A 55,137-nucleotide genomic window follows, 5' to 3' on the forward strand; every position below is an offset into this window, starting at 1 on the left:
ACGCGGCCGGCCGCACCCCCAACCCGTGCCTGCGCTGCAACGAGAAGATCAAGTTCGCCGCGGTGCTCGACCGGGCGCTGGCGCTCGGGTTCGACGCGGTCGCGACCGGGCACTACGCCCGGCTCGAGCCGACGCCGGCCGGGGGAGTGGAGCTGCACCGCGCCGTCGACCACGGCAAGGACCAGTCCTACGTCCTCGGCGTGCTCGACGAGCGCCAGCTGCGACACTCCCTCTTCCCGCTGGGCGACACCCCCAAGGACGAGGTGCGCCGCGAGGCGGCCGCGCGCGGGCTGTTGGTCGCCGACAAGCCCGACAGCCACGACATCTGCTTCGTCGCCGACGGTGACAACACCGGCTGGCTGCGGGAGAAGCTGGGGGACCGGATCCCCAACGAGGGCGGGTCGATCGTCGACGAGTCGGGCGAGGTGCTCGGCGAGCACGAGGGCACCTACGGTTTCACGATCGGCCAGCGCAAGGGCCTGCGGATCGGCCGGCCGGCCGCCGACGGACGCCCCCGCTACGTGCTCGACATCGAGCCGGTCTCCGGCACCGTGACCGTCGGGCCGCACGAGCGGCTCGCGGTCGAGCGGATCCGCGCCGACCGGCCGCGCTGGTGCGGAGCCCCGCTCGCTCCCGGGTCGACCGTCGAGGCCACCGTGCAGCTGCGTGCGCACGGCGACGAGCACCGCGCGCTGGTGAGCGTCGACGCGGCCGGCGACCAGGTGGAGATCGAGCTGGTCGACCCGGCCTACGGCATCGCCCCCGGCCAGGCCGCCGTCATCTACCAGGGCAGCCGGGTCGTGGGCTCGGCGACGATCGACGCCACCGAGCGGGTTCCGGCGTGATCACCCCACGACGTTCTTCTCCTCCAGTCGGTCCGCGCCCGTACGTCCTGCTCGGCCTTCTATCCCCCGAACAACGTCGCGGGGACCCCGAAAAATGACCCTCGCGACGGGTGTCGGCTCCTTCCCGGGGACCGACCAGCGCGACTTCGACGAGGCACTGCGGGTGGTGCTGGGGGAGCTCGGGCTCCCGTTCCTGCCGGAGGTGCCCGGCCGGGGTGCGGGTGCCGCGATGATCGGCCGCACGATCGGGCTGGTGACCGAGCTCGACGCGGACCTGCAGCCCGCGGGCTGGCGGCTCACCGGCACGTCCGGGGCCCCTGCCCTCGACCAGCGCCGGGCCAGCAGCCTGCTCGGCCAGGACCTCGACACCCTCGAGGAGCACGCCGCCGACCACCCCGGTCCGTTCAAGGTGCAGGTCGCCGGACCGTGGACGTTGGCGGCGACGGTCGAGCGGCCGCGGGGCGACAGGGTGCTGGCCGACCACGGCGCCCGGCGCGAGCTGGCGCAGGCGCTGGCGATGGGCGTCGCCGACCACGTCGCCGACGTACGCCGCCGGCTGTCGCGCACCACCCGGATCGTGGTCCAGGTCGACGAACCTGCGTTGCCCGCCGTGCTCGCCGGCGCGGTGCCGACCGCCTCCGGTTTCGGGCGGCACCGCACCGTCCACCCGCCCGAGGCGAGCGAGACGCTCGGCTGGGTGCTGGGTGCCGTCCGCGGCGCCGGCGCCGAGCCCTGGGTCCACTGCTGTGCGCCGGACGCTCCGCTCGCGCTGGTCCGCGATGCCGGGGCCGCGGGCCTGGCGGTGGACCTGTCTCTTGTCGGCGCCGACGGGCAGGACGCGCTCGCCGCCGCCCTCGAGGCAGGAGACGCCGTCGCCCTCGGGGTCGTGCCGAGCACCGACCCGGCTGTGCCGCCGACCGAGAAGGAGGTCGTCGCCGCGGTCCACCGCTGGCTCGACCTCCTCGGTCTCGACCCTGCTCAGGTCACGGAGGGGCTGGTGCTGTCGCCCACGTGCGGGCAAGCGGGAGCGTCGTCCGCCTGGGTGAAGCGGTCGCTCGCGATCCTCAGCTCCGCAGCTGCGTCGCTGTCCTGACTCCCGTCCGGTCAGCGATAGGCGGTCCGGTCCACGCGGTCGTGGTAGTGGTGACCGATCTTGCCGCCGGTCATCGCGGCGAGCAGCGTGCCGACGAGCAGGGCGAGCCCGGTGATGATGCCGCCCCAGGTCGCCGTCTCGGTCGGGATGGGGATCCGCGGCAGGTCGACCCGGTCCAGCACGTTGTACTGGTCTCCGAAGACGACCCCGAGGATGACCGCCACGATGGTGACGAGCAGGCCGATGAGCCACACGGCCACTCCCTGCCGGGCTCCGTCGAAGCGAGACATCCGGCCGGCGACGTACCCGCCGAAGTAGTAGGCGATCATCATGACGACGACCACCGCGATCGCGGCAGCGAGTCCGATCGCCCCTGCCTCGCGCTGTGCCTGGTCCTGGGTCACCTCGGTCGCGGTACCGACAGCGGACGCGATCGCGCCGAGGATGCTGCTCAGCAGCACGGTGAGTGCGATGGCGACGAGCCAGCCTGCGATGGCCGCGCCGAGGTTGACGCCCCCGAACTTCTCGTGGGCGCGGTCGTGACCGGTGACCGCGGCGCGCTCGTCGACGTGCGCACCGGCGTTCGTGCGGTCGTGGTGGGCGTGCTCGGCTGAGTGGTCGTCGGCGTGGTCGTCGGCGTGGTCGCCGGCGTGGTCGTCGGCGTGGTCGCCGGAGTGGGTGTCACGGTGTCGGCTGAGGTGAACCACGGTCGTTGCCTCCTTCGGCAGTCCTCGATGGACCGGGGAGCGGTACCCCGGGAGCCGGGTAGCAACCCACCGGAAGACGTATGACGGCCCGCACCCCTGGTCTGGGGTGCGGGCCGCCGGAGCGTGGTCGCGGGGGGTCAGCCCACGTGCACGCCTTCGGGACCGTCCGTCGCCAGCTCGGTGTGCTTGACGTCGAGGAAGATCCAGATGATGGCCGAAGCGGCCAGCATCATGGCCGAGCCCACCAGGAACGCATGGGTTGCGCCCGAAGGGAAGGTGGCCGCGAAGATCGCCGGCTCGATCAGCTTGGGATCGTTCGCTGCCGCGGAGATCGGCCCCGCGACCTCGTCGTACCGGCTGTTGACGTAGTGCAGGGCGACCGTGCTGAGGGTGGCGAGCCCGAGGGCACCGCCGACCTGCTGCATCGTGTTGAGGACGCCCGAGCCGATCCCCGAGTCCTCCGTCTTCACGTGGTGCACCGCGGTGAGGGTCAGCGGCACGAACACCAGGCCCATGCCGACGGCCATCAGCGAGACGTACGGGAAGATGTCCGCCCAGTAGCTGACGTCGGCGCCGCCGTTGGCGAGCGCGTCGAACACGCCTGCCGGGGAGTCGTCGATGGAGATCCTGGAGAACATGAACAGCGCGATGGCGGCGAGGAGCGTGCCGGTGCCCGCGAGGTAACGCGGGTCGACCCGGCCTGCGAGGTTCGACGCCAGGGCCGCGCCGATCACGATGCCGAACGAGAACGGCAGGAACGCGAAGCCGGCCTCGAGCGGGCTGAAGCCCATGATCTGCTGGATGAACAGGCTCAGGTAGAAGAACATCGCGAACATCGCGGCGGGGGCGATCATCATCGCCACGAAGCTGGTGGCGCGGGTGCGGTTGGCGAAGATCCGCATCGGCAGCAGCGGGTGGTCGACCCGCGACTCGATGACGACGAACGCGATCAGCAGCACGGCGCCGGCGACCAGTGACCCGATCGTCTGCGTGTGGTCCCAGCCGTAGGCCGCCTCACCCGCCCGGGACAGACCGAACACGATGCCGAGCAGGCCGAGGGTGCCGGTGATGGCGCCGGGGACGTCGAGCCAGCCGGTGTGCTTCTCGGACTCCTTGAGGAATCGCGGAGCGGCGAAGGCAGCGAGCAGGCCGATCGGGACGTTGATGAGGAAGGTCAGCCGCCAGCCGTCGACACCGAGCGGCTGGTCGAGGCCGGTGAGCCAGCCACCGAGGATCAGGCCGATCGCCGCCCCGATCCCGGACATGGTGGCGTACGCCGCCATCGCGCGGTTGCGCTCCGGGCCGGCGGGGAACGTGGTGGTGATCAGCGCCAGCGCAGCAGGAGCGGCGAGCGCCGCGCCCACGCCCTGAAGGCCGCGCGACGCCAGCAGGAGCGCCTCGTTGGTCGCGAGGCCACCGAGCAGCGAGGCGACCGCGAAGACGGTGAGACCGATCATGAACAGGCGCCGCCGGCCGTAGAGGTCGCCGAGCCGACCGCCGAGCAGCAGCAGGCCGCCGAACGCGAGGGAGTAGCCGGTGACGATCCAGGTCAGGTTGGCCTGGGAGATGTCGAGGTCGGCCCCGATGTAGGGCAGTGCGATGTTGGCGATGGTCGCGTCGAGCACGACCATCAGCTGGGCGATGAGGATGAGCACGAGGGCGAGACCCGCGTGCGGGACCTTCGCCTTCTCCTGCTCCAGCGGCGCTTCCGGGGAGATCGTCCCCTCGGCACCGACCGAGTCGGTGTGGGTCATCTTGTTGGTTTCCTTGTTGTGTGGGTGTGGGTGTGGGTCAGCCGCGGGTCACGGCCGGGAGGATCAGCTGGTCGACCACCTTGGCGATCAGCTCGTCGGTCGGCGGGTCGCCGAGCAAGAAGGTGCGGTGCAGGACGATGCCGGGCAGGGCAGCGGCGACCAGCTCGAGGTCGAGGCCGTCCTTGAGCTCGCCGCGCTCCTGGGCGCGACGGAACATCTCGGTCGAGATCGCCTTCTTGGGCCCGATGAAGTCGCGGCGGAACGCCGCGGCGAACTCCGCGTCACGAGTCATGGCGGTGATCACGCTGCCGAGGATCGCGATCTGGCGGCTGTCGGTCAGGCCGCCCATGCCGCAGAACGCGCCGAGCAGGTCACCGCGGAGAGAGCCGGTGTCCGGTGCGGTCATCGGCTCCTTCTGGGAGGTGAGCGCGTCGATCACCAGCTGGGCCTTGCCGTTCCAGCGCCGGTAGAGGGTCGCCTTCGACGCCTTGGCCCGTGCGGCTACGGCGTCCATGGTGAGCCGGTCGTAGCCCACCTCGGCAAGGATGTCGATCGTCGCGTCGAGCACCTCCTGCTCACGTTCGCCTTCGACGCGCGGACGCGACTGGGCGTCGGCGGCCTGGGCGGCTTCAGTGGGGGACATCGGGCACCTCGCAGATGGAACGGTACGGTTTCGTTTCGTAGGACAGTACGGAACGGTTTCGTTTCACGCAAGTCATTTTCCGGGAATATTTCGCGATCACTCTCCAGACACCGGCCGAGCGGCGGTTGTGACAGCCGGTGTCGGCGCGCGCTGTCGGCCCGAACCGGCAAGATGTGCCCATGAGCGACTCGGTGCCCGCCGTACGAACCCCGTCCGCTGAGATCCGCGACGAGCACCAGCAGCTGGCGCAGGGGATCGAGGACGCGCGCTGGCGGTACTTCGTGCTGGACCAGCCGACGCTGTCCGACGCGGAGTACGACCTCAAGTGGCGCCGGATCAACGAGCTGGAGGAGGAGTACCCGGAGCTGCAGACCCCGGACAGCCCGACCCAGAAGGTCGGCGGCACCTTCTCGACCGAGTTCACCGCGGTCGACCACCTGCAGCGGATGGAGAGCCTCGACAACGCGTTCTCCTTCGACGAGCTCGAGTCCTGGTACAAGCGGCTGGCCCGTGACGGCGCCGGCGATGCGGCACTGCTGTGCGAGCTCAAGGTCGACGGGCTCGCGATCAACCTGCTCTACGAGAAGGGCCGCCTGGTGCGCGCGCTCACCCGCGGCGACGGGCGCACCGGCGAGGACGTCACGCCCAACGTCCGGACCATCGCCGACATCCCCGACCGGCTCGAGGAGAGCGACGACTACCCCGTGCCCGACCTGCTCGAGGCGCGCGGCGAGGTCTTCCTGTCGATCACCGCCTTCGACAAGCTCAACGAGTCGTTGGTCGAGGCCGGCAAGCCGATGTTCGCCAACCCGCGCAACTCGGCGGCCGGATCGCTGCGGCAGAAGGACCCGCGGGTCACCGCGAGCCGTGACCTCGGCATGGTGTGCCACGGGATCGGCGCCCGCAAGGGGTTCGAGCCGAGCGCACAGTCCGAGGCCTACGCGGCACTGCGTGCGTGGGGCCTGCCGACCAGCGATCGGGTGCGCGTGCTGGCGACGCTCGACGAGGTCAAGCAGTTCATCACCCACTTCGGCGAGCACCGCCACGACGTCACCGAGCACGAGATCGACGGCGTGGTGATCAAGGTCGACGACGTCGCGCTCCAGCGGCGGCTCGGGTCCACCAGTCGGGCTCCGCGATGGGCGATCGCGTTCAAGTACCCGCCCGAGGAGGTCAACACCAAGCTGCTCGAGATCCGGGTCAACGTCGGGCGCACCGGGCGGGTCACGCCGTACGGCGTCATGGAGCCCACCAAGGTCGCCGGCTCCACCGTCGAGCGGGCGACCCTGCACAACGCCTACGAGGTGAAGCGCAAGGACGTCCGCCCCGGCGACACGGTGATCCTGCGCAAGGCCGGCGACGTGATCCCCGAGATCCTCGGGCCGGTGCTGGCGCTGCGGCCCGACGACCTGCCGGAGTGGGTGATGCCGACCGAGTGCCCCTCGTGCGGCACTTCACTGGCCGAGCAGAAGGAGGGCGACAAGGACCTCCGCTGCCCGAACTCGCGCCTGTGCCGGGCCCAGGTCTACGAGCGGGTCTACCACGTGGCCAGCCGGGGCGCCTTCGACATCGAGGGCCTCGGGTCCGAGGCGGCCTACGCCCTCGTCGAGGCCGGCGTGGTCGCCAACGAGGGTGACGTGTTCTCGCTGGACCGCGACAAGCTGTTGCGGACGCCGCTCTTCACCCGGGCGCCGAAGAAGGGCGAGGAGGGGCCGCAGCTCAGCGCCAACGGCGAGGGCCTCCTCAACAACCTGCAGGCGCGCAAGAAGGTGCCGCTGTGGCGGGTGCTGGTCGCGCTCTCGATCCGCCACGTCGGGCCGACCGCCGCCCGGGCGCTGGCCACCGAGTTCGAGTCGATGGACGCCATCCGCTCGGCGAGCGAGCAGAAACTCGCGGCGGCAGAGGGGGTGGGTCCGACCATCGCCGAGGCGGTCATCGAGTGGTTCGGCGTCGACTGGCACGTCGAGATCGTCGACAAGTGGGCCGCCGCCGGCGTCGCCATGGCCGACGAGCGCGACGCGTCGATCGCCCGCACCCTCGAGGGACTGACCGTGGTCGTCACCGGGTCGCTCCAGGATTTCAGTCGGGACTCGGCGAAGGAGGCGATCATCGCCCGGGGCGGCAAGGCGGCCGGTTCGGTGTCGAAGAACACCGACTACGTCGTCATCGGTGACAATGCCGGCTCCAAGGCAGACAAGGCCGAGCAGCTCGGCGTACCCATGCTCGACGAGGACGGCTTCAAGGCGCTGCTGGAGCGCGGGCCGCAAGGCTGACCGAGACGGAGGCACGGATGAGCGACTGGGAGATCCGCCCGCTGGACCCCTCCACCTGGGAGGCGTTCGCTGCGCTGGTTGTCAAGCACAACGGCATCTTCGGCGGCTGCTGGTGCACCTATTTCCACCAGGGGATGTGTGAGGGGCTGGGGGAGAGCTACGAGGGCAACCGCGCGGCGAAGGAGCGGCTCGTCCGCGCGGGGCAGACCCACGCCGCGCTGGTCTTCGACGGCGACGCGGCCGTCGGATGGGCCGAGTTCGGCAGTCCCGACGAGCTGCCCAACATCCACCACCGCAAGCAGTACGACGCCGTCGGCGATCCGCCGCCCGACTACCGGATCACCTGCATCTTCGTCGACCGCGACTACCGGCGCCGCGGCCTCGTCTCGGTGGCCCTGCAGGGTGCGCTCGACCTGATCGCGACCGCCGGGGGCGGCGTCGTGGAGGGCTATCCCCACGACACCGCGGGGCAGAAGCGGAAGTCCTCGTCGTTCCTCTACAACGGCACCCGAGCGGTCTACGAGCGAGCCGGGTTCACGTTCGTCCGGACCAAGGGCAAGGGCAACACCGTCATGCGGACGGTCGTCGGCTGACGGCTGTCACGAGCCGTCCGTGAGCGGATGCCGACGCAGCCGGGTCTGGATCAGCCGGCGCTCGGCGTCGTTGCTGGTGAGCTCGAGCGCGCGGCGATCGGCCGCTTCGGCGCCATCGTCACGGCCGTTCAACCGGAGCAGCTCGGCGCGAGCGGCGTGCCAGAGGTGGTAGCCGGCCAACTGGGGCTCGAGGGTGTCGAGGTCGGCGAGGGCGACGGCGGCCTGTCGGGGACCGAGTTGGGCCAGCGCGATCGCACCGTTGAGGCGGACGACCGGAGACGGGTCTTCGCGGATGAGGACCCCGTAGAGGGTGACGATCTGCAGCCAGTCGGTCCCCTCCCACGAAGGCGCCTCCGCGTGACACATCGCGATCGCGGCCTGCAGCTGGTAGCGACCTGGCGAGCGCAGCGACGCCGCGCGTTCGAGGTGCTCGCCGGCGCGCTTGATCGCGGTTCCGTCCCAGAGCGAGCGGTCCTGGTCGCGGAGCAGCACCAGGTCGCCGGTGGCCGTGAACCGGGCGGCGGCGCGACCGTGCTGGATCCGCAGCAGGGCGGCCAGGCCCCACGCCTCGGCGCGCTCGGGCAGGCTGCGGGCGACGAGCTCGGAGAGCCAGGCCGCGTCGGCACCGAGGTCGCGGTCATGGGTGCTCCCCGTGGAGGAGACGAACGCTTCGTTGTAGGCGAGGTAGACGACCGCGAGCACGTCGGCGAGCCGCTCGTCGAGGTCGTCGGGCACCTTGAGCTCGATACGCGCGGCAACGATCTTGCGCTTGGCCCGGACGATCCGCTGCGCGAGCGTCTGCTCGTTGACGAGGAACGCGCGAGCGATCTGGGGTGTCGTGAGACCGATGACGGCCCGCAGGGTCAGCGCCAGGCGGGCGTCGGGCGCCAGCGCCGGGTGGCAGCAGGCGAAGAGCAACGGCAGCCGGTCGTCCGCGTCGTGGAGGGCGCCTCCGGCGAACGGCGGCGCGTCGCCTGGAGGACCGGCAAGTCGCTCGGTCGCGCGCGCCTGGCGACCGCGCGCCCGCAGCAGGTCGAGCGCGTTGCGCTGGGCCGCCGTCATGAGCCAGGCGCCGGGTCGGCGCGGCGTACCGTCGCGCCGCCACTGGGTGAGCGCTTCGACCACGGCGCCCTGCACCGCCTCCTCGGCGACATCGAAGTCGCCGAAGCGGCGGTAGAGGGCGGTGACCAGGCGGCCCGACTCATCGCGGATCGTGGCCGCCAGCAGCCCGTCGCTGGTCGTCACGCGGTGGTCATTCGAACTGGCTGTAGTCCTCGACCATCGGCCGGATCTCGACGGCGACACCGGGCAACGTCAGCTGCGGCCAGGTCTTGACCAGCGCGATCGCGGCGTCCATGTCGGGTACGTCGATCACGCTGAACCCGCCGACGACCTCCTTCGCCTCGTTGAACGGACCATCGACGACGACGCCACCGTGCTTCACGGTGGTCGCGGTCTCGATCGACTGCAGCTCCGCGCCGGTGTCAGCGAACACCGCGCCGTTCTCCTGGAACCAGGCGTAGACCTTGCCGTAGACCGCCTGGGTCTCCTCCTCGCTCACGCCGGCGAGCTGGGCGGGGTCGTGGGTGAACATCAACACGTACTTCATCTCGAGTTCCTTTCCTCGTGGAGTGGATCCTGCACCCCTTCGTCGCCGCGCACCCAGCGAAATCGACAGCCTTCCCGAACTTTTTCTGCCGGGTTGCAGACTGGAGGGATGAAGCGTCTCCTGGCCGCGGCGGCGTGCTGCGTGTTCGTGCTGGGCGGGTGCACCGATCCCGGCTCCGAGCCGTCGGACGCCAGCCCGAACCCAGCGCCGGCACCGGAGGCCAGTGACGAGGCGACAACGGCCGCGCCGTCCGATGCGGCGACGGAGCCCACGGAGCAACCGACGGAGCCGACCGAGCCCCCGCACCCGGTGTCCCTGCCCGCCCTCAGCGCCAAGGAGTACGACGGCGCGCGGCTCCGCCTCGGCACCGAGGTCTACTCGACCTCGACCCAGCGCCAGTACGAGGTCACCTACCGGGGCAGCGGGCTGACCCTCTCCGGGCGGATCGCCATCCCCGAAGGAGACGGGCCGTTCCCGGCGATCGTGCTCGCCCACGGCTACATCGACCCGGCCTACTACGTGAACGGCCAGGGGATGACCCGCGAGCGCGAGTGGTTCGCCAACCAGGGCTACATCGCACTGCACGTGGACTACCGCAACCACGCGGGGTCCGACGACACCCGCATCGGGGAGGCGGACCTCCGGATGGGCTACACGGAGGACGTCATCAACGCCGTGCTCGCCCTCCGCGCGTGGGACGGTCCGGTCGACGACGAGCGGATGGCCGTCGGCGGCCGGTCGATGGGCGGCGGTGTCGTCTACAACGTGCTCGTCGCTCAGCCCGGCCTCGTCGACGCCGGCGTGGTCTGGGCGCCGGTCAGCTCCGACGCGGTCGACAACTACGAACGCTGGATCGCTCACGACCCCGGCCGGCAGGACATCGTCGGCGCGATCGACCGGCTCTACGGACTGCCGCGCGACAACCCGGAGTTCTGGGACGGCATCAGCGCCCGCACCTACTTCGACCAGATCACCGAGCCGGTGCTGATCCACCACGGGACCCTCGACGACACCTGCCCGCTGCGGTGGAGTCGTGAGACCGCTCGGCTGATGGAGCGGGACGGGGTAGACGTGACCCTCGCCGAGTATCCCGGCGAGGGCCACGCCTTCGGCCCCCAGTTCTTCGCCTCGATGGAGCGCACCGGGCGCTACCTGCGCCAGCACCTCCGTTAGCAGGCCTCCTTGCGCGAGACGCCGGTCAGGACTCGTAGAGCCGACCGCCGACCTTCAGGTCTTCGGCATCTGCCGCGGGCGGCTTGTTGAACGGCTCCGACGTGCAGTCGCCGGTCGCGGAGTCGCAGGTGACGATCTCGTCCTCGCCGACGTTGAACATGTCGCCATCCGCCGTCCACCCCCAGTCGAATGCCGGGCCGGACAGTGTCACCGACGAGCCGGTCGCGACGTCGAACACCTCGAACTCCATCTCGCTCGCGGGGCCCGCCTCGAACATCTCGCCTTCCTCGTCCACCAGCTGCGCGTAGCGGCCGTCCGGTGACAAGTCGAGGTAGCCCGCCTTGTTGACGCTGAGGAGCACGTCGCCGGTCGACGCGTCGACCAGCGTCGGGTGACCACCGACCTCGGTAGAGACCCTTCCGTCGGCGACCTCCCACGCGCTCGGGCTCTCGGACGGGCGGACTGTGCCGGCCTTCCAGTCGACCTCGGAGATGGCGTTCTCGTAGCCGTTCTGGACGTAGACGGTGTCGCCATCGATCGAGACCGGGAACCAGCCCTCCGACGTCGGCCCCACCGTCACGCGCGCCTCCTCCGCGTTCGCGGTGACGTCGTACACCACCACCTGGAGCTCGCCGTCCACCGCCTCCCCGTAGGCGATGTACGGCTGGTCGACATCGCTCGCGTGGACGGTCTCCTCGGTCACGAGGTCGAGCCGCTGCACCTCCCCGGCGGGCGTAATCAGCGAGAAACGCTGGGGTCCCCCGCCGTCGCTGTTCGGGTTGTTGCCGTGGCGGACCACCACGCCGGCGGAGGTGTAGAACATCGACTTCACGGCCTTGTCATCGATCTCCGCCTGGTGGCCGGGACCGTCGTAGAACACCTGGTTGCCGTAGGAGAAGACGGCGTTCCCGCCGACGGGCTGTGCGGCGGCGTCGTTGGCGCCCTGGTCGGTGTCGTCCCCAGCAGTGAGCGCGACGACGGAGCCACCGACCACGAGGGCGGCCGCCAGGCCGGCGCCGGCCGCCGTCATCCGGTTGCGGCGGCGGAAGCTGCGTCCCTGCCGCAGCACGGAATCGGTGGGCGGCGGCGGGACGGCGAGGTCGTGGGCCTCGCTGTCCAGCAGCTGCTTGAGTCGTTCAGTCATTGTTCGCTCCTGCCGGGATGACGCTGTCGCCGAGCAGTGCTCGAAGCTTGGACAGCGCTTCCGAGGTCTGGGACTTCACGGTGCCTTCTGTGATCGCGAGGGCGTGCGCCACCTGGGCGACGCTGAGGTCCTCGTAGTAACGCAGTACGACGACCGCACGCTGCCGTGGCGGTAGGGTGCCGAGCGCGTCGATCACGGTCCGCCGGTCGCTCAGGTCGGTCTCGAGACGTGAGGTGTGCGCGGTCTCGGGGAGCACCTCGGTCGGACGCTCGTTGCGCCAGCCCTTCTTGCGGAACCAGGAGGCCGCGGTGTTGACCAGCGTGGTCCGTGCGTAGCCGGGCGCGGCCTCGACGCTGCGCACCTTCCGCCAATTCGCGTAGGTCTTGGCCAGCGCCGTCTGCACGAGGTCCTCCGCCTCGGCTGGGTCGCCGAGCATCAGGTAGGCCGTGCGGTAGAGGCTCGCCCAGCACGCATGCACGAGCTCGGCGAACTCCTCATCGGTCGGTGGTCGCGTCATCCACTCACCCTCTCCTCGTCGGTCACCTTGTCAGATGCGACGGCACCTCGAAGAGGTTGGACGGCGTCCCACCGGACCTTGGGGACCCGTTCGCAGCATGGTCGGGGGGTTCGCCTCGACGGCGTTCTGTCCGCGCGGGCCTCGGACGGTCCGCCCGCGTGAGGTCCGTTGCTTCCCTGCCCGGTGGAGGTCGTTAGCGACTTGCGGTCAGCCGCACTGCCAGGTGAACAGCGCGTCTTGAGGGCGTTGGATGTCGCGGACGAGGTAGTAGAGCTGTCCGACGTCGCCCCACATCAGGTCAGGATCGACCTCGTCATCAGTTGCGACCTGCAGAAGCAGCTGCCATTCGGAGGCCGTCGACTGGACGTCGGGGTCGGCCCAAACGAATGGCTCACCTGCGATCCCACGACGCAGCTGCTCAACCTCGAGCTCTACCGGCCCCTGTTGTGGGCACGCATGTCCACCGATCTGGTGAGTGTCGTATCCGCCGCCCGGCAGTTCCCACAGGGCCGCGTACAGGGCCTCCACCGGAGCTGCTGACACGCCGCCTCGTGGGCCGTTCAGCCCGGCTCTGGTCCAGACTGCTTCCGCTGTCGGTGTCTCCCGGGACGGCCATGTCACCGTCCTCACCGCCGTGAGCGCTATTGGGTTGAACGGTCGCAGACCCGGCGGCGGTGGAGTTGCCGCGTTGGTGATGGCGGCTGGTGAGCTCTCCTCCGGGTGCAGGTGCAGTACCCGGAACCCGGGACTGCTCGAAGGATCGCCGGCAAACACGGTGCTCGCGTAGTTGTCGTAGGTGCCGTCGAAGTAGAAGAACGCGAGCCTCCCGGTGGCCGGTAGACCGAGCTCGGGGAGGAGCTGCGAGACGGGTTCGCAATCGAAGCTGAGGACGTGGCTCAGGGGCCCGTGTCCTACCCACACCGGCCAGGAGTTGACCGGCAGAGTCGGCAAGCCACCGAGCTGGGCGATCACGGGATCGCTCTCGCCTGCATGTTCAAGGCGGAGGGCGGGTCGAAGCAAGGCAAGAAACGCTTGCGCGGCCTCCTCAGGTAAGTGCTCGCGGGCGAGGTCGGTCACGATGCCGAGACGCTCTTCGGACTCGTCCCCGGCCTGATGCGGACCAGAAGCGGCGACTTCTGGCTCGATCGCCGCGATCTCCTCAACCTCGCCGCCAGGCGTCGCGTGCATCGTTACCGTCGAGGTCACGCCGTGGATGTCTGTGAACTCCAGCGTCGCGTGCAGCGAGCCGTCCGCCGCCAGGTGGATCCCTCTCGTCCGTGCCGCCGCGGTGGTCGGACGTCCCTGGCTGAGCAGTGGGACGTCCTGAAGTGCATTCTCGCGGTGCGCCCGGAACCGTCGCTGAACCTCGCCCTCCAAGGCAGCGCGCCGAGCCATCAGCTCGTCGTAACGATCGCCAGACACGATCGCTTCTTACCACGCCAAGAGTCAGCAGTGACCCTTGCACCCGGCCAGCGGCAGTAGGTGCGGCTCCAGCGCACGCAGGGCGACACTTGCGTGCGGTCACGCGACCTGCGGACGGTCACGCAACCTCGTGAGTCTCGCTCTCCGCGGCTTGGCGACGTCCGAGCCGGCTGTGGGTGCGGCCGTAGAAGGCGTAGACCACGATGCCGATGGCCATCCACACCAGGAACCGCACCCAGGTGCCGCCGGTGAGGTTGAGCATCAGGTAGAGGCATAGAAGCGCCGACGCGGCCGCCACGACGTAGACGGCCGGCGTCCGGAACGACCGCGGCAGGTCGGGTCGGGTACGACGCAGCACCACCACGCCGAGGCTGACCAGCACGAAGGCGAAGAGAGTGCCGATGCTGACCAGGTGGACCAGCGTCTCGAGATCGACCAGGCCGCCGATGATCGCGACCGCGACACCGGTGATCGCGGTGATCACCCACGGCGTGCGGAACGTCGGGTGCACCTTGGCCAGGACGGGCGGCAGCAGGCCGTCGCGCGCCATCGCGAAGCCCACCCGCGTCTGGCCCAGCATCAGGATCATCACGACGACGATCAGGCCGATGCAGGCGCCGATCGCGATCAGCCGTCCCATCCAGTCCATGCCGACCGAGTCGAACGCGGTGGCCAGCGGGGCGGCGTCCTTGGCCCCGATGTCGGAGTAGTTCTGCATGCCGGTGATCACCAGGCTGACCGCGATGTAGAGGAGCGTGACGATCGCCAGCGAGCCGAGGATGCCGCGGGGCACGTCGCGCTGTGGGTTGCGGGCCTCCTCGGCGGTCGTCGCCAGGATGTCGAAGCCGATGAACGCGAAGAACACGATCGAGGCGCCCGAGATGACGCCGGCGATGCCGTAGACGGCCGGGTCGAGGCCGAAGAGGCTGCTGATCAGCGTGGTGTCCATGAAACCGGCCTCGGTGTCCGGGGCAGGCTTGGACTCGGGGACGAAGGGGGAGTAGTTGTCGAAGTCGATGTGGGAGACGCCGAACAGGATGACGGCGGCGATCACGAGCAGCTTGACCGCGACGATGACCTGGTTGAGCCGGCTCGAGAACTTGATGCCGGCGATCAGCACGCCCGTCACCAGCAACGCGATCAGCACGGCGGGCAGGTCGACGGTGCCGCCCGCCGCTGACCCGACCTGAGCCGGAACCTCGAACGGAGTGCCCTCCACGACCTCCTGGAAATAGCCGGAGAAGCTGGTCGCGAGGGCGGCCGCGCCGATCGTGAACTCCAGCACCAGGTCCCAGCCGATGATCCAGGCGATCAGCTCGCCGAAGGTCGCGTAACTGAAGGTGTAGGCGCTCCCGGCGACCGGCACCGTCGACGCGAACTCGGCGTAGCAGAGCGCGGCGAGAGCGCAAGCCAGGCCCGCGATCGCGAACGAGATCGTGATCGCGGGACCGGCGTTGGTCTTCGCCACCGTGCCGGTGATCACGAAGATGCCGGCCCCGATGATCACCCCGATGCCGAACACGATCAGGTCGATGACGCCGAGGTCCTTCTTGAGCTTGTGCTCCGGCTCGTCGGTCTCTGCGATCGACTGCTCGACGGTCTTGGTGCGCAGCAGGCTGGCGCGCAGGTTCATGGGTGTCTCCTTCGGTCCCGAGCCCGACATCTGTGTACCCAATCCCAACCATAGGATGTCCCTCATGCCTGATCGCCCTGCTGAGCCTGTCGAAGCAATCTCCCGTGACGAGGTGGCGCGCCTGGCCGACCTCGCGCGGATCGACCTCGACGAGGCCGAACTGGACCACCTGGCCCCGCAGCTCGCAGTGATCCTCGAGTCGGTCGCGTCGATCCGTGGGGTCGCCGGCGACGACGTACCGCCGACCTCGCACCCGATCCCGCTGGCCAACGTGTTCCGCGAGGACGTCGTGGTGCCCGGCCTCACCGCCGAGGAAGCACTGGCGGGCGCCCCGGCGAGCGAGAACGGCCGGTTCTCGGTGCCGCGGATCCTGGGGGACGAGCAGTGAGCAACGACTGGACCCGGAGGACAGCCGCCGAGCTGGCCGAAGCGCTCGCCGCGGGCGAGGTGACCTCGGTCGAGCTGACGCGGGCCCACCTCGACCGGATCGCAGCCGTGGACGGTGACGCGACCTCCGGCATCCACGCCTTCCTCCACGTCGACACCGAGGGCGCGCTCGCCCAGGCGGCAGCGTCCGACGAGCGGCGCGCCGGCGGCACCCCGCTCCACCCGCTCGACGGGGTGCCGATCGCGGTCAAGGACGTGCTCACCACGAAGGGTCTGCCGACCACCTGTGGGTCGAAGATCCTTGAAGGCTGGGTCCCGCCGTACGACGCGACGGTCGTGCGCAGGCTCAAGGCGGCCGGCCTGCCGATCCTCGGCAAGACCAACATGGACGAGTTCGCCATGGGCAGCTCCACCGAGCACTCGGCCTACGGCCCGACCCGCAACCCGTGGGACCAGACCCGGATCCCGGGTGGTTCGGGCGGCGGCTCGGCAGCCGCCGTCGCGTCCTTCGAGGCGCCGTTCGCGATCGGCACCGACACCGGCGGCTCGATCCGGCAGCCCGGCGCGGTGACCGGCACGGTCGGCGTGAAGCCGACGTACGGCGCGGTGTCGCGGTACGGCCTGATCGCGCTCGCCAACAGCCTCGACCAGGCAGGACCAGTCACCCGGACCGTGCTCGACGCCGCGTTGCTGCAGGAGCTGATCGGCGGGCACGACCCGCTCGACTCGACCTCGGTCGACCAGCCGCTGCCCTCTCTCGTCGACGCAGCCCGGCAGGGTGCGACCGGAGACCTGACCGGCGTCCGGATCGGCGTGGTCTCCGAGATGTCGGGTGAGGGCTGGCAGCCCGGCGTGATGGCCCGCTTCCAGGAGTCGGTCGACCTGCTGGTCAAGGCCGGCGCCGAGGTGGTCGAGGTCTCCTGCCCGAGCTTCGTGCACGCGCTCGCGACGTACTACCTGATCCTCCCGGCGGAATGCTCCTCCAACCTCGCCAAGTTCGACGCCATGCGCTACGGCCTGCGCGTCGTACCCGATGGCAACCCCAGCGCTGAAGACGTCATGAGGGCCACCCGCGACGCCGGCTTCGGCGACGAGGTGAAGCGCCGGATCATCCTCGGCACCTACGCGCTCTCGAGCGGCTACTACGACGCCTACTACGGCCAGGCGCAGAAGGTGCGCACGCTGATCAGCCGCGACTTCGAGGCGGCGTTCGAGCGGGTCGACGTCCTCGTCTCGCCGACCGCGCCGACGACGGCGTTCGAGCTGGGGGAGAAGCTCGACGACCCGCTGGCGATGTACCTCAACGACCTCGCCACGATCCCTGCCAACCTCGCCGGCACTCCGGGCATCTCGGTGCCGGCCGGGCTCGCCGAGGAGGACGGGCTGCCGGTCGGGTTCCAGATCCTCGCCCCGGCCCTGGCCGACGACCGGTGCTACCGCGTCGGCGCCGCGCTCGAGGCGTTGCTGACCGCCGAGTGGGGCGGGCCGCTGCTCGACCGCGCGCCGGCCCTGGAGGAGACCCGATGACCGATCATCAGGGCACGCTGGTGCCGTTCGACGACGTGCTCGCGTCGTACGACCCGGCGCTCGGCCTCGAGGTCCACGTCGAGCTCAACACGCTGACCAAGATGTTCTGCGGCTGTCCGACGGAGTTCGGCGCCGCGCCGAACACCCAGGTCTGCCCGACCTGCCTCGGCCTCCCCGGCTCGATGCCGGTCGTCAACGGCAAGGCCGTCGAGTCGGCGATCCGGATCGGGCTGGCACTCAACTGCGAGATCGCGGAGTGGTGCCGGTTCGCCCGGAAGAACTACTTCTACCCGGACATGCCGAAGAACTTCCAGACCTCGCAGTACGACGAGCCGATCTGCTTCGAGGGCTTCATGGATGTCGACGTCGACGGGGAGACCTTCCGCGTCGAGATCGAGCGCGCGCACATGGAGGAGGACACCGGCAAGTCGCTGCACGTCGGTGGCGCGACCGGTCGGATCCACGGCGCCGACTACTCGCTCGTCGACTACAACCGGGCCGGCATCCCCCTCATCGAGATCGTCACCAAGCCGATCACCGGTGCGGGAGCGAAGGCGCCCGACGTGGCGCGGGCGTACGTCGCCCAGCTCCGCGACCTGATCATCGCGCTCGGGGTCTCGGACGCCCGGATGGAGCAGGGCTCGATCCGCGCGGACGTCAATCTGTCGCTCGCTCCGAAGGGGTCCGGCGTTCTCGGCACCCGCACGGAGACCAAGAACGTCAACTCGCTGCGCTCCGTCGAGCGTGCCGTGCGCTACGAGATGTCCCGGCACGCCGCGGTCCTCGACGGGGGCGAGCGGATCCTCCAGGAGACCCGGCACTGGCACGAGGACACCGGCGTCACGACGTCGGGCCGGGAGAAGTCCGACGCCGAGGACTACCGCTACTTCCCCGAGCCCGACCTGGTGCCGGTCGCCCCGACGCGGGAGTGGGTCGAGGAGCTGCGGGGGACGCTGCCGGAGAACCCCACCGCGAAGCGGGCCCGGCTGCAGGCGGAGTGGGGGTTCTCCGACCTCGACATGCGCGACACCGTCGGTGCCGGAGCTCTCCTCCTGGTCGAGGAGACCGTTGCCGCGGGCGCGTCCCCCCAGGCGGCGAGGAAGTGGTGGCTCGGTGAGCTCGCGCGTCGCGCCAACGACACCGACGCCGCGATCGACGCGCTGGGCGTGACTCCCGCCGACGTGGCCGCGGTGCAGCGGCTGGTCGACGCGAAGACCATCAACGACAAGCTCGCGAGGTCCGTCTTCGAAGGCCTGTACGCCGGCGAGGGCACCCCCGAGCAGATCGTCGAGCGGCGCGGCCTCGCGGTCGTATCCGACGACGGCGCCCTGTCCGCCGCGGTCGACAACGCCATCGCCGCCAACCCCGACGTGGCCGACAAGATCCGCGACGGCAAGGTCGCCGCTGCCGGTGCCCTCATCGGCGCTGTGATGAAGGAGATGCGCGGTCAGGCCGATGCCGGACGGGTGCGTGAGCTGATCCTCGAGAAGCTCACCTGATTTTTCCGCGAATCGGGGGACTTCGCCCGTCGAATCGGGGGACTTCGCCCGTCGAACAGGCCGGACTCGCCCGGTCAACTCACCCGATTCGACGGCGCATCTGGACGGATTCGCGGGAGGTCCGCACACGGGTCTAGGCTGCCAGCACCAATCAAATACGCCCGTGGTGGGGGAAGCCGGTCGAATTCCGGCGCTGACCCGCAACCGTAGGCCGCACTCTCGGGAGTACGGCGAGCCGGAGCACCTGTCGCGGAGCGTTCTGACACCAGCGCTGTCGTGGAAAGCAGCGGGTCGGACGGTTCCCGCCCCTCCCGTTGTCGCAGCGGGAAGGAACCATGTCTACGCATCACCGCCCGGTCCATCGCATCCGCCGGGTCCTCGCCGTCAGCGTCGGCGGCCTCGCCGTCCTGACCTCCCTCGCCGCATGCGGCGACGAGGACGAGAGCTCGAGCGAGCCCGACTCCGGAGCGCTCACCAGCAGCCGGGTGACCGAGTCGGCCACCGCCGGCGCGGCCTGGCTCGACGGTCAGCTGACCGACGGAGTCCTCTACAACGACCAGTACCAGGTCAACGACTACAGCACGACCGTCGAGCTGGCGTACGCCCTGATGGCGGTCGACGTCGAGCTCGCCGAGAGCGACAACACCGGGCTCGACGAGATCACCGCCGCCCTCGAGGCCGGCATCGAGGAGTACGCGACCCCCGGCAAGGAGATCTACGCCGGCTCGCTGGCCAAGCTCACCTCCTACGCGACCGACACCGGCGCCGACCCTAGAGACTTCGGCGGCGTCGACGTGGTCGGTGCGCTCGAGGAGCAGACCGCCGACGACGGCACGACCGCAGGACGGATCAGCGACGTCAGCGAGTACGGCGACTACGCCAACTCGTTCGGGCAGGCGTGGGCCGTGCGCGGACTGACCAACGCCGACTCCGCGGAGGCAGCTGCGGCACGCGACTTCCTGCTGCTCCAGCAGTGCGAGGACGGCTACCTCCGACAGGACTTCTCCGCCCCGGGGGCGAAGGACCAGAGCTGTGACGCGGCCGGCGGCGAGGCGTCGACGGACGCGACCGCGCTGGCCGTCGTCCTGCTCCACGACGTGGCGGAGGACGAAGCCGAGCTGGCCGCAGCCCTCGACGCCGCCGTCGCCTGGCTGGTCTCGGAGCAGGCCGAGGACGGCTCGTACGTCGGCAGCAGCCAGCTGCCCACCAACAGCAACAGCACCGGTCTCGCCGGCTGGGCGCTGCAGCTGGCCGGTGAGGACGAGGCGGCAGCGGCGGCCGCCGAGTGGGTGCTCGCCCACCAGGTGCCGGAGGACTGCAGCGGCCTGCTCGCCGACGCCGCCGGTGCCATCGCCTACGACGAAGCCGCCCTCTCCGCGGCCGCCGCCAAGGGGATCACCGTGAAGACCGCCTACCAGTGGCGGCTGGCCACCGCGCAGGCCGTGCCTGCGCTCCTGGCGACACCCGACGGCGCGGAGCCCGCAGCGTGCCCCACCTCCTGAGCCGATGACGCGAGGCGCCGGTGCTGCTGCCGTCGTGACCTTCCTGGTCGCGACGGCAGCAGCGGTGCCGGTGTCCCCGGCCCTCGCGGAGGCCGGCGAGACCGGGTGCGACGCTGGCGTGGTCGTCGTCGTCGACGCCAACGAGCTCGGAGGTGAGCCGCAGACCGTGTGTGCGGCCGATCCCGCCACCGCCTCGGCCCTGTTCCCCGACGCGGGCTTCCCCTTGGAGTACCAACCGCAGCTCCAGGACTTCGTCTGCAGGGTCGACGGCCTCCCGACCGACCGGCCGTGCACGGACGGAGACTCGTACTGGAGCCTGTGGTGGGCCGAGCCGGGCGGCGACTGGGTCTACTCCACCCTGGGTGTGGGGTCCCTCGAGGTCCCGGCCGGCGGGTCCGTCGGCTTCGCGTGGCACGAGGGCGAGGGCGATGCCACCCCACCCGACGTCGAGGTCACCGAGCCCGGCGCGATCGACGCTGCGCCGGCCCCGGATGCCGAGCCAGAGACGACCGACGACGATTCCGACTTCCCCCTGTGGCTGGCGGGCCTGCTGGCGGCAGGTGTGCTCGGCGCGGCGGGCGTCGTTGCCCTGGCGCGGCGGCGGGTGCGATGAGGCAGGTGCGATGAGGCTCCCACGAGACCTCCATCCCGTCGCCTGGTGGTGCTGGGCCGTCGGTCTCGCTGTCGGAGCGTCCTGCACGACCAATCCCTTCCTCCTCTGCCTGCTGCTGGCGGTCACCACGATCACCGTCTTCACCTGCCGCGGCGACCAGCCGTGGGCCCGGTCCTTCCGGCTCTACCTGTGGCTCGGCCTCGTGGTGCTGGTCGTCCGGGTGCTGTTCCGGGTGCTCGTCGGCGGCAACGACGCCGGTCACGTGCTGCTCTCCCTGCCGGAGATCCCGTTGCCGGACTGGGCGGCGGGCATCAACCTGCTCGGCCCGTTCAGCCGCGAGGAGCTGCTGGCGGCGGTCTACGAGGGACTGCGGCTGGCGACGTTGCTGATCGCGGTCGGTGCGGGCAACGCACTGGCCAACCCCAAACGGCTGATGAAGTCGCTGCCGCCGGCGCTCTACGAGATCGGCACGGCGATGGTCGTGGCGATCTCGGTGATCCCGCAGCTGGCCGACAGCGCCCGACGGGTGCGCGCTGCGCAGCAGCTGAGGGGCGGTGAGCCGGGGCGGGGTCGTCGGATGCGGAGCGTGCGGCGCCTCCTGGTGCCGATCCTGGAGGACGCGTTCGAGCGGTCCCTGTCGCTCGCCGCCGGCATGGACGCGCGTGGCTACGGCCGCAGCGGTACGGCGACCGCCGGTCAGCGTCGTGGCACGGGAGCGGTGATGATCCTCGGGCTGATCGGCATCTGCGTCGGCGTCTATGCCTTCCTCGACTCGACCGCCCCGCGGGTGCTGGCATGGCCGATGCTGGCGCTGGGGACGGCCGCGGCGTTCGCGGGCTTCGTGCTCGCCGGGCGCCGGGTCCAGCGGTCGCGCTACCGGCCGCAGCGCTGGCGGTCGGCGGAGGTGCTCGTCGCGCTGTCCGGCGGCGTCGTCGGTGCCGGGCTCTGGCTGGTCCAGCGCGCCGACCCGATGGTGGCCCACCCGGGGGTGCTCGCCGTACCCGAGCTCAGCCCGGGGGCGGTCGTCGCGGTCCTCGTCGGGATCGCGCCCGTCTTCGTCGCACCACCGCCGTTGACCGCCCAGAACCGCGCCCCCGTCCTGCCGGAGCCTGTCGACGAGCCGGCAAGAGTGGTGGTCTGAGGTGTTCGAGCTGCGCGACGTCACCTTCGGCTACGGCGATCGGCCGGTCCTCGAGCACGTCGACCTCGCGATCGACCACGGCGAGCTGGTGCTGCTCGCCGGACCGACCGGGGTCGGCAAGTCGACCCTGCTCGGCGTCATCGCCGGCCTGGTGCCGGCGTTCACGGGCGGCACCCTGGTCGGCGACGTCGTGATCGACGGCGAGAGCGTGCTCGACCGGCCGGCGCGGGAGCGCGCGCACGTGGTCGGTTACGTCGGCCAGAACCCGCCCGCGTGGTTCGTCACCGACACCGTCGAGGAGGAGCTGGCGTTCGGGATGGAGCAGCTCGGTCTCGCGGACCCGACCATGCGCCGCCGGGTCGAGGAGACCCTCGACCTGCTCGGCATCGCCGACCTGCGCCACCGCGACCTGCGCACCCTTTCCGGCGGACAGCAACAGCGAGTCGCCATCGGCTCCGTGCTCACCACCCACCCGCGGCTGCTGGTGCTCGACGAGCCGACCTCCGCGCTCGACCCGACCGCCGCCGAGGACGTGCTCGCCACGCTCACCCGGCTGGTGCACGACCTCGGGGTCTCGGTGCTGGTCGCCGAGCACCGGCTCGAACGGGTGGTGCCGTTCGCCGACCGGCTCTGCCTCCTGGGAGCCGGCGGTCGGGTCCGCGTAGGCGACCCCGCGGAGCTCCTCGTCGACGCGCCGATCGCCCCGCCCCTCGTCGAGCTCGGCCGGCTCGCCGGCTGGTCGCCGCTCCCGCTCACGGTGCGGGACGCGCGCCGTCGTACTGCCGACCTGCGGGCGAGGCTGGGCGCCCCGCCCACCGTCGCACCGCGGCCGAGCCCGGAGAGCAGCCTCGCCGAGGTGCGGAAGGCGACCGTGACCCACGGGCCGGTGCCGGCGCTCCGGGAGGTCGACCTCGACCTGCGGCCGGGCACGGTGACCGCGCTGATGGGCCGCAACGGGGCGGGCAAGTCGACGCTGCTGTGGGCGCTCCAGGGCCGGTACGCCGCGGCCGGCGGCCGCGTGCGGGTGTCCGGCGACGACCCGCACCGGCTCAAGTCCGACGGGCGCCGTCGGCTCAGCGGGATGGTGCCCCAGAGTCCCGCGGACCTGCTCTACCTGGAGACGGTGGCCGAGGAGTGCTCGGCCGCCGACCGGACGGCGACCGCTGCTGACGGCACCTGCGCCGCGCTCCTCGAGCGGCTCGCTCCGGGGATCGACCCGACCGGTCATCCGCGCGACCTGTCGGAGGGTCAGCGGTTGGCCCTCGCGGTGGCGATCGTGCTCACCGCGGGTCCGCCGGTGCTGCTGCTCGACGAGCCGACGCGAGGGCTGGACTACCCCGGTAAGCACGCGCTGGCCGAGATCCTGCGTGGTCTCGCGGCCGACGGCCGCGCGATCCTGGTCGCCACCCACGACGTCGAGTTCGCCGCCCAGGTCGCCGACGAGGTGGTCGTGCTCGCCGAGGGCGAGGTCGTCTCCAGCGGACCCGTCCGCGAGGTGATCGCCGAGTCGCCGGCGTTCGCGCCCCAGGTGACGAAGGTGCTCGGACCGGGCTGGCTGCGGGTCGACGAGGTGGCCGCCGCCCTCGCCTCGGACGAGACGACCAACGCGGAGGTGCCCTCGTGAACGCGATCGTCCAGGAGGGGCAGCGGGTCGCCGTCCCTCTCCGGCTGCGGTCGGCGGTCGTCCTCGGCATGGCGTCGCTGATCGGGCTGATGATGATCGGCTGGCCGTTGCTGCTCGAGGCCGACCCGACCCAGCGCGTGGACCCGCCGTTCCTCTTCCTCGGCATGTTGCCGGTGATCCTCGCCGTGGTGCTCGCCGAGATCAGCGAAGGCGGGATGGACGCCCGGGTGCTCGCCATCCTCGGCGTCCTCACTGCCGTCAACGCCGTGCTGCGCGGCGTCAGCGCCGGCACGGCCGGGTTGGAGCTGGTGTTCTTCCTGCTGATCCTCGGCGGACGGGTCTTCGGACCCGGCTTCGGTTTCGTGCTCGGCTGCACCTCGCTCTTCGCATCGGCGCTGATGACGGCCGGCGTCGGGCCGTGGCTGCCGTTCCAGATGCTGGTCGCCGGCTGGGTCGGGATGTTCGCCGGTCTGCTGCCGCGACGGGTGACCGGGCGCTGGGAGATCGTGATGCTGGTGGTCTACGGCGTCCTCGCGGCGTACGGCTACGGACTGCTGATGAACCTGTGGGGCTGGCCGTTCATCCTCGGCATCCAGGTGCCCGGCCAGGACGCCACCGACCTGTCCTACGCCCCCGGAGCGCCGCTGCTCGAGAACCTCCACCGGTTCCTCGTCTACACCCTGCTGACCTCGACCGGCGGCTGGGACACCGGTCGCGCGATCACCAACGCGCTCGCGATCGCGGTGCTCGGGCCTGCCGTACTGACCACGCTGCGGCGAGCGGCGCGGCGGGCGCGGGTCGAGCGGCGCTAGGTGCGGGCTCCCAGTCATGCCCTAGCGTCTGGCTCGTGCAGTACGGCCAGTATCCCGCGCCGCGGTTCACCGTCGCCCACCTGAGCGACGTGCACCTGCTCGCGCACGGCGTGAGGCAGTACGGCGCCGTGGTGCCGGAGGACGGGCTGGTGCTGGCCCTCGAGCGGCTGCGCCGGCTCGACCCGGTGCCGCAGGCACTGGTGTTCACCGGCGACCTCGCGGACAAGGCGCAACCCGCGGCCTATGCCCGTCTGCGTGAGCTCGTCGAGCCGGCCGCGGCGGCGATGGGCGCCGAGGTCGTCTGGGTGATCGGCAACCACGACGAGCGCGCGCCGTACGCCCGGGGCCTCTTCGACTCCGACGACGACGGGCCCCAGGACCGGGTGCACGACCTCGGGGGCCTGCGGATAGTCGCGCTCGACACCAGCGTGCCGGGGTACCACCACGGCGCACTGACCGACGACCAGCTCGACTGGCTGCGCGACGTCCTCACCACGCCGGCCGAGCACGGCACGATCCTCGCGATGCACCATCCGCCGATCCCGGTGCCGACCGTCGAGCCGGCCGCGATCGTCGAGCTGCTCGACCAGGACCGGCTCGCTGCCGTGGTCCACGGCAGCGACGTGCGCCAGATCCTCGGCGGCCACTTCCACTACACCTCGCACTCGACGTTCGCCGGCATCCCGGTCTCGGTGGCGTCGGCGAACTGCTACACGACCGACCCGGCGCCGGTCGACCGGCTGATCTCCGGCGTCGACGGCCACCAGGCGTTCAACACGGTGCACGTCTACGACGACCGCGTGGTGCACACCGTGGTCCCGATCCCCGAGGCGCCGGAGGTGGCCGGACAGCCCGCGGCGTTGCGCGAGGCGCTCGAGGCGCTCTCGCCCGAGGAGCGGCGGGAGGTCGTCAGCCGCAAGGACTCCGACTACAACACGAAGTCCGAGTCACACGAGTCACACGAGTCGCGGGACCCGCTCACCGATCTGTAGGAGTCCGCTCCTAGGGCTCGACTACCAGGATCCGGTCGTCCTCGGCAGCCGGGTCGCCGCGCCCGTCGTCGTTGCTCGTGGTCAGCCAGAGCCGGCCGTCGGGGGCGACGACGACGGTGCGGAGCCGTCCGTAGTCGCCGGCGAAGTGGGGGGTGGGCTCGCCGGTCGTCGCGCCGTCGACGGGGATCTGCCAGAGCCGCTCGCCCCGCAGCGCCGCCATCCACAGCGCGCCGTCGAGGTACGCGAGGCCGGACGGCGACGCCTCGTCGACCGGCCAGGTGACCGCTGGGTCGTGGTAGTCAGGCTCCCCACCGGTGCCCTCGACCGTGGGCCAGCCGTAGTCGTCGCCGGCCTCGATCAGGTTGAGCTCGTCGAAGCTGCTCGAGCCGAACTCGCTCGCCCACAGGCGTCCGTCCTCGTCGAACGCCAGCCCCTGGACGTTGCGGTGGCCCCACGACCACACCTCGTCACCGAACGGGTTGCCCGGCGCCGGTTCACCCGCCGGGGTGATGCGCAGGATCTTCCCGGCGTACCCGGTGCGCTCCCGGGCCAGGTCGTCCTCTCCGATCTCGCCGGTGGAGACGTAGAGGAAGCCGTCCGGCCCGAACTCCAGCCGACCGCCGTCGTGGATGAACCCGCCGGGGATGCCGGTCAGGACCGGCTCGGTGTCCCCGAGCCGGTCGCCGTCGAGCTCGGCGCGGACGACCCGGTTGTCCTCCGCCGTGCAGACGTAGAAGTACAGCGAGCGGTCGCGCTCGAAGTCGGGGGAGACCGCAACGCCGAGCAGCCCGGCCTCGCCCTGCGGGGCGGTTTCCGGGATCCGGCCGACCTCGACCACCTCACCCTCGCCGGCACCTTCCGCCGGGGTGATCACCAGCACCCGAGCGGTGTCACGCTCGGTCACCACGGCCCGGCCGTCCGGGAGGAAGTCGAGCCCCCAGGGGACCGAGAGGCCGCTGGCGACGGTGCCGACCACCTCGGGCTTGCCGCCCGCTCCGGTGGTCGGATCACTCGACGGCTCCGGCGGCTCCGTCGTCCTGTCGGTCTCGCTGTCGGTCGACGACCCGGTGGTGGTGGTGGGCGTCTCGGTGTCGTCGGCGTCCGACGGTTCGTCCTCGCCGCAGCCGGCGAGCAGCGCCGACATGGCGACCAGGGCAACGGCCGTACGGCGGGCGCTCATGCCGCCGAGGTTACTCAAGCGGCCCTGACCCCGACCTTCTCCAGAAACTCGAGCAGCAGGTCGTGGACCCGGTCCGGCTGCTCGAGCTGGATGAAGTGCGATCCGCGCAGCTCGAAGTAGTCGGCGTCACGCAGTCGGTCGGCCGCGCGCGCCATGTCGCGGGCGCCGGCGAGGACGTCGTACGTCGCCGCCACGAACCGGGTGGGCACCTCGATGCCGCTCAGCGAGACCCGGGCGTGCTTCGAGGTGCCGAGCGCGATGTGGGCGTACCACTGCACCGGCGTCTTGATGAACTCCTCGATGCCGATCGCCGCGAGCTCGGGGTCCGCGACGGGGAACATGAACCCGCTGTGCGTGATCAGCGCGATCGTGCGTGGACCGATCGGGAGCCGCGTCGTGATCGGGCTGACCGCCCACCCGGTCAGCTTGCCGAGCCGGCAGGCGCCGATGGTGATCAGGCGAGCCACCGGGTGGGGCAGCCGGAACGGCGCCAGCATGGTGCGGAAGGTGTCGCCGGGGACGCCCGCGACGGCGAACAGGCCGGCCACCCGCTCGGGGTGCCGGACCGCCAGCTCGAACATGGTGTTCACGCCCATCGACCAGCCCATCAGCACCGCGCGGTCGATCCCGAAGTGGTCCATCACGGACAGGCCGTCCTCGACGAAGTGCTCGATCTCGACGTGCCGCTTGTCGGCCGGCCGCTCGGAGCCGCCCACGCCGCGGTGGTTCCACGACACGACCCGGACGCCGCAGTCGGGGTCGAGCAGAGCCGGCCACAGGTAGGCGTTGGTGCCGAGCCCGTTGCACAGGACGACGGTCGGCCCGTCGATCACGCCCTCGGGGTCGTTGGTCCACGCCCGGACGTGGGTGCCGTCGTCGGACAGGATGTCGTGGAACGACACCACGGGCGTCGCAGTCGTGTCCGGGGTGGAGGTGGGCATGCCGAGATTCTGCCCGAGCGCTCCCGCTTCCTGGGTGTGCCGTGCCGCACACCCCGCCGGTGACCCGCGCTCTCAGGCCCGGGCGGCGGCTCGGGGGCCAGGGGTGGCGACGGCTGCCGGGCGGTCGCTCCGGGTGGCTCTCTCGGCGAGGTACGACGCCACGTCCTCGCGTTCCGCACGGCGGTCCGCGCAGGCGGTGAGGGCGACCATGGCGTTGCGTCGGGCCTGCTGCTGGGACGCGACCGGCCAGTCGGATATCGCGTGGCCGAGTCGAACGAGATGGCGCATGGGGGGAAACATGGCATCGCTCCGGGGGAGGAATGGGGTAGCGCTCACGGTAGTCCCGGAGACGGCGACCGCGCATCAGCAGCATGTGACATCTCGGTGAAATGATCCTGAGTGCGAGGTCCGGCCTTACCCGGCAGCCGGCGGTGGCGCCGGCTCCGGCCGGGCGGCCACCCGGGTGGCACCGACGCTCGCCGCCACCACACAGGCGACGGCCGACCACTGCACGAGACTGAGGTGCTCGCCGACCACGAGCAGCCCGGCGAGGGCCGCGGCGGCCGGCTCCAGGCTCATCAGCACTCCGAACAAGGCCGGCCGCAGCCGACGCAGCGCGATCAGCTCGCAGCTGTAGGGGACCACCGAGCTGAGCAGGCCGACCGCGGCGCCGAGGAGCACGATCCGGGGATCGACGATCGGGCCCCGGTCGGTGCCGGCGAGCGCCGGGGTGAGCAGGAGCACGGCGAGGACGCTCGCGACCGCCAGGCCGTCCAGCCCCTCCCAGCGCCGCCCCGTGTGCGCGCTCAGCAGGATATAGCCAGCCCAGGACGCGCCCGCGACGAATGCGCACGCGACGCCGACCGGGTCGAGGTCGGCAGGCTCGGCGCCGAGCAGGAGCACGCCGAGCGCGGCCAGCCCGACCCAGGTCAGGTCGCGAAGCCGGCGGGACCCGACGACCGCCACCGCGAGCGGGCCGATGAACTCGATCGTCACCGCGATCCCGATCGGGATCCGGCTGAACGACTGGTAGATCGCCCAGTTCATCACCCCCAACGACACGCCGAACCCGAGGACCGCGAGCCAGTCCGCGCGGTCGCGCCCGCTCCACCGCGGTCGGGCGATCGCCAGCAGCACCAGCGAGCTCGACGCGAGCCGCAGCCACACCAGCGCGGTCGGGCTGATCTCGTCGAAGAGGTTCTTCGCGACGCCGGCTCCGAGCTGGACCGAGGCGATGCCGACGAGCACGAGGGCGATCGCGGGTCCCCGGGCGGGCGCGGCGGTCATCACGCGGGTCAATCTAGGAGGCGCGGGGTCCGTCGAGCGCTCCGGCCGTCGTTCTGTCCTGCGCGAGCGAGGTCGATCGCCGGTGACCGATGACATCCGGGGCGTCGGCGGGTCAAGGTAGGGGTAGCGGGACGGACGATGCCGTCCGGCTCTGCCAGCGAGGAGGACGCATGGGCACCATCCTGATGGTCGGCACCCGCAAGGGACTCTGGATCGGCCGGTCCGACGACCGCCGCGAGGACTGGTCGTGGAGCGGGCCACACCATGACATGGAGGAGGTCTACTCCTGCCTGGTCGACACCAGAGGCGGGAGCCCGCGGCTGTTCGCCGGCGCGTCGTCGAGCTGGCTGGGCCCCCAGGTGCGCTGGTCCGACGACCTCGGCGAGACCTGGCGGGAGACCTCCGGTGGGGCGATCCGGTTCCCCGAGGGCAGCGGTGCCACGGTCGAGCGGGTCTGGCAGCTCGTGCCGGGTGCCGCCGACGGGGTCGTCTACGCCGGCACCGAGCCCGGCGCGGTGTGGAGGTCCGCCGACCGCGGCGAGACCTTCGCGCTGGAGGAGGCCCTCTGGAACCACCCGCAGAAGCCTGAGTGGGGCGCCGGCTTCGGTGGCCAGGCGTTCCACACGATCCTCCCGCACCCGACCGACACCGACTCGGTCACGGTGGCGATCTCGACCGGCGGCGTCTACCAGACGACCGACGGCGGTGCCTCGTGGGCGCCGCGCAACCAGGGGATCCGCGCCGACTTCCTCCCCGAGGACCAGCGCTATCCCGAGTTCGGCCAGTGCGTGCACAAGGTGACCCGGCACCCGAGCCGCCCGGAGCGGCTGTTCGCGCAGAACCACGGAGGCGTCTACCGCTCCGACGACGAGGGCGGGTCCTGGACGTCCATCGGCGACGACCTGCCGAGCGACTTCGGCTTCCCGGTCGTCGTCCACCCGCACCGGCCCGACACGATCTACGTCTTCCCGCTGGGCGGCGGCGACGGCCGCTACCCGCCCGAGGGCCGGGCGCGCGTCTGGCGGTCCGACGACGCAGGCGAGTCGTGGACGCCGTACGACGATGGCCTCCCCGACCCGTTCTACGTCGCGGTCATGCGCGACGCGATGTGTGCCGACACCCACGACCCGGCAGGGCTCTACCTCGGCGCTCGCAACGGGGCCGTGTGGGCATCGACTGATGACGGCACCCGCTGGCGCCAGATCATCAGTGATCTGCCGGACGTGATGTCCCTCAAGGTCGGCGTGGTCGAGTAGGTTGCGGTCATGCCAGGCTTCTCGAGCACCCGCACCATCGTGATCGATGCTCCGCCGGCAGCGATCAGGCCGCTCATCACCGACTTCAGGGCGTGGGTGCAGTGGTCGCCGTGGGAGGGTCTCGACCCCGACCTGCAGCGCACCTACACCGGCGAGGGTGTCGGCGCCCATTACGCCTGGTCCGGCAACAAGAAGGCCGGCCAGGGCTCGATGACGATGGCCGCGATCACCCCTGAGCGGATCGACGTCGATCTCGTCTTCGAGAAGCCCTTCAAGGCCACCAACAAGATCGTGTTCGAGCTCCACCCCCGCGGCGAGCAGACCGAGGTCGCCTGGTCGATGACCGGCGAGCGCAACCTGGTCTTCGCCGTGATGGGGAAGTTGTTCTTCGACAACGCGATCCGCAAGGACTTCGACAGGGGTCTGGCCTCGCTCAAGGCCGCCGCCGAAGCGGCCTGACCCCAACCGGCACAGCCGTATCACCAGCTTGCCGGCGCGGGACTACGCAAAGACCCGTCCCCGACCGGTGGTCCCCGTCTACGATCAGCGCGTGCGTTGTCCGGTCCTCGTCTCCCGGGCGGACGAGATGGCACGTCTCCGGGGCGCGCTTGCGCTGCCCGCATCCGGTCACGGCGGGGTGTTCGTGCTCCGTGGCGAACCGGGGGTGGGGAAGTCCCGTCTCGCCGCGACCGTGCTCGCGGAGGCGGAGCAGGCGGGCATGGCGGTGCTGGCCGGCCGCGGGGTGCGGTCCGCCGCGCCGATGCCGATGCGGCCGCTCGGCGAGGCGTTGCTGGCGTGGCTGCGCACCGGGACCGTGCCCGAGGACCGCCGGCTCGCGCCGTACCTTCCCGCCCTCGGACGGCTCGCTCCGCAGCTCGGCACGGCGCCGCACGACGGCGGGTCGTCCGTCATGCTGGTCGGCGAGGCGATGCTGCGGCTGGCCTCGGCGCTCGACGGCCCCGGAGTGCTGCTGCTGATCGAGGACCTGCACTGGGCCGACCCCGAGACCCTCGGTGTCCTGGAGTACGTCGCCGACAACGTCCGGGACGTGCCGCTGCTGGTCGTCGCGACCACGCGGCCGTACGACGCCCCGGCCGTCACCGAGCTGGTCGGCGCGCTGGAGGCGCGGAGCGCCGCGGAGTCCGTGGAGCTGGTGCCGCTCGGCCGGGACGACGTCGCCGAGATGCTGGCCGCCTGCCTGGACGGATCCGCACCCGACGGTCTCGCCGACTGGGTGCTGCGCTTCTCCGCCGGTTTCCCGCTGCTGGTCGAGGAGGTGCTGGCCGACCTGCAGTCCTCCGGCGCCCTCGTGCGTGAGGACGGCGGCGCCTGGCGGGTCGCGACGGAGCTGTCGGCCACCGTGCCGTCGTCGTTCGCACGGTCGGTCGAGGCCCGGCTCGACGCCGTCTCACCGACCGCGCGCGAGGTGATGGAGGCGGCGGCGCTGCTGGGCATCGGCTTCGACTGGCAGGTCGTGGGCGCGGCGCTGGGCCTCGATGACCGCACCACCGCCACGGCCATCCGGGACCTGCGCCGCGAGCGCCTGGTCGTAGCGGACGAGGACGGGTTCGCGATCCGCCATGCGCTGACCCGCGAGGCCGTCCTCGCGACAGTGCTCCCGCCCGACCGCCGGCGGCTCGCCGCCGTGCTCGCCGAGGCGGTCGCCGAGCACGGCACCGACCGGGACGCAGGGTCCGCGCAGGCCCTGGCCGAGCTGTTCGAGGCTGCCGGCGACGGGGCCCGCGCGGCGGAGCACTGGCTCGCCGCGGCTCGCGGTGCGATCGCCCGCGGAGCGCTGACCAGTGCCGAGGAGGCCCTGGTCCGTGCGGCGGCCCAGGAGGGCGGCGGCCTCGACCTCGACATCCGCGAGACCGAGGTCGAGGTGCACGCCCTCTCCGGCGACATCCCGCGTGCGGTGGCCGCGGCGGAGTGCCTGGTCGACGAGCTGGTCGCCCTCGGCGACGAGGCCGACCGACTGGCCCGGCTCCGGCTCCGGCTGGCGCGCGCGCTGCTCGTCGGCGGCCGCTGGGACGAGGCGGAGGCCACGCTCGAGCAGGCGGGCTCGTGCGACGTCGCGCTCGCGCACGTGCTCGGGGCTCGGCTGGCTCTGGGCCGCTACCAGGACGAGGTCGCAGCTGAGCGTGCCCGGGCCGCGCTCGAGAGCGTCGGCGACGACCGGCCCGAGGTCGCCTGCGAGGCCTGGGAGGTGCTGGGCCGCGCCGCGCGGGGCCGGGACGTGGTCGAGGCGGAGGAGGCGTTCGAGGAAGGGTTCCGACTTGCCGACCGCGCCGGGCTGGTGCTCTGGCGGTGCCGGCTGCTGGCCGCGCTCGGCGCCCTCGAGCTGGTGTCCCGGAGGCCGACCGACGACCGTCTGATCGCCGCCCGGCGCGCTGCGCTCGCTGCGGGTGCGATCGCGACCGCGGCGCGGGTCGAGCTCGACCTCAACATCGTCCGGATCCGCTACTTCGAGCTCGACGCCGCGATGGCGGCCATCGACAACGCGATCGCGATGATGGAGCGGCTGCGGCTCCCGGACCTGCCCAGCGCCTACCTGATCCGCGCCTTCACCCACGGGCTCGCGGGACGTGACGACGCGATGGCTGCTGACGTCGACGTCGCGGAGAAGATCATCGTCGACGAGGGGATGTGGCTCGTCGGTCTGCCCGGGCACGTGCTCGCGCCCGTCGCCATGGCTCGCGGCAACTACGACGAGGCGCGCGCGCAATGGGCCAAGGCGATGGAGGGCGCGCGCCGGTTCCCCGGTGTGCCGTTCTCGACCCGGGGGTTGTGGGCGTTGCTCGAGACCGTCCTCGACGACGGCGCCGGCGGCGCGGACGCGCGCGAAGAGGTCCGCAACGGACCACAGGCCAACTCGCCGCACAACCGGTTCGCGCTGCGCTACGCCGACGCGGTGGCCCTCGGACGGGCCGGTGACCGCGAGCAGGCGGAGCGGGTGTTCGCCGACTCCGAATGGGCTTTCCCGGGCCGGGAGCCGTGGATGGAGCTGCACGCACAGATGCTCGTCGCGCGCTCGGCTGCGGCCGACGGCTGGGGAACTCCCGAGTCGTGGTTCCGGCACGCTCTCGACGGCTTCGTCGAGATCGGTCAGACCGAGGCGGCGTCGGCGTGCCGGGTCGCGATGCGGGAGGCCGGCTTCGCCGTACCCCGGCGTGCGGTCGGCAGCGTCCGGGTGCCTGCCCACCTCCAGCGGCTCGGCGTCACCGCCCGCGAGTACGACGTGCTCGAGCTCGTCGTCGACGGCCTGCCCAACAAGGCGATCGCCGACCGGCTGTTCCTCTCGGTGCGCACCGTCGAGACGCACGTCGCGCGCCTGCTGCAGCGCACCGGCGCCCCCGACCGGGGCGCGCTCGCCGTACACCTGGCGGGCTGAGATCGCCGTACTCCCTGACGAAACGGTCCTGAAACGGCGGAAAACGCAGCAGGATCGTCAGGGACTGTCTCCCAGCCGGAGTCCCGGCCGCGGCGCGAAGTTCAGGTCGGACACGCTGTCGACCCGGGCGACGTTCCAGGAGCGGGCCGGGTTGGAGGGGAGCGCGAGCGTGGCCCGGGCGACGTCGGTCGCCTCGGACTCCGAGGCGAACTCGACTGTGATCGTGCAGTGCCGGCGGTCGTCGGCCAGGAACCAGTGGCTGGACACGAACCCGGGCTGATGTCGCATCCACGGGGCCATCTCGCTCCGCAGCAGCGCGACCACCTCGTCGGCGCGTGACGGATCAAGATCGAGGCTGATCAGAAGTGTTGTCATGGTCGCGATCCCCCGCGGGCTGGTGTCCTGGATGTGCACTCTCAGACTGGTCGGCCCGCGCGCGCCGTACATCCGTACCGAGTACCGATACAAGGATGGACAGGGCTCCGGCTCGACAGCTGCCGCCGACTACGCTCGACGCATGGCTCGATCGACCGACCAAGGCCCGACCGCTCCGGGCTCGCAACCCGACATCAAGCCCCGCTCGCGCGACGTCACGGACGGCCTCGAGAAGGCAGCGGCCCGCGGCATGCTGCGCGCGGTCGGCATGGGGGACGACGACTTCGCCAAGCCCCAGATCGGCGTCGCCTCGAGCTGGAACGAGATCACCCCCTGCAACCTGTCGCTCGACCGGCTCGCCAAGGCGGCCAAGAACGGCGTGCACGCCGCCGGTGGCTACCCGCTGGAGTTCGGCACCATCTCGGTGTCCGACGGCATCTCGATGGGCCACGAGGGCATGCACTTCTCGCTGGTGTCGCGTGAGGTGATCGCCGACTCGGTCGAGACCGTGATGATGGCCGAGCGGCTCGACGGCTCGGTGCTGCTCGCCGGCTGTGACAAGTCGCTCCCCGGCATGCTGATGGCTGCCGCCCGTCTCGACCTGGCCTCGGTGTTCCTCTACGCCGGCACGATCCTGCCGGGCAAGGTCGACGGCGAGGACGTGACGATCATCGACGCGTTCGAGGCCGTGGGCGCGTGCCTGGCCGGCAAGATCTCCCGTGAGAAGGTCGACGAGATCGAGCGCGCGATCTGTCCCGGTGAGGGTGCGTGCGGCGGCGCCTACACCGCCAACACGATGGCGGCCGTCGCGGAGGCGCTCGGCATGGCGCTGCCCGGCTCGGCCGCGCCGCCGGCCGTGGACCGGCGCCGCGACGGGTTCGCCCACAAGTCCGGCGAAGCCGTCGTCGAGATGCTGCGCAAGGGCATCACGGCGCGCCAGATCATGACCCGCGAGGCGTTCGAGAACGCGATCGCGGTCGTCATGGCGCTCGGCGGCTCGACGAACGCCGTGCTCCACCTGCTCGCCATCGCCCGTGAGGCCGAGGTCGAGCTGACTCTCGACGACTTCACCCGGATCGGTGACAAGGTCCCGCACCTGGCCGACATGAAGCCGTTCGGCAAGTACGTCTGGGTCGACTTCGACCGGGTCGGTGGCATCCCCGTCGTGATGCGGGCGCTCCTCGACGCCGGGCTTCTCCACGGCGACTGCCTGACCGTGACCGGCAAGACGCTGGCGGAGAACCTCGATGAGATCGCCCCGCCGGCCGTCGACGGCGCCATCGTCCGCACGCTCGACAAGCCGATCCACAAGACCGGCGGCCTGACCATCCTCAAGGGCACGCTGGCCCCGGACGGCGCGGTCGTGAAGAGCGCCGGCTTCGACGAGTCGCTCTTCGAGGGCACCGCCCGCGTCTTCGACGGCGAGCGGGCGGCGATGGACGCGCTCGAGCAGGGCACCATCAGGCCCCGAGACGTGGTCGTGATCCGCTACGAGGGCCCCAAGGGCGGTCCCGGCATGCGCGAGATGCTCGCCATCACCGGTGCCATCAAGGGTGCCGGCCTCGGCAAGGACGTCCTGCTGGTGACCGACGGCCGGTTCTCGGGCGGCACCACCGGGCTCTGTGTCGGCCACATCGCCCCCGAAGCGGTGGACGCCGGACCGATTGCGTTCGTGCGCGACGGTGACCCGATCATCCTCGACGTGGCCAACCGGACCCTCGAGCTCGATGTCGAGCCCGAGGAGCTCGAGCGGCGCAAGGAGGGGTGGGCCCCACTGCCGCCGAAGTACACCAAGGGCGTGCTCGGGAAGTACGCCCAGCTGGTGCAGTCGGCCGCAGTCGGGGCGATTACCGGCTGAGCCGCCGCCTCCGCGCGACGATCACGCCCACCACAACTGCCACCGCGAGCAGGACGCCGGCCGGCATCAAGAAGTGGTAGGACGAGGTGTCGCCCTCGTCGGCGGACGCCGGTGTCGGCTCTTCAGCCGCGCCGACAGTGGGATCGGACGAGGTCAGGGTGGGCTTCGGCAAGTCCGGGATCGCGCCGAGCGAAACCAGCGTCTGCCTCAAGGCGGGCGCGCGCACCCATCCGGAAATCGTCACGCCTCGCTCAAGGTCCGTTGGGAGGAACCGGATCCAGGGCCCGCCGACGGCGAACGGGTATGCGTGCTGTACCCGGAAGTCCATGCCCCCTACCGTCCAGGACAACACGTAGCGAGGACCGAGCTCTGCCGCCGCGACCTTCGGCGTCGTTGACAACTGTCGCCGGCCGAGTAAGTCGTACACGCGTGCTGCCTCGGCCAGGGCTTCCATGTCCGCGTTGTGGCTGCCCGCGGTAGAGGTCAGGTGTACGTCGACGCCGGGGCCCTCGACGGCGACGTCGGTCGGACCTTTCGCGACCGCCGGCATCGTCGGCACCCACGTCGTCAGGGCGAGAACGACGACGCAGATCGATCGAGCAACGGACCTCATGCCGCACTCCTCACCGGCTGAGCCGGCGCCGCCACAGCACAACCCCACCGGCCGCGAGCACGACGGCGAGCCCGGCGCCGGTCCAAACGGCGACGTCGTGCGACGAGCTCGCGTCGTCGCTGTCGCGCGACGCCTCGGGAGCCACCGAAACGGCATCGGGGTCGACCTCGGCCACGGCGGGGTCGGCCACGTCGTCGGCCGCACCGAGCTCGACCAGCTCCGCCGTCAGCTTCGGCGTCTGAATCCAGCCCTGCGCGATCGGCGCACCCCACAGCTCCTGATCGGGTGGGAACTCGACCCAGGCACCACCTTCGGCAAAGGGGTAGGCGTGCTGCACGACCAGGTCCGTCCCGGTCTCGCCGCTGTGCGGGTCTCCTGACCAGGTCAGCAGGTAGCGGGGTCCGAGCTCCTCCTCGGTCAGGTCGGGCGCGGGCTCCAGCAACCCGGGGCTCCACATGTCGTAGAGCCGGGATGCTTCGCCGAGGCTGCCGGCGTCGACGTCTGCACGGGCGGTGTATGTCAGGTGCACGCCGTCGACGCCGGGGCCGGAGACATCGACGTCGGTCGGGCCCTTGGCGGTCGCGGGCGTGGCCGTCGAGACCGTCGCCAGCGCGGCGAGGACGACGGCACAGGCAAGGCGCGAGGCAGTGTTCATGTCCTGGATACACCGCCCGGCCCGGATGGGTTCCGGGTCAGCGCACCGACCGCGCGATCGCAAAAGCGTCCTCCCGGTTCAACCGCTCGCCCTCGAGCCGGAAGGTCACCCCGTTGCCGCCGTCCCACACCAAGGTGGTGCCGGCGAGCCGAGCCGTCGCGGTGACCTCGCGCCCCTGCCGGTCGACGTAGGTCAGGTCGTGCGGCGCGTCGATCCACCAGGCGGTGGCACCGTTGACGTCGAGCTCCTCGGTCGCCAGCACACCGACCTGCTTGGAGAACACCGGCCCCAAGGTGCCGTCGAACTGGTCGAGCCGCAGGTCTCCGCCGCGCCAGGTCATCGAGGCGACCCGGCCGCGGTCCGCAACGGTCACCGTCTCCGGCGGACCGAGCTCGCCGGGGACACCGACCCGGAAGTCGACCTGCGCCTGCGCCTCGGCGAGCGAGGAGTCGCGCGAGTCCGGGAGCGGCTCCCGGGGCTCCGGCGGCGCGTCCGGGGTGTCCGAGGAGAACTCGATGCCGGCCACGCCGAGGACGTCCGCCGCGACGGCGCGCACCTGGGGCGAGAGGAACGAGGCTGCGACGAGTGCCGCGACACCCGCGGCCACCGGACCCCACACACGCCTCGGGCTCCGGCCACCGTCGATGTCGAGGTCGCCGATCCGGGCCAGCACCCGGTCGGGAAGGTCGGGCGGCGGCGCCGGCGCGACCCGGTCGGCCAGCGCGGCCAGCTCACGCTCGATCATGGCTCACCTCCAGGTCCGCCAGCTGGGTCCGTAGCCGGGCCAGCGCCCGGGACGCCCGGGACTTGGCGGTGCCGCGCGGGATCTCCAACGCGGCCGCGGTCTCCGCCTCGTCGAGGCCGAGCAGCCACCGGCACACCACTACGTCGCGTTCGGCGGCACGCAGGGACCGGACCGCTGTCAGCAGCGCCCGCTGGCGCTCGGCGGCGAGCGCGTCGAGGGCGGGGTCCGTCCCGTCCCGCAGGTCGAGCGCCCGGACGGCCAGGGCATCGCGGCGACGGCGGCTGCGCACCGTGTTGCGGGTCTGGTTGGCCACGATCCTGATCAGCCACGGCCGGAACGGTGCCTCGGGACGGAACCGGTCGAGCGCCTGCCACGCCTTCACGAACGCCTCCTGCACCACATCGTCCGCGTCGGGACCGGCCCCGAACCACGCTGCCGCCCGGGTCGCGGCAGCACCGTGCCGGGTGACCAGCTGCGCGAACGCATCCCGGTCACCCGCCTGTGCGCGTCGTACCGTCCCGCTCTCGTCCGTCGCTGGCTCCGGCTCTCGGTGGCTACTGACCTCATTACACCGCGAACGGCTCGGTGGTTCCCCCCGACTGCGGGCCGCCTATTCTCAGGGCATGGGCAAGGTGCACCAGGCGATCGGCAGACGCCTGCGGGAGTTCATCGAGGCGCAGCACGTCTTCTTCGTCGCGACTGCCCCGCTGGCGGGCGACGGACTGATCAACGTCTCCCCGCGCGGGGTGAGCGGCACGTTCGCCGTCCTCGACGACCACACCTTCGCCTGGCTGGACGGCACGGGCAGCGGCACGGAGACCATCGCCCACCTCCGCGAGAACGGCCGGATCACGATCATGTTCTGCGCGTTCGAAGGTGCCCCCAACATCGTCCGGCTGCACGGCACCGGCCGGGTGGTCACCCTCTACGACGAGGGGTACGACGACCTGGCGGCGCACTTCTCCGCGTTGCCCGGCGCTCGGGCGGTCGTGGTGGTCGACGTCGAGCGGGTCTCCGACTCCTGCGGCTACGGCGTCCCGCTGATGACCTACACCGGGGAGCGCGACCTGATGCAGCGCTACTACGCGCGCAAGGGCGTGGAGGGCTCCGCGGACTACCGCCGGCGGAAGAACCGCTTCAGCCTCGACGGTCTGCCCGGGTTCGACGACGACCCGCTCGACGAGTGGTCGACGCTCGACGGACTGGCCGCGATCCGCGAGCGGCTGGGTGCGCAGATCGACGGATGGGTCCCGCCGGTGTCCTACGGCCTCGCTCTCGACGGCGAGTTCCCCTACGTCAACCAGCCCGGCGGCCGGCACGGCCTGCCCGGAGTGGTGCTGGCGACCGTGCTCAAGCACGACGGCAGCACCGCCACCCTCGAGGTCAGCCGACAACAGCTCGACGAGGCGATCACCGCGCTCGCGCCCGCCGAGGCCTGCACCGACGTCGACCACCCCAACCTCGCCGCCTGGCGCGCGGTCGCCGCGCGTCTGGACCAGAACGGCGGGGGGAGGGTGACCGCCGTCTTCGTCCGCTCGGTCGACGACCCGGTCGGATCGGAGCTCGACGCGACGCTGCGCGCGGCCTGGTGACGCGCGTGCCCGAGCTCAACGACTTCGGTCAGTACGTCGGCGACCTGGTGCCCGGGTGGGAGGCCCGCCCCGCGCCCGAGCCGGTCACCCTCACCGGTCACTACGTGCGCGTCGTACCGCTGAGCTCGGCGCACTACGCCGACCTGTTCGCCGCGGTGTGCGGGCCTGACGACGACGCCCTCTGGACCTACCGGCCGATCGCGAAGCCCGCGTCGCTCGCCGACCTGTGGATGCACCTGGCCGAGCTCCTGGACTCGCCGGTCGACCTCACCTTCGCGCTGGTGCCGGCCGAGGGCGAGGGCGCTGACAAGGCGACCGGCATCGCGTCGTACATGCGGATCGACCCGCGGACCGGGCAGGTCGAGGTGGCCGGCGTCCTCTTCGGCAGCACGCTGCAACGGACCCGCGCCGCGACCGAGGCGATCCACCTGCTGATGCGGCACGCGTTCGACGACCTCGGCTACCGCCGGTTCGAGTGGAAGTGCGACAGCCTCAACGAGCCGTCCCGACGTGCGGCTCGACGGCTGGGTTTCGTCTACGAGGGGCGGTTCCGCAACCACATGGTCACCCAGGGCCGCAACCGCGACACCGACTGGTTCTCGGTGACCGCCGAGGAGTGGCCACGGGTGGCGGCGGCGCACCAGGCGTGGCTCGACCCGGGCAACTTCGACGAGGCCGGCCGCCAACGGACGGCGTTGTCGACGCTCTGATCTCGGTACGACGAGCGCTTGGGTGCTCGTTCCTCGCGCTCGAGCGCGCCTACTCGACCTGGCACCTGGTCCGGGGCCGTCCTCGCGCCTCGGACGGGCCCGGGGCGCTCAGAGCGGAGCGCCGACCCGGTCGGCGGCGGCGGCCACCAGCTCGCGCGCGGTCCGCACCCGGCGGAAGTACGTCGCCCGGCTGAGGAAGGTCGCCCGCATCACCTGGTCGTGGGTGGCGGCCGGCTCGAAGTAGCGCTGCTCCAGCAGGTCGGCGAGGACGGGCTGGTCGTGCAGCGCCGCCATCATCGTGCGGCGCACCCAGGTGCGGACGCGGTCCGCCGCGTGCCGCAGGTCATGGCCGAGCGGCGCGCACGGCAGGGCCGCGAGCACGGCGTCGTCGTGGAAGTCGTCGAGCGCGGCCAGCACCAGGTCGCCCTGGGTCTGCGGTTCCGGGAGATCGATGCCGTGCTCGCCGGCGAGGCCGCGGAAGAGCAGCCCGACCACCCCGCAGGGGCCGACGTCGACGATCCAGGTCCGCACCTCGTGCCCGGAGATCTCGCGGCGGAGCTCGGGCACCTCGATGTAGCCGTGGTCGGCGACCACGGCGCGCTCGAAGTCGGTCCATCCGAACTCGTTGACCAGGTCGAAGCGCGGGTTGGACACCCGGCACCGGCGCAGGGTGTGGCTGTTGCGGAGCGCCATCACGTTGGGGTCCTCCTCGGCGGCACCCGGCGCCATCAGCTGGAACGGGCTGATGACGACCCGGTCGTCGAAGCCCTGGCGAGCGGCGTAGTCGAGCAGCGGTGCAACCAGGTCGGCCCGCGGGTCGCCGGCCTTCACCAGGGCGGCCGCCTCGCCGAGCGGCATCGCCAGCGCAGCGGCGACGACCCTCCCGTCGGTGTGCCGCACCACCTGGGTCGGCGTCCGCCAGGAGGACGCCGGCTGCGGCAGCAACCACGGGCGGACGGCGTCCGCCAGTCCCTTCGGCGCCCAGCGGACGATCTCGTCGTCCTCGCCGGCGCGCACGTCGTCGCCGTACAGCGTCGCGCTGTGCGCGGGTGCCATCCCTGCGCGCAGCTGGGGATCCTCGGACAGGGCGGCGAGCTGGTGCAGCGCCCGGGAGTCCCCGAGGATCGCGCGGTCGCGCAGGTGGGACGCGGTCCGCAGCACCAGGTGCGAGATGCGCCCACCGTCGCGGCGGACCCGCTCGGCCACCGCTCGCGCCACCAGCGGGTGCAGCGTGACGCCGGTGCCGCTGCGCTCGACGAAGGAGTACGACGCCAGCGTGGCCAGTGCGTCGTGGCTGTCGCGGTCGGGCAGCACGTCGGCCAGCAGCCGGTCGTCCAACCAGCCGGCGACGGCGGCGACCTCGAGGAGCTCGGTGTCGAGCTGGTCGAGAGCCAGGCCGGAGAGGTGACCGACCAGGTCGTCCGCGGCCGCGGCCAGCACCGCCCCTCCCGGCTGGATCGCGGCGGCGCCGTGCTCCACCCAGGCCGCCGCCCCGAGGACCAGGGCGAGCGGGAGGCCGCAGGCCCAGGTGCTGATCGCCGCTCGGGCGCTGCCGTTGTCGACCCCGTGGTTGCGGAGCACCTCGTGGGAGGTCTCCACGTCGAGCGCCGGCATCCGCAGCGTGGCCACGAGCGGCTCCAGCTCGGTCGGGAGCCAGTCGTGCGCGTAGTCGGAGGCGGCGGTGACCACGCGGGTGGGCCCGGGCAGGGTCGAGAGGATGCGACCCAGCGCGTGGGCGCGGGCGCCCAGGTGGCCGAGCTCGTCGACCAGCACCAGCAGGTCGCCGTCCGGCAGGTCTTCGAAGACGTCCGCGAGGCGGGGCCCGACGGTGACCAGCTGCCGACCGTCGAGGGCGATCACGTGGTAGCCGAGCCGCTCGCCGCGCCGCGCCGCCTCACGCAGCGCGGCGCTCTTCCCCGAGCCGCCGACGCCGTTCAGCAGCAGCAGCCGGGAGTCGCTCTCGCCCTCGAGGAGCTGGTCGAACCGCCGGTCGAGCTGCTCGGGACAGACGTAGCGTCGCTCGTCGACCGTGTCCGCCAGCGTGGCCAGGCTGCCTCGGCCGGACGCGCGGCGAGGTGTGAGGTGCTGGAGAGAACCCACGGTCCAAGGGTGCGCATAATGCCTTCGAGTTTTCTTCGAGTCCGCGAACCCTTTACTCGGACATGGCAGAGTTCACTCATGGCCGGGCCCGAGGCGACCGCGGGCGAGATGCTCGCGGAGGTCGTCGGCGACCTCGTCGCGAGGATCGGCGCCAAGACTCCAGCCGCCCTCGCCGACGAGCCCGATGCCGTGCATCAGCTGCGCACCACCGTCCGCCGGTTACGCAACGTCCTGGCCGCGTTCTCGCCGTACGTCGAACCGACCGCGATCGGCGGGCTCCGCGCCCGGCTCGCGGAGTACGGCGACCGCCTCGGTCTGCCCCGCGACCTCGAGGTGCGGGCCGCCTGGTGCGCGCGGATCGCGGCCGAGATCGGACTCCCCGGCGACCTGCGTGACGACCTGGTCGCACCGCTGCTGGCGGAGCACGCACGGGCGCATGCAGCCCTGGTCGCCTGGGCTGCGTCGCCGGACGCGGAGCCGCTCAGCACCGCACTGGGGGCCGCCGCCGCGGCGCCGGCGCTGACCGATGGGAGCGCTCGGCCGGCGCCGGTCGTGGCGCGGGAGGTGCTGCTGGCACAGGCCGCGCGGGTGATCGACCAGACGACGGACTACCGCCGCGATCCCGAGGCCGCGCATGCACTGCGGAGGGCCGGCCGCCGACTCCGGCACGTCGGCGACGCCGTCACCAAGCCGCCGGCCGCGGTGCTCGGTCCGGAGGCCGCCGCGCTGGGCGAGCTCGGGTCGCGGGTGCAGTCCCTGCTCGGTGACCATCGCGACGCGCTGCTCCTCGCGGACCACCTGCGCGGGTCACGGCCGGACCAGGCCGGCGTGCGGGCGGCGTACGCCTCCATGGTCGAGGCGGCCGAGCGGGCCGCCGGCACCGCCCTCGCGTCCGTTCCGGCGGTCCTCGAACAGCTGGAGGCCCTCGTGGGTCGCGCGCCCACGACGGTGCCGCCCTGATCCCGAGTCGTCCGGCGCGCCTCCGGTTGTGAGACGAGCGTCTTGTCATTTGGGACGCGTGGGAGGCTGGGCCCACGGCACCGTGTGCGACGGCGTACTCTGGGCGCATGCGCCAGGACCTCATCCTCGTACGCACCGGACGCGCCGGCTGAGACAGTCCTGCGCGTCCGCCCCTCGTTGCCTGGCAACCGAGGGGTTTTTTGTTGAGTACGACCCGAGCAGACGGGGTGCCGGGTGACCGTGAGGCACCACGAGATCAAGGAACGAGAAGTCGGATGAGTGATCAGCAGCAGCCGGGCGGGACGGCCGTCACCGGGGCGCAGAGCCTGGTGAAGTCCCTCGAGGCCGCCGGCGTGACCGACATCTTCGGCATCCCCGGCGGAGCGATCCTGCCGGCCTACGACCCGCTCATGGACAGCCCGATCCGGCACATCCTGGTCCGGCACGAGCAGGGCGCCGGCCACGCAGCGCAGGGATACGCCGCCGCCTCCGGCCGGGTCGGCGTCTGCATGGCGACCTCCGGCCCGGGGGCCACCAACCTGGTGACGCCGATCGCGGACGCCCACATGGACTCGGTCCCGATGGTCGCCGTCACCGGTCAGGTCGGCGCGGCGATGATCGGCACCGACGCCTTCCAGGAGGCGGACATCCGCGGCATCACCATGCCGATCACCAAGCACAACTTCCTGATCACCGACCCCGCCGACATCCCGCGCACGGTCGCCCAGGCGTTCCACATCGCCTCGACCGGCCGCCCGGGTCCGGTGCTCGTCGACATCGCGAAGTCCGCGCTGCAGGCGACCACGACGTTCGACTGGCCGACCGAGCTGCACCTGCCCGGCTACCGGCCGGTGACCCGGCCGCACGCCAAGCAGATCCGTGAGGCTGCCCGGTTGATGCTCGAGTCGCGCAAGCCGGTGCTCTACGTCGGCGGCGGCACCATCCGCTCGGGCGCCTCCAAGGAGCTGCTCGCGCTCGCCGAGCTGACCGGCATGCCGGTCGTCACCACGTTGATGGCGCGTGGCGCCTTCCCCGACAGCCACCCGCAGCACCTCGGGATGCCGGGCATGCACGGCACCGTCGCCGCGGTCGCCGCCCTGCAGAAGAGCGACCTGATCATCAGCCTCGGCGCCCGCTTCGACGACCGGGTGACCGGCAACCTCGACACGTTCGCCCCGGGTGCCAAGGTGATCCACGCCGACATCGACCCTGCGGAGATCGGCAAGAACCGGCACGCCGAGGTCCCGATCGTCGGCGACGTCCGCGAGGTGCTGATCGACCTGATCACCACCCTCCGCACGGAGGCCGACGCCGGCAACACCGGCGACTACGAGGGCTGGGTGCAGTTCCTCGCCGCGGTGAAGCTGAAGTACCCGCTGGGCTACGACAAGCCGACCGACGGCGGCCTGGCGCCGCAGTACGTCCTCGAGCGGCTCGGGGTGCTCGCCGGACCGGACACGATCTACACCGCCGGCGTCGGCCAGCACCAGATGTGGGCGGCGCACTTCGTCCCCTACGAGCGCCCGAACACCTGGATCAACTCCGGCGGGCTCGGCACCATGGGCTTCGCGGTCCCGGCCGCGATGGGCGCCAAGGTGGCCATGCCGGACCACCCGGTGTGGGCGGTGGACGGCGACGGCTGTTTCCAGATGACCAACCAGGAGCTCGCGACCTGCGCGATCAACAACATCCCGATCAAGGTCGCGGTCATCAACAACGAGTCGCTCGGCATGGTGCGCCAGTGGCAGACCTTGTTCTACAACTCGCGCTACTCCAACACCGACCTCCACTCCAAGCGGATCCCCGACTTCGTCAAGCTCGCCGACGCGTACGGGTGCGTGGGTCTCGCCTGCGAGACGCCCGATGACGTGGACGCCACCATCGCCAAGGCGATGGAGATCAACGACGTCCCCGTCGTGGTCGACTTCCGGGTCCACCGCGACGCGATGGTCTGGCCGATGGTCGCCGCCGGCACCAGCAACGACGACATCAAGTACGCCCGGGACCTCGCTCCCCAGTTCGACGAGGACGATCTCTAAGTCATGGCCAAGCACACGCTCTCCGTCCTGGTCGAGAACAAGCCCGGTGTCCTGGCCCGGATCGCCGCGCTCTTCAGCCGCCGCGGCTACAACATCGAGTCGTTGGCGGTCGGGCCGACCGAGCACGGCGAGATCTCGCGGATGACGATCGTCGTCAACGTCGAGGACAGCCCGCTCGAGCAGGTCACCAAGCAGCTCAACAAGCTGGTCGAGGTGATCAAGATCGTCGAGCTCGACCCCGCCGCGTCGGTCCAGCGCGAGCTGGTGCTGGTCAAGGTGGGTGCGACCCCGGAGATGCGGGGCCAGGTGCTCGACGCCGTCCAGCTCTTCCGTGCCAAGGTGGTCGACGTGGCGGCGGACGCGGTGACCATCCAGATCATCGGCAACGCCGGCAAGATCGCCGACTTCCTCCGGGTGGTCGAGCCGTTCGGCATCCGCGAGCTCGTGCAGTCCGGTGCCATCGCCATCGGCCGCGGCCCGCGGTCGATCTCGGAACGCGGCAAGCCGGTCGCCGTACCCGTGCCGCCCGCTGCCATCAGCTGAAACTCCAACGGGTCTCGACAGGCTCGACCACCAACACAGAAAGTGAGAGCCCCCAGTGGCTGAGATCTACTACGACGACGACGCCGACCTGTCCCTCATCCAGGACAAGCACGTGGCGGTCATCGGCTACGGCAGCCAGGGTCACGCCCACGCGCTGAACCTGCGCGACTCGGGCGTCGACGTCCGCGTCGGCCTGAAGGAGGGCTCGAAGAGCCGCGCCAAGGCCGAGGAGCAGGGCCTGCGGGTCCTCACCCCGCGGGACGCGGCCGAGGAGGCCGACGTCATCGTCATCCTGGCGCCCGACCAGGTGCAGCGGCACCTCTACCGCGACGAGATCGCACCCGCCCTGACGACCGGCGACACCCTCGTCTTCGGCCACGGCTTCAACATCCGGTTCGGCTACATCCAGGCGCCCGAGGGCGTCGACGTCATCCTGGTCGCCCCGAAGGCCCCGGGTCACACGGTCCGTCGTGAGTACGTCGCCGGCCGCGGCATCCCGGACATCATCGCGGTCGAGCAGGACGCTTCCGGCGCCGCCTGGGACCTGGCGAAGTCCTACGCCAAGGCCATCGGCGGCACCCGCGCCGGCGTCATCAAGACCACCTTCGCCGAGGAGACCGAGACCGACCTGTTCGGCGAGCAGGCCGTCCTCTGCGGCGGCGTCTCGCACCTCGTCCAGGCGGGCTTCGAGACCCTGATGGACGCGGGCTACCAGCCGGAGATCGCCTACTTCGAGGTGCTCCACGAGCTCAAGCTGATCGTCGACCTGATGTGGGAGGGCGGCATCGCCAAGCAGCGCTGGTCGGTCTCCGACACCGCCGAGTACGGCGACTACGTCTCCGGCCCCCGGGTCATCGACGACAACGTGAAGAAGTCGATGCAGAGCATCCTCAGCGAGATCCAGGACGGCTCGTTCGCCGAGCGGTTCATCGGCGACCAGGACAACGGCGGCAAGGAGTTCCTGGAGCTGCGGGAGAAGGAGGCCGGCCACCCCATCGAGGCGACCGGCAAGCTGCTCCGCTCGCACTTCGCCTGGAAGCAGGAGGACAGCGACTACACCGAGGGCTCGGCCGCCCGCTGACCCCGACCCGGCTCATCTGCACGTCGACCCGTCGCGTTCAAACGCGACGGGTCGACTGTTCTCGGTCAGTGGCAGACGGTCGAGTCGCAGCCCGGCACGCGGAGGACGCGGCCGCCGCGCAGCACGGCGTCGAAGTGGTGGATGTCGTTGAGCCCGTAGGTCCAGCGCAGGCCGTGCCGGGCCATGATCTGCACCACCTGGTGGCCGCGCGAGCGCCAGGCGATCCGCGGGTGCGACCGGCTCAGCCACCAGGTGTTGGGGTAGACGCCCTGGGGTGACCGGTACGGGTTCTCCCACGGGTTGATGTCCAGCGACCGGCCGTAGGAGTGCGGCGACCGGATGCCGGGCCGGCCGACGACGTCGCGGCAGTTGAAGGCCGAGGTGTTGCCGGCGGCCATCGACGCGTAGTCGTCGGCTCCGTGCAGCCGCTCCGACCAGCCGAACCGGTCCACGCGGTACATCGAGCGGATCGGCAGCTCGGCGGCGTACATGTCGCGCAGCGCGCCGGCGATCCGGCCGGCGACCCCGGCGGCCACGACCAGCTCGCCGCGGCGGCGGTAGCCGGTGTAGTCCCAGTAGTTGATGCTGACGAGCCGCAGGCCGGCCCGACCGACGGGGCAGCCGCGGTGCCAGCTGCGGCCGGTCATCTGCCGCCAGACCCCGTTGGGGATCCGCCGGATCCGCGCGTTCGCGCCGTCGCCGACCGCGCGACGCTGAGGTGGCACCGACCGGCGCGGCCGGGGTGCCCCGCGCGGCATCACCACCGGCGCGACGGGCGGCCGGTTGTCGAGCCTGTGTACCTCGCTCCGCCCGCGGCGTACCCAGGGCAGCGGCGGGGCGAAGACCCGCCAGCGTGAGTCGACGCGAGGGGAGACCTTGATCGTGGCCGTCCCGTCGCCTCCGGTGGCCAGCAGGGCGACCCGGCGCCAGTCGCGTTCACCGGCGAGACGGCGCACGAGCGCGACCTGCCCGTCGATCGGACCTGCGCCGACCGCCCGCCACCGCACGGTGAGGGTCGCGGTCGTCTCGTCCTTGAAGGCGCCCGGGCCGCCGAGCGTCACCAGGCTGTCGCGCTTGCGGAGAGGTACGGCGAGCGTCGCGCTCGCGCCGCCGTACTGGTCCGTCCCTTCCACCGTCGCCCGCACCCGGTTGTTCAGCGGGTCCCGCAGCAGCGTGACGCTCGCGGTCGCTCGCCCGGACGCGTCGGTGACGACGTCCGCCACCGGCACCCACCCCCCGTCGCGGTTGCGCTCGATGCCGACCTGCCCGCCGACGACCGGCGCACCCTGGGCGGTGACGGTGACCGTGACGGTGGTCGCCTCGCCCGCGTGGACGGCCGGCGCGGCCACCGTGACCACGGCCGGGTCCGGCGCGGCGGCCCGGGCCTGCCCGGGCAGGACGGCGAGTGCCGTCGCGAGCGCGAGGACGACGACCAGTAACCAGCGACCCATGGTCAGCGATGCTCCCATCCCGCGCGGCCGTCGGCACACAGCCGCGCCCACGAGAACACGTTCTAGGTCTGGGCTAGGCTCCCGCCGTGGACCTCATCGCGATCGAGGAGATCAAGCGCCTCAAGCACCGGTACTTCCGCTCGCTCGACCTCAAGGACTGGCCGACGTTCGGCGACTGCCTCGCGGCGGACGTCACGGCCCGGTACGGCACCCAGGCCATGGGCGAGCCGGTCCACTACGACGGCCGGGACGCCGTCGTCGGGTTCATGGTCGACAACCTCGGCCCCGGCGTGGTGACCGTCCACATCGCCAACCACCCGGAGATCGAGGTGGACGGCGGCACGGCGACCGGCTCCTGGGCCTTCGAGGACACCGTGATCGTGCCGGAGTTGAAGGTCGTGATCCGCGGCGCCGGCTACTACCACGACGAGTACCGCCGCGACACCGACGGCAGCTGGCGGATCGCCGCGACGTCGTACGAGCGCATCTACGAGGCGATGACCTCGCTCGACGACACCCCGAGCTTCACGCTGCTGGCGAACCGTTGGGACCCGAACCTCCGGCACTGACCGCCGGCGCGACGGATCAGCCGGCGAACGAGCTCCACAACGCGTGCACCGCGACTCCCACGCCGTACCAGAACGCCGCGAGGGAGAGGAAGATCGCTGCCCACGTCGCCTGCCGCTCCCGGGGCGTCGGGGGCGAGAGCGGCGGGGCCGGCAGGAACGGTGCTGGTGCAGCAAGCATGTGAGTTCCTCTCGATCGGATCCCCAGTCTGGTGACCGGCCTACCTGGTTGCATCCGGCGATAGGCCGCGATGCATAGCCCGAAAGGACTAGCCGTCCGCCGGACGTCATCCGGCCCGCACCTCGAGAGGTGCGGGCCGGATGACGTTGCGCGAGGGCCAGGGTTGCTACTTGACCTCGGACCGCATCACGAGGGCGAGGCCCACCGCGAGCGGCAGCAGGATCCAGATCGACGACGTCACGCCGAGCTGCAACCACTCCTCGGAGGTCAGCTTCGAGTCGAACAGGAGGAAGCGGGTCGCGTTCACGTCGAACCAGGCGGCGTTGTCCGCCCACCACTCCTGCGTCGAGGCCAGCGCCTCGGAGATGCCGGGGAGCACCAGGTTGACCACGAAGTAGCCGACGATCGCGGCGGGGGAGCTGCGGAGCAGCAGGCCCAGCGCGAAGCCGAGCAGCATGCCGAGCTCGTTGGCGAGGACGATCTGGGCGAAGGTCCAGGCCGGGATGTCCCAGACCGCGTCGTTCCCGGTCATCGCGGCGCTGGCCAGGTTGCCGATGGCGCCGACACCGAGGGCGATCAGCATCGAGACGGCACCGATGACCAGCACGTTGACGAGCTTGGCGCCGATCACGCGGCGACGGCTCGGCACCAGGGTGAACGTCGTCAGCGCCGTGCGCTGGCTCCACTCGCTGGTGACCGCCAGGACCCCGATGATCGGGAGCAGGATGGACATCGGGCTGCCCACGGACGCAGCGAACGAGTCGAACGTCAGCGCGTCCCGGTCGCCGAGGATGACGGTCAGCACGGTCGCGATCGCCGAGGCGATCACGATGCTGGCCATCAGCCAGAAGCCGGAGCGGGTGTCGAACATCTTGCGCAGCTCGACGCCGAGGATCCGGCCGAACGGGATGGGAGCGGGTACTTCCCGCTCGCGCGGCGGGTGGGCCACGGCGGGACCGTCGACGCTCGACGGGGTGATGGTGGCGGTGCTCATGCGACCGCTCCTTCCGTGTAGGTGATGGAGTCGCGCTGGCTCTCGGCGGTCAGCTCGAGGAACATCTCCTCGAGGCCGGCGCCGTCCGCTGTCCGCAGCTCGGTGAGGGGGATGCCGGCGGCGAACGCCGTGCTGCCGACGGTCGGGAGGTCCGCGTCGGCGAAGACCGCGCCGTCGGCGACGGTCGTGACGATGCCGGACGCCTCGAGGGCGTGGGCGAGGGCGGCCGGGTCGGCGGCGCGGGCGAGGGTGCCGGTCGAGGCCAGCAGCTCCTGCTTGGTGCCGCCGGCGACGATCCGGCCGTTGCCGATGACGATGATGTCGTCGGCGATGACCTCGATCTCGTGCAGCAGGTGGCTGGAGAGCAGCACGGTGCCGCCCTGGTCGGCGAACTCGCGGAGGAGGTCGCGCATCCAGCGGATGCCGGCCGGGTCGAGGCCGTTGGCCGGCTCGTCGAGGATCAACACCTCGGGGTCGCCGAGCAGGGCGGTGGCGATGCCGAGCCGCTGCCGCATCCCGAGGGAGTAATTGCGCACCCGGCGCCCGGCCTCCTCCTCGGTCAGGCTCACCCGGTCGAGCATCGCTCCCACCCGGTCCTTCGGCAGGCCCATGGTGCGGGCGGCGATGGTGAGGATCTCGCGGCCGGTGCGGCCGGCGTGCTGGGCGGAGGCGTCGAGCAGGACGCCCACTTCCCGGCCCGGGTTCGGCAGTGCGGCGAACGGCCGGCCCAGGATGTGCACGTGGCCGGAGGTCGGCTCGGTGAGGCCGACCATCACCCGCATGGTGGTGGTCTTGCCGGCGCCGTTGGGGCCGAGGAAGCCGGTCACCCGACCGGGCTGCGCGGTAAAGGAGACTTGGTCGACGGCGGTGAACGTGCCGTATCTCTTGGTCAGGGACTCGATCGTGATCATGGCCCTCACCTTGGCGGCCGGCGCACCTCGCCCGCGTCGGGCAGACCCCCGGAACGATCCCTGAGCCCACCCCGAGGCGACCCAGGGGGAGGTACGACGTGCGCCTCGGGGTGCTAGGGGTGCTGACCCGCGGCCCACTCTTCGGCCGTGATCCGGAACAGCTCGGACGGGCCGTCGTACCACTTCTCGACCACGCCCTGCGGGCGCATCCCGATCCGCCGGCAGACTCGCTGTGACGGGCGGTTGCCGAGGTGGGTGACGGCGAGGATCTCGGGCAGCCCGGCGGCGAAGCCGTGCGCGAGCACCGCGCTGGCGGCCTCGGTGGCGTAGCCATGACCCCACGAGTCCGGGTGGAGGTGCCAGCCGATCTCGACCTCGCCGTCCTCGGCGTCGGGGAGAGTCACGAGCAGTGCTGTGCCGCGTGGCTCACCACCCGCCTTCGGCTCGATCGCCCAGATTCCGCGCGGCGGCTCGACCGACCGCTCGGCGTACTTGTCGATCCGCTCGTGCGCCTCCTCGAGGTCCTTCATGAGCTTGGGCGGGCCGTCACCGAGCCACTTCATCACCTCGATCCGGCTGAGGATGTCGAGAAGCCGGGGCGCGTCGTCGTGCTGCCACGGCCGGAGGATCAGCCGTTCGGTCTCCAGGTTCTGCACCTGCCCAGCGTGGCAGGGGAACACAACGAGGGTGCTTGCGGTTTCAACTACATGCGCATCGACATCTGGTCCGACGTGGTCTGCCCCTGGTGCTCCATCGGGAAGCGGCGGCTCGAGCAGGCCCTCGCCGACTTCCCCCACCGCGACCAGGTGGAGGTGGTCTACCACTCCTTCATGCTCGACCCGGGCGCCCCGACGGAGCCGACCGGCACCGCCCAGGAGATGCTCGCGCGCAAGTACGGCCTCACCCTGGCCGACGCCGCGGAGAAGCAGTCAGCGGTGATCGCGGTCGCGGCCGAGCTCGGGATGGACTGGCACCAGCACCACGACTCCCCGCACGTCGGCACTTTCGACGCCCACCGGCTGCTGCACCTCGCTCTTGCCGAGGGCGGGCCGGTGCAGCAGGCGACGCTCAAGGACGCATTGCTCCAGGCCTACTTCGGCGAGGCCCGCAACGTCGCCGACCACGACGTGCTGCGGGAGGTCGCGGCGGGTGTCGGGCTCGACGCCGCCCGGGTCGACGAGGTCCTGGCCAGTGACGCCTACGCCGCCGACGTCGCCGCCGACATCGCCAAGGCGCGAGCGTACGGCGCGACCGGCGTGCCGTTCTTCGTCGTCGACGAGAAGTACGGCGTCTCCGGCGCCCAGCCCGCCGAGCTCTTCGCCCAGCTCCTCGAGCGTGCCTGGGCCGAGAGCCGGCCCCATCTCGAGACCGTGCCCGCAGCGGCCGACGCCGAGGTCTGCGGCCCCGACGGCTGCGCGATCTGAAGACCTGCCCTGACATCTCGCTGTTCTCGGATGTGGCACGCGTCCGCGCCGTAGGGTCGGGAATGTTCGATCATCTTGATCGACATTCTCCGGAAGCGGTCCACATGAACAAGCTCACCCGAACGGCGGTGGGCGTCCTCACGGTTGCCGCCGTCCTCGCCCCGATCAGTGCCTCGGCGCCCGCGCAGGCGGCCGCCCCAGGCAAGGATTGGACCACCCTGCAAACCCTCAACCGGGCCAAGCAGCAGGCCTGCAAGGTGACGACCACCGACGGAAATGCGTGGCGGATCTTCAACCGGGTCAACGCGCGTCTGCTCGCCGAAGGGCGGGTCGTCGCGACCCTGACCGCCTCCCGCGGGGGCGATGGCCCGACGCGGGAGTGGACGAGCGGCTGGGTGAGGCACGGCGCCATTTCCCCCGTCGGCGCGATCAACGTCCCGAAGCGGGGCGGCTGGGCCCTGAGCATGGGGATCAGTGGCGGTGAGTTCGGCGACGGCGGCGACCTCACCGTGGCTCAGATCGGCCGCTGCTGACCCGTCGGTAGCCGTCTGCTCGCGGCCTACGCCGAGCGGCGGACGGCAACCCAGGGGAGCGCGCCGACCAGAGCCAACGTGATCGCGACGACCACGACCGGCGGCTCGCCCCCTTCTTCTGCCACCTCGACGACGGCGGCGACGCCGCCGGTGGCGAGGAGCACCCCGGCGCACCGCAGCGCCAGCCGTCCGACGACCGCCCGGGTCGGTGCGAATCCGGGCGGTCCGGCGGCGGCGTGGGCCAGCGCCACGTGGAAGACCAGGCCGCAGCAGCCGACGACGAGTGCCGACCAGGTGGCCGGCTGCTGGACCGCGACCAGCCACCACGCGACCAGACCGCCGAGGGTGACCAGTCCGACGCCGGAGTCCGGCAGGCCGGCGGAGCCGACCGCCAGCACGAGCAGTGCGAACGACGGCCACCACGACACGTCCGGTGCCACCCGGTGCAGCTCGGCGAGCGCGACCGCGATCGGCGCCACCGTCAGCACGCGTACGACGATGCCGGGGATGGTGAGCGTCAGGAGCTGGGTGCCGTCCCGGTCCTCCAGCACGAAGCCGGTCACCGGGCTGTTCCTCGTCGCCTGACTCATCGGACGGCCAGCCTCGGTGTGGCCCGCCGGCGGGTGAGGTCGCGCAGCACCTGGTCCAGGCTGTGCGCCCCCGCCCAGGGCACCACCGGGATGCCGAGGGAGGCGAGCTGGGTCGTCTCGACCCGCCGCTGCAGCATCCGGATCCGCCAGGCGAGGGCGCTCGGCGTCGTACCGGTCTCCGCCTCCATCCCGGGGGGCAGGGTGTCGATCACGACCACGTCGATGCCGGCCCGGTTGAGGATCGCGACCTGCTGCGTGGCGGCGCGGTCGATGAGCGGCGACAACATCAGGGCAAGGGTGCCGGCGCCGAGCCCCTGGCGGGCGACGAGCGCGTCCTCACCACGGGCGGTGCCCGGCTCGATCAGGCACAGCGTGTCGAGGATCCGTCGCAGCTGGAGCAGGCCCGACGACGCCGGCAGCATGGTGACGCCCCAGGCGCCGAACACCCGCACGCCGACCCGGTCGCCGCGGTGGAGGAAGTGCTCGGCGAGCACCGCCGCCGCCCGCACCGCCAGGTCCATGCTGCTCTTCTCGCCGTCGATGCCGGCGCTCTCGCCGACGTCGTTGACGGCGTCGATGAGGATGGCGACGTGCGCGTCCTCGTCGGCGTAGGTGGCGGTCACGTGGAGCCGCCCGGTGCGGGCGGATACCGGCCAGTGGATCCGGCGCAGCCGGTCGCCGATCCCGAACGGGCGGACCTTGGCGAACTCGGTGCCCTCCCCAGGGCGGGCGGCGCGCTCCATGCCGACCAGTCCCCGGGGGTGCGGCGCGGGCGCGGTGGCGTCGAGGGGCGCGGTCACGGGCAGCACGGTCATCCGCATGCCGGCGAGCGGCACCGGTCCCCAGCGCCAGGAGTACCAGCCGTCGTACGCCGCGACGGCCGGGTCCCCGAGCCGGCGGCGTCCCCAGCGCATGGGGCGCAGCGCGATCCGGGCCACCGCCGCTCCAGGCGCGTCGCCGTCCGCGCCCTCGGCGACCAGCAGTCCAGCGGCCGGCTCGACCTCGAGCAGCTTCTGACCGGGGTGGACAACGGTGGCCGTCCCGCGCGGCGGGATGCCTTCGATCGTGGCCTCCCAGGTGACCTCCTCGCCCTCGTTGACGGTGAGCGCGGACAGCGGGGTGGCCGCGGTCGGCTCGGTGACGGGACGGCGGGCGGACCACAGCGTGACCAGCACCAGCGGCGCGGCGATCACGACCGCGTCCGGGCGCCCCACCGCGACGCCCACCACCAGCAGGGCCAGGCCGACGACCGCGACCCGGAGGTGGGCGTGCGTCGGTCTCCAGCCGGTCATCGCTCAGACGCGATCGCGTGCGGTCGGCGCGGGCACCTGTCCAAGCACGGTCTCGACCACGGACCGCCCCGAGATGTCGGTCATCCAGAGCTCGGGCCGGATCGTGAGCCGGTGCGCGAGCGCCGGCACGGCCACCGCCTTGACGTCCTCGGGTACGACGAAGTCGCGGCCGTCGATCACGGCGTAACCGCGCGCGACCAGCATCAGGGCGAGTCCGCCCCGGGGCGACGAGCCGACCAGTGTGTGCTGGTGCTTGCGGGTCGCGGCGGCCAGGGCCACGCAGTACCGCCCGATGTCGGGGTCGACGGTCACGGACTCGACCGCGGCCTGGATCCCGAGCAGCTCCTCCCTCGACACCACCTGGGC

The 55,137-nt window shown here is 71.6% G+C and carries 54 protein-coding genes and 1 riboswitch (2 of these 55 cut by a window edge); of the genes, 27 read left to right on the forward strand and 27 right to left on the reverse strand.

Annotated features, from left to right (window positions below; all coding sequences use genetic code 11):
* Positions 1 to 845: the 3' portion of a tRNA 2-thiouridine(34) synthase MnmA gene (gene mnmA, locus SHK19_RS06660; RefSeq protein WP_322938183.1), read on the forward strand. 265 nt of this gene lie to the left of the window's left edge; the window shows 845 of its 1,110 coding nt (coding positions 266-1,110); the start codon falls outside the window, past its left edge; its stop codon occupies positions 843 to 845.
* A gap of 94 nt (positions 846 to 939) precedes the next feature.
* Positions 940 to 1,938, forward strand: a complete 999-nt coding sequence (locus tag SHK19_RS06665; RefSeq protein WP_322938184.1) for a uroporphyrinogen decarboxylase/cobalamine-independent methonine synthase family protein — start codon at positions 940 to 942, stop codon at positions 1,936 to 1,938.
* A gap of 11 nt (positions 1,939 to 1,949) precedes the next feature.
* On the opposite strand, the gene SHK19_RS06670 is transcribed toward SHK19_RS06665, so the two are convergent.
* From SHK19_RS06670 to SHK19_RS06680, 3 genes are all read right to left on the reverse strand, one after another.
* The gene (locus tag SHK19_RS06670; RefSeq protein WP_322938185.1) at positions 1,950 to 2,645 is read right to left on the reverse strand and encodes a hypothetical protein; all 696 of its coding nucleotides are present in this window, start codon (positions 2,643 to 2,645) and stop codon (positions 1,950 to 1,952) included.
* Positions 2,646 to 2,782: 137 nt separating this feature from the next.
* The gene (locus SHK19_RS06675) at positions 2,783 to 4,399 is read right to left on the reverse strand and encodes an MFS transporter (protein WP_322457792.1); all 1,617 of its coding nucleotides are present in this window, start codon (positions 4,397 to 4,399) and stop codon (positions 2,783 to 2,785) included.
* Positions 4,400 to 4,436: 37 nt separating this feature from the next.
* Positions 4,437 to 5,042, reverse strand: coding sequence for a TetR/AcrR family transcriptional regulator (locus SHK19_RS06680; RefSeq protein WP_322457793.1), 606 nt, complete (start codon positions 5,040 to 5,042; stop codon positions 4,437 to 4,439).
* A 179-nt stretch (positions 5,043 to 5,221) separates the two neighbouring features.
* On the opposite strand from SHK19_RS06680, the gene ligA reads away from it, so the two are divergent.
* On the forward strand, positions 5,222 to 7,315 hold the full coding sequence (gene ligA / locus SHK19_RS06685) for an NAD-dependent DNA ligase LigA (protein ID WP_322938186.1): 2,094 nt from the start codon (positions 5,222 to 5,224) through the stop codon (positions 7,313 to 7,315).
* 17 nt (positions 7,316 to 7,332) lie between these two features.
* Complete coding sequence (locus SHK19_RS06690; protein ID WP_322457795.1) at positions 7,333 to 7,908, forward strand: GNAT family N-acetyltransferase; 576 nt, start codon at positions 7,333 to 7,335, stop codon at positions 7,906 to 7,908.
* Between the two features lie 6 nt (positions 7,909 to 7,914).
* On the opposite strand, the gene SHK19_RS06695 is transcribed toward SHK19_RS06690, so the two are convergent.
* Positions 7,915 to 9,153 (reverse strand): RNA polymerase sigma factor, encoded by a 1,239-nt coding sequence (locus tag SHK19_RS06695; RefSeq protein ID WP_322938187.1) that lies wholly within the window; start codon positions 9,151 to 9,153, stop codon positions 7,915 to 7,917.
* 7 nt (positions 9,154 to 9,160) lie between these two features.
* Complete coding sequence (locus SHK19_RS06700; RefSeq protein ID WP_322457797.1) at positions 9,161 to 9,517, reverse strand: YciI family protein; 357 nt, start codon at positions 9,515 to 9,517, stop codon at positions 9,161 to 9,163.
* Between the two features lie 108 nt (positions 9,518 to 9,625).
* Here SHK19_RS06700 and SHK19_RS06705 point away from each other — a divergent pair, with 108 nt between their 5' ends.
* Positions 9,626 to 10,690 (forward strand): alpha/beta hydrolase family protein, encoded by a 1,065-nt coding sequence (locus SHK19_RS06705; protein WP_322457798.1) that lies wholly within the window; start codon positions 9,626 to 9,628, stop codon positions 10,688 to 10,690.
* 25 nt (positions 10,691 to 10,715) lie between these two features.
* Here the strand turns inward: SHK19_RS06705 and SHK19_RS06710 are convergent, their stop codons facing one another.
* The 4 genes from SHK19_RS06710 to SHK19_RS06725 form a co-directional block, all read right to left on the reverse strand.
* Entirely contained in the window at positions 10,716 to 11,834 is a 1,119-nt protein-coding gene (locus SHK19_RS06710; RefSeq protein WP_322457799.1) for a hypothetical protein, read from the reverse strand.
* The gene (locus tag SHK19_RS06715) at positions 11,827 to 12,351 is read right to left on the reverse strand and encodes a SigE family RNA polymerase sigma factor (RefSeq protein ID WP_322938188.1); all 525 of its coding nucleotides are present in this window, start codon (positions 12,349 to 12,351) and stop codon (positions 11,827 to 11,829) included. Before SHK19_RS06715 ends, SHK19_RS06710 begins: the two co-directional genes overlap by 8 nt.
* A 207-nt stretch (positions 12,352 to 12,558) precedes the next feature.
* On the reverse strand, positions 12,559 to 13,773 hold the full coding sequence (locus tag SHK19_RS06720; RefSeq protein WP_322938189.1) for a YwqG family protein: 1,215 nt from the start codon (positions 13,771 to 13,773) through the stop codon (positions 12,559 to 12,561).
* A gap of 118 nt (positions 13,774 to 13,891) precedes the next feature.
* The gene (locus SHK19_RS06725) at positions 13,892 to 15,406 is read right to left on the reverse strand and encodes an amino acid permease (RefSeq protein WP_322938190.1); all 1,515 of its coding nucleotides are present in this window, start codon (positions 15,404 to 15,406) and stop codon (positions 13,892 to 13,894) included.
* Positions 15,407 to 15,470: 64 nt separating this feature from the next.
* Between SHK19_RS06725 and gatC the strand changes: the two genes are divergently transcribed.
* The 9 genes from gatC to SHK19_RS06770 all read left to right on the forward strand — a co-directional run bounded on the left by gatC (position 15,471) and on the right by SHK19_RS06770 (position 25,503).
* On the forward strand, positions 15,471 to 15,794 hold the full coding sequence (gene gatC, locus SHK19_RS06730; protein ID WP_322938191.1) for an Asp-tRNA(Asn)/Glu-tRNA(Gln) amidotransferase subunit GatC: 324 nt from the start codon (positions 15,471 to 15,473) through the stop codon (positions 15,792 to 15,794).
* A complete protein-coding gene (gatA, locus tag SHK19_RS06735) occupies positions 15,791 to 17,320 on the forward strand; it encodes an Asp-tRNA(Asn)/Glu-tRNA(Gln) amidotransferase subunit GatA (RefSeq protein WP_322938192.1) in 1,530 nt (509 codons plus the stop codon). The genes gatC and gatA overlap by 4 nt, the downstream gene beginning before the upstream one ends.
* A complete protein-coding gene (gene gatB, locus SHK19_RS06740; RefSeq protein ID WP_322457805.1) occupies positions 17,317 to 18,819 on the forward strand; it encodes an Asp-tRNA(Asn)/Glu-tRNA(Gln) amidotransferase subunit GatB in 1,503 nt (500 codons plus the stop codon). Before gatA ends, gatB begins: the two co-directional genes overlap by 4 nt.
* 147 nt (positions 18,820 to 18,966) lie before the next feature.
* Positions 18,967 to 19,085: riboswitch (cobalamin riboswitch) on the forward strand.
* A 69-nt stretch (positions 19,086 to 19,154) separates the two neighbouring features.
* Positions 19,155 to 20,321: a hypothetical protein gene (locus SHK19_RS06745; protein ID WP_322938193.1), complete on the forward strand. Its 1,167-nt coding sequence runs from the start codon at positions 19,155 to 19,157 to the stop codon at positions 20,319 to 20,321.
* Positions 20,322 to 20,325: 4 nt separating this feature from the next.
* The gene (locus SHK19_RS06750) at positions 20,326 to 20,934 is read left to right on the forward strand and encodes a hypothetical protein (protein WP_322938194.1); all 609 of its coding nucleotides are present in this window, start codon (positions 20,326 to 20,328) and stop codon (positions 20,932 to 20,934) included.
* Positions 20,935 to 20,944: 10 nt separating this feature from the next.
* Positions 20,945 to 22,075, forward strand: a complete 1,131-nt coding sequence (locus SHK19_RS06755) for an energy-coupling factor transporter transmembrane component T (RefSeq protein ID WP_322457808.1) — start codon at positions 20,945 to 20,947, stop codon at positions 22,073 to 22,075.
* Position 22,076: 1 nt separating this feature from the next.
* Positions 22,077 to 23,699: an ABC transporter ATP-binding protein gene (locus SHK19_RS06760; RefSeq protein WP_322938195.1), complete on the forward strand. Its 1,623-nt coding sequence runs from the start codon at positions 22,077 to 22,079 to the stop codon at positions 23,697 to 23,699.
* Positions 23,696 to 24,511 (forward strand): ECF transporter S component, encoded by an 816-nt coding sequence (locus SHK19_RS06765; RefSeq protein WP_322457810.1) that lies wholly within the window; start codon positions 23,696 to 23,698, stop codon positions 24,509 to 24,511. Before SHK19_RS06760 ends, SHK19_RS06765 begins: the two co-directional genes overlap by 4 nt.
* A gap of 35 nt (positions 24,512 to 24,546) precedes the next feature.
* Positions 24,547 to 25,503 (forward strand): metallophosphoesterase, encoded by a 957-nt coding sequence (locus tag SHK19_RS06770; RefSeq protein ID WP_322938196.1) that lies wholly within the window; start codon positions 24,547 to 24,549, stop codon positions 25,501 to 25,503.
* A 10-nt stretch (positions 25,504 to 25,513) separates the two neighbouring features.
* Here SHK19_RS06770 and SHK19_RS06775 read toward each other — a convergent pair whose 3' ends face one another.
* From SHK19_RS06775 to SHK19_RS06790, 4 genes are all read right to left on the reverse strand, one after another.
* Positions 25,514 to 26,683 (reverse strand): PQQ-dependent sugar dehydrogenase, encoded by a 1,170-nt coding sequence (locus SHK19_RS06775; protein ID WP_322938197.1) that lies wholly within the window; start codon positions 26,681 to 26,683, stop codon positions 25,514 to 25,516.
* A 14-nt stretch (positions 26,684 to 26,697) separates the two neighbouring features.
* Complete coding sequence (locus SHK19_RS06780; RefSeq protein WP_322938198.1) at positions 26,698 to 27,624, reverse strand: alpha/beta fold hydrolase; 927 nt, start codon at positions 27,622 to 27,624, stop codon at positions 26,698 to 26,700.
* 72 nt (positions 27,625 to 27,696) lie between these two features.
* Positions 27,697 to 27,912: a hypothetical protein gene (locus tag SHK19_RS06785; protein ID WP_322457814.1), complete on the reverse strand. Its 216-nt coding sequence runs from the start codon at positions 27,910 to 27,912 to the stop codon at positions 27,697 to 27,699.
* Between the two features lie 126 nt (positions 27,913 to 28,038).
* Positions 28,039 to 28,911, reverse strand: a complete 873-nt coding sequence (locus tag SHK19_RS06790) for an EamA family transporter (protein WP_322938676.1) — start codon at positions 28,909 to 28,911, stop codon at positions 28,039 to 28,041.
* Between the two features lie 170 nt (positions 28,912 to 29,081).
* On the opposite strand from SHK19_RS06790, the gene SHK19_RS06795 reads away from it, so the two are divergent.
* From SHK19_RS06795 to SHK19_RS06805, 3 genes are all read left to right on the forward strand, one after another.
* On the forward strand, positions 29,082 to 30,167 hold the full coding sequence (locus SHK19_RS06795; RefSeq protein WP_322938199.1) for a WD40/YVTN/BNR-like repeat-containing protein: 1,086 nt from the start codon (positions 29,082 to 29,084) through the stop codon (positions 30,165 to 30,167).
* Between the two features lie 9 nt (positions 30,168 to 30,176).
* Entirely contained in the window at positions 30,177 to 30,626 is a 450-nt protein-coding gene (locus tag SHK19_RS06800; RefSeq protein ID WP_322457816.1) for an SRPBCC family protein, read from the forward strand.
* Between the two features lie 91 nt (positions 30,627 to 30,717).
* Complete coding sequence (locus SHK19_RS06805; protein WP_322938200.1) at positions 30,718 to 33,558, forward strand: ATP-binding protein; 2,841 nt, start codon at positions 30,718 to 30,720, stop codon at positions 33,556 to 33,558.
* A 57-nt stretch (positions 33,559 to 33,615) separates the two neighbouring features.
* On the opposite strand, the gene SHK19_RS06810 is transcribed toward SHK19_RS06805, so the two are convergent.
* Positions 33,616 to 33,933, reverse strand: a complete 318-nt coding sequence (locus tag SHK19_RS06810) for an antibiotic biosynthesis monooxygenase (protein ID WP_322457818.1) — start codon at positions 33,931 to 33,933, stop codon at positions 33,616 to 33,618.
* 142 nt (positions 33,934 to 34,075) lie between these two features.
* Here SHK19_RS06810 and ilvD point away from each other — a divergent pair, with 142 nt between their 5' ends.
* Positions 34,076 to 35,791: a dihydroxy-acid dehydratase gene (ilvD, locus tag SHK19_RS06815; RefSeq protein ID WP_322938201.1), complete on the forward strand. Its 1,716-nt coding sequence runs from the start codon at positions 34,076 to 34,078 to the stop codon at positions 35,789 to 35,791.
* On the opposite strand, the gene SHK19_RS06820 is transcribed toward ilvD, so the two are convergent.
* The 4 genes from SHK19_RS06820 to SHK19_RS06835 are packed head-to-tail and all read right to left on the reverse strand — an operon-like array spanning position 35,781 to position 38,276.
* Positions 35,781 to 36,404: a hypothetical protein gene (locus tag SHK19_RS06820; RefSeq protein ID WP_322938202.1), complete on the reverse strand. Its 624-nt coding sequence runs from the start codon at positions 36,402 to 36,404 to the stop codon at positions 35,781 to 35,783. The two genes, ilvD and SHK19_RS06820, sit on opposite strands and share 11 nt — an antisense overlap.
* Positions 36,405 to 36,414: 10 nt before the next feature.
* Positions 36,415 to 37,059: a hypothetical protein gene (locus SHK19_RS06825; protein ID WP_322938203.1), complete on the reverse strand. Its 645-nt coding sequence runs from the start codon at positions 37,057 to 37,059 to the stop codon at positions 36,415 to 36,417.
* Between the two features lie 37 nt (positions 37,060 to 37,096).
* Positions 37,097 to 37,804: a hypothetical protein gene (locus tag SHK19_RS06830; RefSeq protein ID WP_322938204.1), complete on the reverse strand. Its 708-nt coding sequence runs from the start codon at positions 37,802 to 37,804 to the stop codon at positions 37,097 to 37,099.
* Complete coding sequence (locus SHK19_RS06835; RefSeq protein ID WP_405030488.1) at positions 37,791 to 38,276, reverse strand: RNA polymerase sigma factor; 486 nt, start codon at positions 38,274 to 38,276, stop codon at positions 37,791 to 37,793. Before SHK19_RS06835 ends, SHK19_RS06830 begins: the two co-directional genes overlap by 14 nt.
* Positions 38,277 to 38,427: 151 nt before the next feature.
* Between SHK19_RS06835 and SHK19_RS06840 the strand changes: the two genes are divergently transcribed.
* Both SHK19_RS06840 and SHK19_RS06845 read left to right on the forward strand, forming a co-directional pair.
* The gene (locus SHK19_RS06840; RefSeq protein ID WP_322938205.1) at positions 38,428 to 39,396 is read left to right on the forward strand and encodes a pyridoxamine 5'-phosphate oxidase family protein; all 969 of its coding nucleotides are present in this window, start codon (positions 38,428 to 38,430) and stop codon (positions 39,394 to 39,396) included.
* Positions 39,393 to 40,106: a GNAT family N-acetyltransferase gene (locus SHK19_RS06845; protein ID WP_322938206.1), complete on the forward strand. Its 714-nt coding sequence runs from the start codon at positions 39,393 to 39,395 to the stop codon at positions 40,104 to 40,106. The genes SHK19_RS06840 and SHK19_RS06845 overlap by 4 nt, the downstream gene beginning before the upstream one ends.
* Positions 40,107 to 40,214: 108 nt before the next feature.
* Here the strand turns inward: SHK19_RS06845 and SHK19_RS06850 are convergent, their stop codons facing one another.
* Positions 40,215 to 42,206, reverse strand: coding sequence for a hypothetical protein (locus SHK19_RS06850; protein ID WP_322938207.1), 1,992 nt, complete (start codon positions 42,204 to 42,206; stop codon positions 40,215 to 40,217).
* A 78-nt stretch (positions 42,207 to 42,284) separates the two neighbouring features.
* Here SHK19_RS06850 and SHK19_RS06855 point away from each other — a divergent pair, with 78 nt between their 5' ends.
* From SHK19_RS06855 to ilvC, 4 genes are all read left to right on the forward strand, one after another.
* On the forward strand, positions 42,285 to 43,166 hold the full coding sequence (locus SHK19_RS06855) for a CHAD domain-containing protein (RefSeq protein ID WP_322457825.1): 882 nt from the start codon (positions 42,285 to 42,287) through the stop codon (positions 43,164 to 43,166).
* Between the two features lie 275 nt (positions 43,167 to 43,441).
* Complete coding sequence (locus SHK19_RS06860) at positions 43,442 to 45,205, forward strand: acetolactate synthase large subunit (protein WP_322457826.1); 1,764 nt, start codon at positions 43,442 to 43,444, stop codon at positions 45,203 to 45,205.
* Between the two features lie 3 nt (positions 45,206 to 45,208).
* On the forward strand, positions 45,209 to 45,748 hold the full coding sequence (gene ilvN / locus SHK19_RS06865; protein WP_322457827.1) for an acetolactate synthase small subunit: 540 nt from the start codon (positions 45,209 to 45,211) through the stop codon (positions 45,746 to 45,748).
* Between the two features lie 55 nt (positions 45,749 to 45,803).
* Entirely contained in the window at positions 45,804 to 46,829 is a 1,026-nt protein-coding gene (gene ilvC / locus SHK19_RS06870) for a ketol-acid reductoisomerase (RefSeq protein WP_322457828.1), read from the forward strand.
* Between the two features lie 65 nt (positions 46,830 to 46,894).
* Here the strand turns inward: ilvC and SHK19_RS06875 are convergent, their stop codons facing one another.
* Positions 46,895 to 48,280 carry a M15 family metallopeptidase gene (locus tag SHK19_RS06875; protein WP_322938208.1) on the reverse strand — a complete coding sequence of 462 codons (1,386 nt, stop codon included), beginning with the start codon at positions 48,278 to 48,280 and terminating at the stop codon, positions 46,895 to 46,897.
* An 86-nt stretch (positions 48,281 to 48,366) separates the two neighbouring features.
* On the opposite strand from SHK19_RS06875, the gene SHK19_RS06880 reads away from it, so the two are divergent.
* The gene (locus tag SHK19_RS06880) at positions 48,367 to 48,849 is read left to right on the forward strand and encodes a nuclear transport factor 2 family protein (protein WP_322938209.1); all 483 of its coding nucleotides are present in this window, start codon (positions 48,367 to 48,369) and stop codon (positions 48,847 to 48,849) included.
* A gap of 16 nt (positions 48,850 to 48,865) precedes the next feature.
* On the opposite strand, the gene SHK19_RS06885 is transcribed toward SHK19_RS06880, so the two are convergent.
* The 4 genes from SHK19_RS06885 to SHK19_RS06900 all read right to left on the reverse strand — a co-directional run bounded on the left by SHK19_RS06885 (position 48,866) and on the right by SHK19_RS06900 (position 51,588).
* Positions 48,866 to 49,027 (reverse strand): hypothetical protein, encoded by a 162-nt coding sequence (locus SHK19_RS06885; protein WP_322457831.1) that lies wholly within the window; start codon positions 49,025 to 49,027, stop codon positions 48,866 to 48,868.
* Positions 49,028 to 49,193: 166 nt separating this feature from the next.
* Positions 49,194 to 50,021 (reverse strand): ABC transporter permease, encoded by an 828-nt coding sequence (locus tag SHK19_RS06890; protein ID WP_322457832.1) that lies wholly within the window; start codon positions 50,019 to 50,021, stop codon positions 49,194 to 49,196.
* A complete protein-coding gene (locus SHK19_RS06895; RefSeq protein WP_322457833.1) occupies positions 50,018 to 50,932 on the reverse strand; it encodes an ABC transporter ATP-binding protein in 915 nt (304 codons plus the stop codon). Before SHK19_RS06895 ends, SHK19_RS06890 begins: the two co-directional genes overlap by 4 nt.
* Positions 50,933 to 51,045: 113 nt before the next feature.
* Positions 51,046 to 51,588 carry a GNAT family N-acetyltransferase gene (locus SHK19_RS06900; RefSeq protein ID WP_322457834.1) on the reverse strand — a complete coding sequence of 181 codons (543 nt, stop codon included), beginning with the start codon at positions 51,586 to 51,588 and terminating at the stop codon, positions 51,046 to 51,048.
* Between the two features lie 51 nt (positions 51,589 to 51,639).
* Here SHK19_RS06900 and SHK19_RS06905 point away from each other — a divergent pair, with 51 nt between their 5' ends.
* Both SHK19_RS06905 and SHK19_RS06910 read left to right on the forward strand, forming a co-directional pair.
* Positions 51,640 to 52,356 carry a DsbA family oxidoreductase gene (locus SHK19_RS06905; RefSeq protein ID WP_322457835.1) on the forward strand — a complete coding sequence of 239 codons (717 nt, stop codon included), beginning with the start codon at positions 51,640 to 51,642 and terminating at the stop codon, positions 52,354 to 52,356.
* Positions 52,357 to 52,460: 104 nt separating this feature from the next.
* Entirely contained in the window at positions 52,461 to 52,889 is a 429-nt protein-coding gene (locus SHK19_RS06910; protein WP_322457836.1) for a hypothetical protein, read from the forward strand.
* Between the two features lie 26 nt (positions 52,890 to 52,915).
* Here SHK19_RS06910 and SHK19_RS06915 read toward each other — a convergent pair whose 3' ends face one another.
* The 3 genes in view from SHK19_RS06915 to SHK19_RS06925 are tightly spaced (at most 3 nt apart) and all read right to left on the reverse strand, a layout consistent with a single transcriptional unit that may run on beyond the window.
* Complete coding sequence (locus tag SHK19_RS06915) at positions 52,916 to 53,479, reverse strand: hypothetical protein (protein ID WP_322457837.1); 564 nt, start codon at positions 53,477 to 53,479, stop codon at positions 52,916 to 52,918.
* Positions 53,476 to 54,771: a DUF58 domain-containing protein gene (locus SHK19_RS06920; protein WP_322457838.1), complete on the reverse strand. Its 1,296-nt coding sequence runs from the start codon at positions 54,769 to 54,771 to the stop codon at positions 53,476 to 53,478. Before SHK19_RS06920 ends, SHK19_RS06915 begins: the two co-directional genes overlap by 4 nt.
* Positions 54,772 to 54,774: 3 nt before the next feature.
* On the reverse strand, positions 54,775 to 55,137 hold the final stretch of the coding sequence (locus tag SHK19_RS06925; protein ID WP_322457839.1) for an AAA family ATPase. The gene runs 600 nt beyond the window's last position; 363 of the gene's 963 nt are visible here — the last part of the coding sequence; its start codon lies beyond the right edge, outside the window; it ends in the stop codon at positions 54,775 to 54,777.

The organism is Nocardioides bizhenqiangii, from assembly GCF_034661235.1.
In the GTDB taxonomy this organism is placed as follows: domain Bacteria; phylum Actinomycetota; class Actinomycetes; order Propionibacteriales; family Nocardioidaceae; genus Nocardioides; species Nocardioides bizhenqiangii.

Excerpts from the sequence above, each read along its gene's own strand:
- SHK19_RS06665 (WP_322938184.1), top strand. The coding sequence starts at position 940 with ATGACCCTCGCGACGGGTGTCGGCTCCTTCCCGGGGACCGACCAGCGC.
- SHK19_RS06675 (WP_322457792.1), bottom strand. The coding sequence starts at position 4,399 with ATGACCCACACCGACTCGGTCGGTGCCGAGGGGACGATCTCCCCGGAA.
- SHK19_RS06680 (WP_322457793.1), bottom strand. The coding sequence starts at position 5,042 with ATGTCCCCCACTGAAGCCGCCCAGGCCGCCGACGCCCAGTCGCGTCCG.
- ligA (WP_322938186.1), top strand. The coding sequence starts at position 5,222 with ATGAGCGACTCGGTGCCCGCCGTACGAACCCCGTCCGCTGAGATCCGC.
- SHK19_RS06690 (WP_322457795.1), top strand. The coding sequence starts at position 7,333 with ATGAGCGACTGGGAGATCCGCCCGCTGGACCCCTCCACCTGGGAGGCG.
- SHK19_RS06700 (WP_322457797.1), bottom strand. The coding sequence starts at position 9,517 with ATGAAGTACGTGTTGATGTTCACCCACGACCCCGCCCAGCTCGCCGGC.
- SHK19_RS06705 (WP_322457798.1), top strand. The coding sequence starts at position 9,626 with ATGAAGCGTCTCCTGGCCGCGGCGGCGTGCTGCGTGTTCGTGCTGGGC.
- SHK19_RS06710 (WP_322457799.1), bottom strand. The coding sequence starts at position 11,834 with ATGACTGAACGACTCAAGCAGCTGCTGGACAGCGAGGCCCACGACCTC.
- SHK19_RS06715 (WP_322938188.1), bottom strand. The coding sequence starts at position 12,351 with ATGACGCGACCACCGACCGATGAGGAGTTCGCCGAGCTCGTGCATGCG.
- SHK19_RS06725 (WP_322938190.1), bottom strand. The coding sequence starts at position 15,406 with ATGAACCTGCGCGCCAGCCTGCTGCGCACCAAGACCGTCGAGCAGTCG.
- gatC (WP_322938191.1), top strand. The coding sequence starts at position 15,471 with ATGCCTGATCGCCCTGCTGAGCCTGTCGAAGCAATCTCCCGTGACGAG.
- gatB (WP_322457805.1), top strand. The coding sequence starts at position 17,317 with ATGACCGATCATCAGGGCACGCTGGTGCCGTTCGACGACGTGCTCGCG.
- SHK19_RS06745 (WP_322938193.1), top strand. The coding sequence starts at position 19,155 with ATGTCTACGCATCACCGCCCGGTCCATCGCATCCGCCGGGTCCTCGCC.
- SHK19_RS06750 (WP_322938194.1), top strand. The coding sequence starts at position 20,326 with ATGACGCGAGGCGCCGGTGCTGCTGCCGTCGTGACCTTCCTGGTCGCG.
- SHK19_RS06755 (WP_322457808.1), top strand. The coding sequence starts at position 20,945 with ATGAGGCTCCCACGAGACCTCCATCCCGTCGCCTGGTGGTGCTGGGCC.
- SHK19_RS06775 (WP_322938197.1), bottom strand. The coding sequence starts at position 26,683 with ATGAGCGCCCGCCGTACGGCCGTTGCCCTGGTCGCCATGTCGGCGCTG.
- SHK19_RS06780 (WP_322938198.1), bottom strand. The coding sequence starts at position 27,624 with ATGCCCACCTCCACCCCGGACACGACTGCGACGCCCGTGGTGTCGTTC.
- SHK19_RS06785 (WP_322457814.1), bottom strand. The coding sequence starts at position 27,912 with ATGCGCCATCTCGTTCGACTCGGCCACGCGATATCCGACTGGCCGGTC.
- SHK19_RS06790 (WP_322938676.1), bottom strand. The coding sequence starts at position 28,911 with ATGACCGCCGCGCCCGCCCGGGGACCCGCGATCGCCCTCGTGCTCGTC.
- SHK19_RS06795 (WP_322938199.1), top strand. The coding sequence starts at position 29,082 with ATGGGCACCATCCTGATGGTCGGCACCCGCAAGGGACTCTGGATCGGC.
- SHK19_RS06800 (WP_322457816.1), top strand. The coding sequence starts at position 30,177 with ATGCCAGGCTTCTCGAGCACCCGCACCATCGTGATCGATGCTCCGCCG.
- SHK19_RS06810 (WP_322457818.1), bottom strand. The coding sequence starts at position 33,933 with ATGACAACACTTCTGATCAGCCTCGATCTTGATCCGTCACGCGCCGAC.
- ilvD (WP_322938201.1), top strand. The coding sequence starts at position 34,076 with ATGGCTCGATCGACCGACCAAGGCCCGACCGCTCCGGGCTCGCAACCC.
- SHK19_RS06820 (WP_322938202.1), bottom strand. The coding sequence starts at position 36,404 with ATGAGGTCCGTTGCTCGATCGATCTGCGTCGTCGTTCTCGCCCTGACG.
- SHK19_RS06825 (WP_322938203.1), bottom strand. The coding sequence starts at position 37,059 with ATGAACACTGCCTCGCGCCTTGCCTGTGCCGTCGTCCTCGCCGCGCTG.
- SHK19_RS06830 (WP_322938204.1), bottom strand. The coding sequence starts at position 37,804 with ATGATCGAGCGTGAGCTGGCCGCGCTGGCCGACCGGGTCGCGCCGGCG.
- SHK19_RS06840 (WP_322938205.1), top strand. The coding sequence starts at position 38,428 with ATGGGCAAGGTGCACCAGGCGATCGGCAGACGCCTGCGGGAGTTCATC.
- SHK19_RS06855 (WP_322457825.1), top strand. The coding sequence starts at position 42,285 with ATGGCCGGGCCCGAGGCGACCGCGGGCGAGATGCTCGCGGAGGTCGTC.
- SHK19_RS06860 (WP_322457826.1), top strand. The coding sequence starts at position 43,442 with ATGAGTGATCAGCAGCAGCCGGGCGGGACGGCCGTCACCGGGGCGCAG.
- ilvN (WP_322457827.1), top strand. The coding sequence starts at position 45,209 with ATGGCCAAGCACACGCTCTCCGTCCTGGTCGAGAACAAGCCCGGTGTC.
- SHK19_RS06875 (WP_322938208.1), bottom strand. The coding sequence starts at position 48,280 with ATGGGTCGCTGGTTACTGGTCGTCGTCCTCGCGCTCGCGACGGCACTC.
- SHK19_RS06885 (WP_322457831.1), bottom strand. The coding sequence starts at position 49,027 with ATGCTTGCTGCACCAGCACCGTTCCTGCCGGCCCCGCCGCTCTCGCCC.
- SHK19_RS06890 (WP_322457832.1), bottom strand. The coding sequence starts at position 50,021 with ATGAGCACCGCCACCATCACCCCGTCGAGCGTCGACGGTCCCGCCGTG.
- SHK19_RS06895 (WP_322457833.1), bottom strand. The coding sequence starts at position 50,932 with ATGATCACGATCGAGTCCCTGACCAAGAGATACGGCACGTTCACCGCC.
- SHK19_RS06905 (WP_322457835.1), top strand. The coding sequence starts at position 51,640 with ATGCGCATCGACATCTGGTCCGACGTGGTCTGCCCCTGGTGCTCCATC.
- SHK19_RS06910 (WP_322457836.1), top strand. The coding sequence starts at position 52,461 with ATGAACAAGCTCACCCGAACGGCGGTGGGCGTCCTCACGGTTGCCGCC.
- SHK19_RS06915 (WP_322457837.1), bottom strand. The coding sequence starts at position 53,479 with ATGAGTCAGGCGACGAGGAACAGCCCGGTGACCGGCTTCGTGCTGGAG.
- SHK19_RS06920 (WP_322457838.1), bottom strand. The coding sequence starts at position 54,771 with ATGACCGGCTGGAGACCGACGCACGCCCACCTCCGGGTCGCGGTCGTC.